The sequence below is a fragment of the Bacteroides sp. LFL-34 genome (assembly GCF_027257075.1).
GTDB classification, from domain to species: domain Bacteria; phylum Bacteroidota; class Bacteroidia; order Bacteroidales; family Bacteroidaceae; genus Bacteroides; species Bacteroides ovatus.
This window is the reverse complement of record NZ_JAPQKZ010000026.1, coordinates 1-57,671: the sequence shown is the minus strand read 5'-3', so window position 1 is coordinate 57,671 and position 57,671 is coordinate 1. Positions and strand designations below refer to the sequence as shown.

The window sequence follows — 57,671 nt, the reverse complement described above, 5'->3', positions numbered from 1 at the left end:
CGACAGTTAATTCTCCTCCCAGTTCTTTCAACAGTCCCGATAAGGTTTTGTTCTGCATACTTAGAAGTACAATCTTTCCATTCAACTCGCCTACCTTCATTCGATTTTCTTCCAGTATGCGGTTCTCTTCCAGTACTTGATCTTTCAACTCCTGGATTTCTTCCATCTCCTGCTGGTATCGCTTTATCTCCTCTTCATTATCTCTAATCTGGGATTCGATTTCGGCAATCTTCTTCCTGTGATTTTTACTTTTGTAGTAGTAATAACACATATAGAAGGCCACAATCAGGAAAATAACCGTACCGCAAAATATAAAAACTGTACGGTCCACTTTCAGTTGTAGATTATCATTCCGGAGTTTCTCGTTCTCGTACTGCTTTTGCAGTTCTGTTATCAACTCCTGCGAATCGACTTCATCCAATACATTCACGATAGAGTCCGCTTTTTCATGGTAGATAATCGCTTCTTCAAAATTATCAATATCTTTTTCAAGAAAGTATAAATTGTTATATGCGTCAATACGGGTATATTCTTTAGAAGAATTGATACTCATCTTAAAATATTTCCGGGCATTCTCTGCATCGCCCATCTGTATATACAAATAGCCGAGAGACATACACTCCACGTATTTCCTTTCTTCATCCGTTTCTTTTTCATAAGCTGCAAGAAAATAGCGTTCTGACTTTTTCAGTTCTCCCATGGAACGGTACAGTATCCCCAACTCATGTAAAATGGAAACTTCAGACGGATATTGCTTTTCCCTGGCTAGTTCTAAAGCGTAAGTATAATAGAAATAGCAGCTATCCCATTTATTCTGAAACAAATAAGCCCGGCCTATATTTTGCCCGGCTCTGACAAGACTCAAAGAATCTTTCAACTCTTCATAGATCGTATATGACTCCCGAAAATTCTTCAACGACTCCTGATACAATTTCTTTTTCCGGTTAATCATCCCTATCTCATCAGTAGCCATTGCAAACATCTTACAACATTGAATATTCCCGAACATTTCCTTTTGCCGAAGATAAAAACGTCAAAGCCTCTTCATCTTTGCCCAATTCACGCAGCACTCTTCCATAATAATACTGCGCTTTAGCACGCGTAACAGAGTCACCACGCTCTACAGTATAGTAATTCAGCGCCAGTGCAATCAATGAGTCAGAAGTAAACTTCACATAGTTCTGATCCATCGCCTGCGTCAATAAAAGTGCATAATCCGCCTGCAACTTTCCACGCAATTTTTCAGTATGAGGTATTGACTTTAATAGATACAGAGCTGTATCCGGAAGAGATTCCATGCACATTTCAATCCTCTGGAATGCCGCATCAGGGACCTCCGAATCTCTATGACAAGAAACCGATAAGACTAAAATAAAAAAGAAAGCGGCGTATACCGAAACAGTAGTCGTTTTCACTTTACTTGAGTTTTGTGCAAAAATACACAAAAAACTCAAGTATTACTTATTTGTTGAAGCATTTTGTTCCAATCGTTGATGTTCTTCTATCAACTTCATGTTTTCTCTTGCTTTAGACAGAAACTCTCTAACCAGCTTATTATCTTTAAAAGAATAAGGAGCATCCTTGATTATATCATCAATCTGCGGAGTCATAATGGGATAGGGCAAAGAGCTGCAGAGCATCATAAACACACTGGGTCCCAGCACATTTTCGTAATTATCGGAGATGAACGTTTTCACATACTGATTCATCGCTTTCATCAGTGAGTCTCCTTCCACCACCAACTGACCGTGAATCTCATCCAGATCGCCTCCATCCAGTACCATACGGGTTTCCTTCTGCTCCAGTTCACCAATGCTTTCTTCCAATTGGTTTCTTTTGCTGATAAACTCGTACAGTGCATTATTTAAAGATGTTCCGACTGCCTTGAGGTCCGTATTGCTAATGGTAACAGTTATCTTCCCACTTTCCAACACAATCGGCATAATGCTTTCTTCATCCATATAAAGTGTCACCATCTGTACGGAATCTATTTTCCCTTTCATTGAGAACAGACCATGCACTACTTCAGCTGAATCCAGCTTCACCCACTCTCCATCACGAAGGGACTTAAGATACAACATCTTTCCATCCAGACTATTCACTGAAGAGGTTCCTTCAATCTTGTACTTACTGGTGCAGGAAGCCAAAAACGGAAGCAAAAGCAAAAAAGGCAAAATTTTATTCACGTTCATCTATTCATTAAATTCTGGGTACAAAGGTACAACTGATTCAGAATTCAAAGAAACATTTTATCAATATTTAAATCTTGTAAGACTCTTTTCTTTAATAATCCTTATAAACATAGGTATAAGGCTATTTTTTTCATTTAGTTTATCTAATTTTGCGGTCATGAAAACATCAACATTTGCCCCTTTTGCCAAACCGCTTTATGTAATGGTAAAGCCTGTAGGTGCCGTATGTAATCTAGCATGCGATTATTGCTACTATTTGGAAAAGGCCAACCTATACAAAGACAATCTGAAACACGTAATGAGCGATGAACTTCTGGAAAAGTTTATCGACGAGTACATTAACTCACAAACCATGCCGCAGGTGCTTTTCACCTGGCACGGAGGAGAAACGCTGATGCGACCGCTCTCCTTCTATAAAAAGGCGATGGAACTACAAAAAAAGTATGCCCGAGGACGAACGATCGACAACTGCATCCAAACCAACGGAACCATGCTCACCGACGAATGGTGCGAGTTCTTCCGTGAAAATAATTGGCTGGTAGGAGTCTCTATCGATGGTCCCCAGGAGTTTCATGACGAGTATCGCAAAAATAAAATGGGAAAACCCTCTTTTGTGAAAGTGATGCAAGGCATCAATCTTTTGAAAAAACATGGGGTGGAATGGAATGCGATGGCAGTTATTAATGACTTCAATGCCGACTATCCACTAGACTTTTATCGTTTCTTCAAAGAAATCGGTTGTCAGTATATCCAGTTCGCTCCTATCGTTGAACGTATTCTCTCACATGAGGACGGTCGTCACCTCGCTTCTCTTGCAGAAAATAAAGCCGGAACCCTTGCCGATTTTTCGATCACTCCGGAGCAATGGGGCAACTTCCTTTGTGCTCTTTTCGACGAATGGGTGAAAGAAGATGTAGGCAAGTACTATGTACAAATATTCGATTCGACTCTGGCGAACTGGATGGGCGAACAGCCTGGTATATGCACAATGGCAAAGACCTGCGGTCATGCCGGTGTGATGGAATTCAACGGAGATGTTTATTCGTGCGACCATTTTGTATTTCCCGAATATAAATTAGGTAACATTTATAGTAAAACTCTGGTGGAAATGATGCATAGCGAGCGTCAGCACAATTTCGGGAACATGAAATATCAGTCTCTCCCTACTCAATGCAAGGAATGTGAGTTCCTGTTTGCCTGCAACGGAGAATGCCCGAAAAATCGTTTCAGCCAAACGGCAGAAGGCGAACCGGGATTGAATTACTTATGCAAAGGCTATTACCAGTTCTTTAAGCATGTAGCTCCTTATATGGACTTTATGAAAAACGAACTGATGAATCAACGTCCGCCTGCTAATATCATGGAAGCACTGAAGAACGGAGATTTGAAAATTGAATACTAACCAATCATATATTTTAATTTTATCATTAAATAATGAACAGACTAAGACTTTATCTATTAGCGCTGGCTGCGCTTTTTGTATGTTCCGTTAAAGCGGATGAGGGTATGTGGCTATTGCAACTGATGCAACAGCAACACTCCATAGACATGATGAAAAAACAAGGATTAAAACTGGAAGCACAGGACCTATATAATCCGAATGGAATTTCTCTTAAAGATGCCGTAGGTATATTCGGAGGCGGATGTACCGGAGAAATTATCTCACCCGAAGGTTTGATTCTGACCAATCACCATTGTGGCTACGCCTCCATCCAGCAACATAGTAGTGTTGAGCACGATTATCTGACTGATGGTTTCTGGGCTACTTCCAGAGACAAAGAACTCCCTACTCCGGGATTGCAATTCACATTTATCGAACGTATCGAAGATATTACGGATATTGTCAATGCCAAGATCGCGGCGAAAGAAATCACCGAATCCGAATCATTCAGCAATATATTCCTTCAAAAGCTGGCTCATGATCTTTATTTTAAAAGTGACCTGGCAGACAAAAAGGGAATTGTTCCGCAAGCTCTTCCGTTCTATGCCGGAAATAAATTCTATCTTTTCTACAAGAAAATATATCCGGATGTACGTATGGTAGCCGCTCCACCCTCTTCTATCGGTAAGTTTGGTGGTGAAACAGACAACTGGATGTGGCCGCGTCATACCGGTGACTTTTCCATGTTCCGTATTTATGCAGATGCAAATGGTGAACCTGCAGAATACAGCGAGAGCAACGTCCCACTGAAAACCAAGAAACATTTGTCTATCTCTATCAAAGGATTGAAAGAAGGAGATTATGCAATGATTATGGGATTCCCCGGAAGTACGAGCCGCTACCTGACTGTATCAGAAGTAAAAGAACGTATGGAATCGGAAAACGATCCACGTATCCGTATTCGTGGTGCACGTTTGGCTGTCCTGAAAGAGGTAATGAATGCCAGTGACAAAATCCGTATTCAATATGCTAACAAGTATGCGGGTTCCAGCAACTATTGGAAAAACTCCATCGGCATGAATAAGGCCATCATCGATAATGATGTATTGGGAACAAAAGCTGCACAAGAAGCCAAATTCGCAGAGTTTGCAAAAGCACAAAACAATGCTGAATATGCAGCGGTAGTGAAGAACATTGATGACCTGGTAGCTAAGACAACTCCTCTCAACTATCAGTACACCTGTTTGAGAGAGACTTTCTTCGGAGCTATCGAATTTGGCAATGTGATGTTGACTAAAACACGCGAAGCATTACTTGAGAAAAACGATTCTGTAATCGAAGCACGCATGAAAGCCTTGGAAAGCACTTACGAAAGCATCCATAACAAAGATTACGATCATGAAGTAGACCGCAAGGTAGCGAAAGCCTTGTTCCCCTTATATGCTGAAATGATTCCGGCAAACCAACGTCCTTCTATTTATAAGGTTATTGAGCAGAAATATAAAGGCGATTATAACAAATTCGTTGATGATATGTATGACAACTCTATTTTTGCCAACCGGGCAAACTTCGAGAAGTTTACAAAGAAGCCTTCAGTGAAAGCGATTGACAATGATCTGGCACTACAATACTGCCAGTCTAAATACGACTTGATGGATACACTGGCTTCCCAGCTCAAGGATATGGATCAGGAACTAGCTTTGCTGCACAAAACTTATATCCGTGGTCTAGGTGAAATGAAGTTGCCTGTACCTTCTTATCCGGATGCAAACTTTACCATTCGTCTGACCTATGGTAACGTGAAACCTTATGATCCGAAAGACGGCGTACACTACAACTACTATACGACCACTAAAGGTATTCTTGAAAAAGAAAATCCGGAAGACCGTGAATTCGTTGTACCTGCCAAACTGAAAGAACTGATCGAAAAGAAAGATTATGGCCGCTATGCTTTGCCAAATGGTGATATGCCTGTCTGCTTCCTGTCGACCAACGACATCACCGGTGGTAACTCCGGCAGCCCGGTACTGAATGAAAACGGAGAACTGATCGGTTGCGCTTTTGATGGCAACTGGGAATCATTAAGCGGTGACATCAACTTCGACAACAACCTACAACGTTGTATTAACCTGGATATCCGTTATGTCCTGTTCATTCTGGAAAAGTTAGGAAACTGCGGACACCTAATCAATGAAATGACAATCGTAGAATAAATGAGAAAACAAATCCTATTTGTCCTATTTTCACTGGCAACTCTTAGCATCCACGCCGACGAAGGCATGTGGATGCTAACCGATCTGAAAGCACAGAACGCTGTTGCCATGCGCGAACTTGGTCTCGAAATTCCGATAGAGGAAGTATACAACGCAAATGGCCTTTCTCTAAAAGACGCTGTTGTACACTTCGGAGGAGGATGTACGGGAGAAGTTATCTCTTCCGAAGGACTGGTACTGACTAACCATCACTGTGGTTATGGAGCTATCCAGCAACATAGTAATGTAGAACATGACTATCTGACAGATGGTTTCTGGGCTATGAACCGTGATGCGGAACTCCCTACTCCGGGATTGACCGTCACTTTTATCGACCGGATTCTCGATGTGACGGATTACGTCAACGAACAACTGAAAAAAGATCCGGACCCGGATGGTGTTAATTATCTATCTCCAAGTTATCTTGGCAACGTAGCAGAACGTTTTGCCAAAGCCGAGAATATAGAAATAACTCCTGCAACAAAGTTGGAGCTCAAGGCTTTTTATGGAGGAAACAAATATTATCTGTTCATCAAAACAGTATACAGTGATATTCGTATGGTAGGGGCTCCTCCTTCTTCCATCGGTAAATTCGGAGCTGATACCGACAACTGGATGTGGCCTCGTCACACAGGCGACTTTTCTCTCTTCCGTATTTACGCGGACAAGAATGGAAAACCGGCAGAATATTCTAAAGACAACGTTCCTCTGCAAGTGAAAAAACATCTGAAGATCAGCCTCGCCGGAGTTCAGGAAGGAGATTTCACCTTTGTCATGGGATTCCCCGGACGTAACTGGCGGTATATGATTGCCGACGAAGTGGAAGAACGGATGCAAACGACCAATTTCATGCGCCAGCATGTACGCGGAGCCCGTCAGAAAGTACTCATGGAGCAAATGCTGAAAGATCCTGCCGTACGTATTCATTATGCAAGCAAATATGCTTCATCAGCCAACTACTGGAAGAATGCCATCGGTATGAATGAAGGACTGGTACGTCTCAACGTACTGGATACCAAACGTGCGCAACAAGAGGAATTATTAGCCCGTGGCCGTGAAAAAGGAGATGATTCATATCAGAAAGCTTTTGATGAGATTCGTTCTATTGTGGCTCATCGCCGTGACGCGATCTATCATCAGCAGGCTATCAATGAAGCATTGGTCACCGCCCTTGATTTTATGCGCATCCCTTCCACGATGGAATTGGTTGCCGCTCTAAAATCAAAAGATAAAGAGCAAATAAAAGAGGCGAAGCTAAAATTAAAGCAAGAAGCTGATAAGTATTTTGCTTCTGTCCCCTTCCCCGAAGTAGAACGGATGGTTGCCAAAGAGATGCTGAAAACTTATGCCAACTATATTCCGGAGGAACAACGAATCAACATCTTCGAAATCATCAATTCCCGCTTCAAGGGAAGTATCGATGCCTTCGTCGATGCATGCTTTGAACATTCTATTTTTGGCAATCCTAAAAACTTTGAAAAGTTTATCAAGAAACCAAGTTTGTATAAAATAGGATATGACTGGATGGTATTATTCAAATATTCTATTACCGACGGGATCTTGAAAACAGCCATTGCCATGAAAGAAGCAAATCAGAACTATGACGCTGCTCATAAAGTATGGGTGAAAGGCATGATGGATATGAGACAGGAAAAAGGTACACCTATTTATCCGGACGCCAATTCAACTTTACGTTTGACCTACGGCCAGGTACTTTCTTATGAACCCGCTGACGGTGTTGTGTATGATGCTCATACCACCCTCAAAGGTGTAATGGAGAAAGAAGATCAGGGTAACTGGGAATTTGTAGTGCCTCAAAAATTGAAAGAGCTGTATAAATCCCAGGATTATGGACGCTATGGTAAAAACGGTGAAATGCCCGTCTGCTTTATTGTAAACACCGACAATACAGGAGGAAATTCCGGTAGTCCGGTATTTAACAGCAAAGGTCAGTTGGTTGGAACTGCTTTCGACCGCAACTTTGAAGGCTTAACAGGAGACATTGCTTTCCGTCCTTCATCGCAGCGAGCCGCTTGTGTTGACATCCGCTATACCTTGTTTATCATCGATAAATACGCAGGAGCCTCTCATATCATCGACGAACTTAGCATTGAGTAAGTTGAGAGTTGAGAATTAAAAATTGAGAAATAAAAGTTATGCCATCTGGCATTATATTTCTCAATTTTTAATTCTCTATTTTCAATTTATATAAACTCTTCCACCATATACATCTCATCAATCATTTCATTCATTATATTCTGTAAATTCTGAATTGCTTCTTCCGGAGATTCTCCATAAGCGTTACAGTGCATATTTACAGTCAACCAGGCATAATAGCCACCATCCGATGCGCTTTCAAGCACATAATCTGTTCTGTTCAGTTTCATATTGGTAAATAATTATTAAATGTTGGTATTGAAGTTATTTCTGATTGTGAGGCTGCCAGTTTCTCCAGTTCCAGGATGATCCGACGTTCACAACTGCGAACCCAATAAATAAAGTGACGGTTCGGGGCATATTTCCCGACAAAACGGAGCAACGGTTGCAAGTCAAAGGAATCACTGATTATTCCTGCTCCCGCTTTCATTGCATCATACGCATTACAGTCCTGTTCAATATGTGCCGGGACCATCAACACTGGTTTTCCAAGATACATTGCTTCACAAATAGACTCGAAACCAGCCGTACTGGCATAAGCTCTGCAACCTGCCATAGCATTAAGAAACTTCACATCATCTATTTGATGGAAACTCAATGTTTCGTCCACCCGTATCACCTCCTCGGTATCCGATTTATCCCAGAAAAATGTTAGTGGGACTTCCGGATGCCTTGCATGAAAATGCTCCACGCTATCGGCAAACCCGGAATTGACCATATATCCGTGAATATAATTCCCCTCTTCCGGCCGGATAGCTGTCACTTCCTGACGAATCAAAGGAGGGACAGTTACTATCTGATTATTATCATCCTGCTCCATTTCCCGGAAAGATAAAGCCAGCTTCTTCGAGGATTTCAGAGCAGTCATCCGGGTAAAGAAACGCAACATCCATAACTGACACGAACTCTTATCCGGAAACTCGAAATCATGATGCAAAAACAAATACTGATGTCCAACGCAAATATACGGAACAGAGGGGCGGAAGAGTGCATAGGTAAGTCCGGTTAAAAGTTCGTAGAAGTTGATGACGACTTCCGCCCCTGTCTCCCTGATCCGCTGATTTATATAATACATACTACGGATATATTCCGGTAGTTTCAATAAATTGTATGCAAAGCTTTTCGTCAGATTTGCCCGCTTATTATCTGCTGTAGGCAGAAAGTTTGGACTAATGAAGCGCTTCACTGGTGCGTGAATGCTCCGATTGAAAAATCCCGGCAAGGTACGTGTCGAGCTTTTTCCCACCAAGACTTCCACTACTTCGTGTCCATTACGCAATAACATTTCTTCGAGGGTGATCGCCTGTGTAAAGTGCCCTCTCCCCTCACCTTGAACAATAAATAAGAATTTCATAGTTCTATTATTTTTCGATACGCAAAGTTCCCTCTTTCACATTACAAGATGATGACTCTACAATGACTATTCTATGAACAAAAACGACCTTTTTTCGTTATTATAATAAAATAGGATTTATATTTGCAGTCTTCAATGACTGTCATTTAACTCTAAGAAAGGAAAGATTATGGAAAAGTTTGAAGATTTAATACAGTCACCGGTACCGGTTTTAGTTGATTTCTTTGCAGAATGGTGCGGACCCTGTAAAGCTATGAAACCAGTTTTAGAAGAACTAAAATTAATTGTAGGAGATAAAGCACGTATTGCAAAGATAGATGTTGACCAGCATGAAGAACTGGCTACTAAATATCGCATACAAGCTGTCCCGACCTTTATATTATTTAAAAACGGAGAGGCTGTCTGGAGACATTCCGGCGTAATCCATAGCAGCGAGCTGCAAGGGGTTATTGAAAAGCATTATAGTTAAAAAGGTAAAGATAACAAATGAAGAAAGTATTAGTAATGGTAGCCCTTGTCATGGTAAGCGTGATTGTATACGCTTTCAATGACAGCGGGGAATCCAATCAAGGTAAAAAAGAGGTAACAGGTAACGGTGAAGTCGTCGTAATGGACAAAGATATGTTTCTGAAAGACGTCTTCGATTATGAGAAATCAAAGGAGTGGAAATACAAAGGCGACAAGCCCGCCATCATCGATTTATATGCAGACTGGTGCGGACCTTGCCGTCAGACAGCTCCTATCATGAAAGAACTGGCAAAGGAATATGCAGGGAAAATTGTCATCTACAAAGTTAACGTGGATAAACAAAAAGAACTGGCAGCTTTGTTTAATGCTACAAGTATTCCATTGTTTGTGTTCATTCCGATGAAAGGGGATCCACAGCTTTTCCGTGGAGCTGCTGATAAAGCAACTTACAAGAAAGCGATTGATGAATTTCTCTTGAAATAATGAAGAAAATATAGTGACGGTATCCGGTCAGGATAGTGACGCTATAACAAGCAAAGAGTGACGGTATCCGATAGAGATAGCGTCACTCTTTTTTATAGGCTTATAAATCTTCTTTATACGGCTTATAAGTCTTCCTGCGAATCCTTATTTGAAGTATCCTACAGGATGATTCATCATTGGCATCTGACTATCTTTCAATTTCAAAACTTTCTTTAGCTGCTCATTGTCCATCGAAGCACGTGGTACTGTTGCCAAGTTAGCAGCAGAACAAAAGATTGAAATATTTTGGGAAACAATACCGGCATCCATAGCCCCCATCAACTGACTGCGTGGACTTTTGGCATCGCCAAACCGCGAAAGATCGCTGATTAAAACCAATGATACCGGAGCTGTTTTCACAAACGCCTGACCACCAGCTACTGCACCACGATAATCTCCCGCAGCTATCAGTGTCAACTGATGATTTTTCGCATCATACAGATAACTTCCTTCAGGCAACACTACATATACATCCACATCCTGTTTATTCAACGCTGACGGAGCGGTTCTCATTCCGGATTCCTTACGGTTTATTCCATTAGCAGCCCACAACAAATCAGACAGATCAGCCAGGCTCAATGCTTTCGAAGCATATTCGCGAGTTGAATGTCGTTCAGACAATGCCTTCATCACCGCACCAGTGCGGTTTAAATTAGGCTTCGGCAATTTAATCACCTTATCAGCAGCAAAGGCAGCCGCTGAAAGCATTAAACAAACTAACAATAGTTGTACTTTTCTCATAACTGTGGTATTTAAAAATTGATAGACAAATATAAATAAAAAAGGTCTGTATTCGTTGTGGAATACAGACCTTTTAAGAGTTTATTAGGCTTAATTATTTCTTATCACCGAAATAACGGTTGTATAATCCTTCAAAACCTTTACCGTGACGAGCTTCGTCTTTGCACATTTCGTGTACAGTGTCATGGATAGCATCCAGGTTCAGAGCTTTAGCACGAGTTGCGATGCGTTTTTTGTCTTCGCAAGCACCTTGTTCAGCGTCTTTACGTTTCTGCAGGTTAGTTTTAGTATCCCATACGCAGTCACCCAACAGTTCTGCAAACTTAGCAGCATGTTCAGCTTCTTCCCAAGCGTAACGTTTGAAAGCTTCAGCTACTTCAGGATAACCTTCGCGGTCTGCCTGACGGCTCATGGCCAAATACATACCAACTTCAGTACATTCTCCCATGAAGTGATTGTTCAGGTCCTTAATCATTTCTTCGTCACAACCTTTTGCAACACCGATAACGTGTTCGTCAGCAAAAGACAATGCGCCACCTTCTACTTCAACAACTTCTACGAACTTGCTAGCAGGAGCTTTACACAATGGACATTTCTCAGGAGCTGCGTCACCTTCATGAACGTAACCGCATACAGTACATCTAAATTTCTTCATTTTCTTCTCAATTTTAAATTAATTAGTCAATACGTGTTTCTTTATCTTTACTTAAGCAATTCTTGCAAATACCTTTATAATAATAATGAACTTCCGATACCTGATGACCATCCATTTCCAGATTTTCCACTTGTTTAATCGCTTCCGGACATTTCAAATCATAAATATGTCCGCAACGTTTACAAAGGAAATGGGAATGTACAGAAGTATCCGCATCAAAATTTGTATTCTTTTCGTCAATCGTAAGCATTAATGCCGCACCCTGTTCGGAAAACAATTTCAAAGTATTATAAACCGTTGTCTTTGAAAGTGTCGGCATTGAAGGAGACAATGCTGTGTAAATATCATCAGCCGACGGATGAATCGGATGCTCCATCAAATATTCCATGATAGCGATGCGTTGCATGGAAGGCTTGATATTATGCTCTAATAATCGATCGTATGGTTTCATTATCTTCCTTTCTTTTCAAAGTTGTATTCATTACAATTATAAATCCAATGCAAAGATAAGAAGTCTTTATTTTATTTCCAAATAAATCTTTGATTTTATTTGTGCGGTCTTGTACCAATAAAGATAAATACAAAAATAAAAACCGTTTAAATACAAAGATTTGCTTAAACGGTTTTATTATAAAAAGATGCCCCAATTTTCAAGAAAATCTGATGGCAATAAAGTAAGAAACAGAATACAACTAGAATGAAGCTCTTGTTCCGGCTATGATATCTGCCGGAACTTCATTACAACGAGTATAAACTTTCATTTCTCCCATATCTTCTTTGGCAGTCCATATCATCGAAGTATCAGTCAACCCCGAAACAATGTATGAATATTCCCATTCATCATCCGTATCAAGCTGATAATAGTAAGTACCGCTAATAATATCTCCGTAATCATCTTCTTTACTCAAAAGAAAAGAACCGGGAATTTGCTCAGATGTAGCACTGTTGAGATTCGTATAAATAGTGTAAGAACGTTTTCCGTCTTTTTCCTTCCGATCAAACGTTATATAATAGTAACGTGTGTCACCTTCCAGGTTTTCTCCATTCCATTCACTCAATCGCCAGCTTCCTGCGATATTCGCATAATTTACATCCTTAGTATCAGGAAGCTTTACTTCATCATCATCCCCACATGACACAAACAGCATCGTGGTGAGTAGTAGCATTATTCTGAATATATTTTTCATATACATATTTTATATTATTTATTATTGTAACAATAATTTCACTTGTACTGTCCGTTCAGAAGGGCGTACTGAAATGCCGTCCAAGACCAAACAAAATGTAATTTCATTCTTTTGAGGCAACAAACTTCTATCAATAGAAAGAATCATGTCGGCTTCCGTTTCCGGAAGAATAACTTTCGGCTCTGTTCGAAAACGAATGTATTCCGGCAGCATCAAGGCTGACAAATTTAAAGGTTGCTTTCCTGTATTGACACAAATGAATCTTTCCACTTGCATTCCTTCTCGAGAAAGCACTCTAATCTGCCATTCTTTCCGTTTCAGTCGCAATGTATTCCCAATAGCTACGGGATATCCCTTCCATTGGTCGCTGGTAGGTGATACCTTACCAGTAAGTACCAGCCTGATCATCGGTTTCTTTCCGGAGAGATCGGTATAGACAAATGCTTCCCGATACAAATCACCAGCCTGATCCTTAGGATGAAAAACCAAATTGATTTCTCCCCGTTCCCCCGGTTGTACCAAGTCTTTATTACACTTGGCTACCGTACAGCCACAGGAAGTAGTCAACTTAGAGATACGCACCGTTTTTTTACTTACATTACAGTATTTAAAATGATACGTTACCGGCGCATCGTCTTCCGACAAAGTCCCTATATTGATTGCAGTACATTCAAACTGCAAGACTTGCTCCTCTCCTGTTTCCTGCACAAAACTATGCGCAGAAGACAGAAGAAAGAAAAAGAACAGTCCATACTTGATGGCTCCGGTAAAGTATCGTTTCATAATCACATTTACAACCAACTATCGTTTTTACGAACAGTAATAAAGAAATCTTGCTTGGTACCGTCAGTCGCCGTAACGGTAGCTTTCGTAGAACCCACTTTCAATCCTTTCAAGGTGAAAGTAATGTTGTCTTCCGCAGTGAGAAAAACAGCTATCGAGCTATCATCAACTTTACATGAGAAAGTCATATTCTCTCCATTCTTAAAATAACGGGAGTAATTGATCTTACTTGTACCACCAACGGACACATACATATTGGGAACAGTCATCTCGACACCTCTGCCCTCAACAGCTTTCAATAACTGATAGGCATCAATCAGTCCTGTACCCATATTACCTGTATAAGCAGCAGGTTCCATCTGTCCGGCTGCAATTTGGCCAAATGAAGCATTTGTGTACCAATATACTTTCATTTCCGTGAAATATGGTTCTACCGGCTTGGCAGATTCCAATATCATTTTACGGAATTCATCTGCACGAAAATGACGATGCAATTTGGCAGCATAAGAAAGTCCCAGTGCGGCTACTCCCGAAACATGTGGACAAGCCTGTGACGTTCCTTCCATGTATCCATAATTCCCACCATCTTCACTGGCAGAAGATGGTATTGTGGAATATATTTTACCTTTGGGGCTCTGATGATAATCACTGTCTCCACCTGGAGCACAGATAGAAACTCCATGCGCATAATTAGAATAACTGGATGGAGTACCATCGGCTGCTACGGCCGCTACCGAAATATAATCAGGATAAGCGCCCGGATATCCGGCCATGGCTGCATATTCATTACCTGAAGCAAACACGATGATACCTCCGTCTATGACATCATTTGGCGAGCCGGCATTATGAATAAAATAGTCAAAAGCCTCTTTCTCCAGCGGAGCACTGTCTACCCAGGCTTTATCAGAAGTATAACCCGGACTATATCCGCTAATGGGATTGGCAAGTCCCGAATTGTATCCCCAACTACACTGCAAAATAACGGCACCATTATCTGCTGCATATTTCACGGCTTTCGCTTCCTGATACAGGTCACATCCTTTAGAACCGGAAAACACCTGACAACTCATTATCTTTACACCACCTATATTACTAGCTTTATCCCCTCCTGCAATACCACTAATACCTTCACCATTATTTCTCACTGCACTGATAATCCCAGCCACATGAGTTCCATGTCCGGTATCATTCGGGTCATCATAAGAAATATAACCTTTATCATCTGTGAAATTGTAGCCATAACGGTCACCGGCATAACCATTTCCATCAGCATCTTCCTTTGAAGCAAATGTTTCGGCCTCATTCACCCACATATTCCCCTTTAAATCAGGATGATCATACATCACACCTTCATCAAGCACAGCTACGATGATGGAAGGATCTCCCGTACAAAGTTTCCAAGCTTCTCCACAATTTACATCAACCCCCGTTACAGCAGGTACCACCTTGTCACCCTTGTCATTCTTGTCTTCATTCTGAAGAATAGAACCATCATTCTTACACCCCCATTGTAGATTAAAATAGGTATCATCCGGTGTGACATTTATGGCGCGAGTGTTACGCATCACATGACTCATTGCTTGTTTGGTGAGAACTGTTGCCCGCACATTAGGATCGTATGAACGTTGGATAATATGGCTAAATTGGACTTTCGCCACATCTGCTACCTGCGACAAATCTTTAGCCACCTGCTCCAAATTCGTATCTTCATCAAAATGGATAACATACCAAAGATTCAGTCCTGCCTTGCGGGTGCGTTCTTCCGTGCGGTTATCTATCGGGAAAATACGCTCCAATTTATGAGTACCGATTCGCTGCAGAATTACATCCATATCCGAAATTCCCGAACGGGTCATCGCACCTCCAATAGAGCGAGTTACAGCAGCATCCAAAAAGGATGCCGCTTCCGGTTTGAATTTTACCATTATTTTTCCCTGGCTCGCTCCCTCGGGTAAATTAATAATTGGAGCTCCCTGCCCTGTATCAGGTTTCACTGTATCCATATCCCGGTCGGAACAGGATGTAAAAGTGATTGCTACAGCGGCTATTAGAATTAAATATATTCTTTTCATAATCAAATCAATATTCAGTTAATGTAGGTCTGGCTTTCGGATAACGCTCGTAAAACCATTCCAAATTAGAAGGTTCGTTCTTAAATCCCGGAACATTACCATTCATATCCTTTCCAGAATCCTGTGTATAAATCAAAGTGAACGGATCGAAACGTGCGAAACGCGGATGATAAAGTAACCATTCCGGTAAATCATCTCCCGACAAGAAGTTCAAGTTAATAGTGAACCGCTCGGCATTAGGCAGAATCCTTGGAATAGTCTTTAATTTTGCCTTCACCTCATTGCTTGCACTGTTTAATGTATCGTTACTCTGAATATCTTCATCGGTATAAGCATATACACCCGATTCCAGTCGGCCACCGTAACCGATGAATGTAGGTAGCTCTCCATATATCAAATTATAGGATAATGACAACGATTTCAGTTTTTCCCACTTCAACAAGTTCTTAAAATTATAATTATTACTCGCATCAAATTTCAAGCCGAGATTTTCACGTGTATCGTTCAAATCTGTAATTGAACTGTATCGACGATTACCTGTCAAACTCAAATGAGTCAGTTCCGGGAAGTTCCTGAATTGCAAGTCAGACGGTATAGCCGTAAAGTTATTACTACTCAAATCCAATTTAGTTAAAATCTGACAAGATCCTTCTAATTCTGATTTTGAGATAGTTGTAATACCCATCGCACTTATTGTCAGATTCTTCAGATGCTGCAATCCCTTTAATGCGTTTCCAATCCTATAAGTAGCAGGAAGCAACTGCGTATTCGTATTACTAGCGACAACCAATGTCTCCAAATATTTGATTTTACCGATTTCAGCAGGTAATTCCTCCTTTGTATTCAGCATTTTGAATTCAACAGAACGTACACGACCGATTTGTTCCGGAGTCACACCTTTATCTGTTCTCTCCCATACGGTTATGCCTGCCCAATAGTCAAGACGTTCGCTGGTATCCCAACTTATCATTGAACGCAATTTGGTACTTGCAATGACAATAGCAATGGAATCTCCCCGTCTATCATCTGTTATTTCCGGTGAAGCTTCCTGTTTTATAGTCAAAGCTACCTCTTTCTCCAGTTCATCTTCCTCGTTCACCGGAAGGAACTTAATCGAAGCGATTCTTTCTTTCGGATCCGTATTCATATCCCACTTAAATCGCATCTTGATGGTACGGGGACGAGCTCCATAATCCAAAGATATATCAGGTTGTCTTTTGGAAGTAGTCACCCAAGAGCCCATCAAAGGATAATCGACCTTGAACTTGACATTCGTAGTCACCGATATATCAAAATATCTTTTATCCTCGTTAGCCATACTGGCAACTTCCACTTCATATTTATCCAGACCTATCATCTTTCCATATCCGGTCTGATGTATTTTCAGTTCTTGCTTAGACTGTCCTTCCGGTACAAACGTCACGACAGCATGTCTCACATCATTAGAAAGTGTAGAATCCACTACAATCTCACAATTAGTGCTTCCGACACCATTAGCAGGCATCACCTTCACCCAAGGCTGGTTGACCTTTGCCACCCATTTAGTACCCGAAGCCACTTTCACCGACTCCATTCCACCTGTAGCACCCAAGGTGAACTCCTGGGCATTGATGGTGAAGCCAGAAATGCCTTCCTCATCCGAATCATCACAAGCGGCAATAAAACACAAGCTTGCAAAGAGGCATAAATATATTTTAAACAATGGTTTCATATAGATTCTTTTTTGTTATTTATCTATTTATCTTTCAAATAATCGCATCCACGAATATCCTGTTCCGGATCGTAGATAAGAAGATATGCTCCTGCCTTAATCATATTACAGACATTGGAAAGATTGAGAGAAATATTTGGATTATCCTTTATCTCAAAAACGACAATATATGGTGATATCGTATCAGAAATCTTTCGCAAATCATTTCCACCAATACAGAACTGTCTCAAACTCGGACATAAGCCTAAATTGCCCGGCCATTTTCTCAACAAGCGGTTACCATTCTCATCGCGCTGGTTACGTACAGCATAAACAGTTAATGTGGCAGCGTCCATCGGTCCGGTAGGAACTTCCGTAAAGCGGTTGTTACTTAGATCCACACCATAAAGGAAAGGCATATTTTTCCCATTAAAATCATCCGGAAGCTTTGATAAGTGATTATAAGTCAAGTCGAATGTTTTCATCATATACGAATATTTTGATGCATTGAATGTACCTTTCGGTATCTCTTCTATTCCATTACCGTTCAGTCCTAAAGCTGATACCTGAGAATTTGTATCAAACAGTATCTTCGGGAATTTTTTCAGTTTATTACCCCCCAATGCAATCGTACTGGCATTTACGCCCTTAAAAGTTCCATCCTCTTCACCCTCAAATCCATCAATTTCATTGAATGAAAAATTAACAGAAGACATTACATATACAGATTGCGAACTGAATATATTTGGAAATTTCTTCAATTTATTATAAGCAAAAGAGAAAGACTCCACATCAGCATATCCGCAGAAACTTCCACTTTCATCACGTGGCAATTCCTCTATCTGATTGTGATCCATTGACAATTGTACCAAAATAACATCACTACCGAATGCTTTCTCAATCTTTTTAATCTGATTGTATGCACAATCCAGTTTACCAAGTTTTTTCACCATTGACATATCCGGCAAAACAGTCAGTTTATTATAAGTCAAATAAAAGATCTGTAATGTTTTACTTATACTTTCGCTGGCCACAAACTTACCTAAATCTTCATGAAAATCTCCCAAACTCGGATTGCTCGCCAAGTTGAATGATTGAAGGTTCGGCAGTTTATTCAGTTCTTCCGGAAGTTTTGTCATAGACGGACAATTGTAAATTTCAAGGTCTGTCAGATTCTCCAGCCCACTTAGGTCAGTCCCCGGTTCAAATCCTTCGAATTTACCGTTGGCAATATACAAATATTGCAATTTCTTCAGGTTTCCAATAGAAGCGGGTATTCTATGAATTCCATTTGTCAACCGATTGACCGGGACATCTTTCAAAGAAGGACGATTGGCTTTGCTATTTACAGTAGGCTGAGAAAAACGACTGGGTATCCCCTCTTTCTGCCACTTCAAAGCAGCTTGTATCGGTTCGGAGAAATACGATTCAATATCCACCTTTACAAACTTATTATAATAATCACTCCTTATAGAGTTCTTCTGTACTTCAGTCAATTCAGTTCCCATCGTCTTCTCAATGATGTTATCACCTACTTGGTCGGAATGATTACCTAAAGATAAAGTTCTAAGCTCCGTTAAGTCTCCTAAAGATTCAGGAATATCACCTTCAGGACCGAACGCACCGATAGAAAGACCTGTGACACGTCCTTTGGCATCCAAATCGACACCAGGTTGATCTCCCCACAAATCAATATCTTTATTGAAATCCCAGTTAGTACCTAAAGGATATGTAGTACCCGAATAACTCCATCCCTTCTGATTCTTTTCTGGAATAGACGGGCCTTTCAAGGCTTCCCACATTTCTTTCAGAACAAGATAGTCCTTAATACTGCCGGTAGTTTTACTGAAGTTAATCGGAACGTTAACTTCAGTAGTCACATTATCCAGCACTTCAAAGTCAGCACCGTTTACTTCTCCATATTCCAAAGACCCCTTATTTTTCTTTTTAGTCGTATAACTTTTAATCTTATATTTACCGGCAGAAAGACGGAATAATGAATCACTGACAGCCACGGATATCTTCTTTCCACTATCATCCAGCTTCTCTGTATACTTTACGGCAATATTCTCAAGAGTCGTCTCTTTTTTCGTAAACTGTTCCTGTACCGTTACATTGATGTATTTGATATCGGAGAAAACATAATCTTCGCCTATTGCCCGAGTGGATGGTAGAAATTTTTTAGTTATAGTAAATTTCACTATCCCTCGATTCACTACTTTCACCTGTATGTCTTGTACAGCTAACCCACCATTTACTACAGTCAAAATTGTCTTTTTATCCGGTTCGCCGGAAAGAATCTGTTTCAAATCCTGCGTAGTTCCATCTGCTTTATACAGATAGAAACCGATAATCTGATAAGTTCCGACCATCAATTGAAGTTTGTCACTTCTCAAGCCAAATTCACTATCGTCACCCATCGCTTCCAGACCGACAGTCTGTACAATTTCAGTACCGTCTTCCTGATTGATAAGCACGATTTTCATTTTTTGCGCATCACGCAAATAATCCAGCTCATTCGTACTGGCACGTGTACCTGTCGAAACACCTTTATAAAGTTTGAACTGAGCATATCCATATCCTGCCTGAAGTACGTCATCATCGTCAGAGCAACTTCCAGCTGTAAACCCTAAAGTAAACAACATGCAAGAAAGGACAAACATTTTTATAAATAATATCTTAGTTTTCATATAAGCTAAATTTTACATGTTATCAATCCTCATATCGGGGTTGAATCAGCAATACTCCTAAAATAGTTTCATTATCCATTAATTTAATAACCATAGGCTTTGTTCCATTCTTGCTTTCGTCCATACCTGAAACATTGACAAATGCACTTGTCATATACCTTCCCTCAACTTCAATTCCTTCCCATACGGTATCCTGACCATTATGCTTAGTTTCAGCTTGCAAATTCCAACCGGAGTAGCCATTTACAATAATATGGAATGGATCATAATTAACACCTAAAGTCAACGATGAAACCAAAAATACATTTATAGTACCATATTCACTTTCTAATTGTTCATCTGGCATATCCGAAGGTACAGCTTTCACAGGATTGCCTGTACCATCCAAAATAGGTTCACCACTTTCTTTAACCAAAGATATCAGATCTCCTGCCACTCCTTCCTGTTTTATATCAGCAATTATATTTTCATCATATTCCTTTGGAATCCCCTTTTCAAGTAAAACAAGATCGGATAGATGATCCTTAATTTCAGCATATATAACGTTAGGAAATGCTAATACATACGCAGTTCTTGCTTTCGAATTATTTGCGCTTGCTGCTATATTAATATTCCCTTCTTTATCATCATCTATCCAAAGCCAACGATTAAAGGAATCCATTATTGTATAAGAATATTCAAGCTCCCATGTCATCTGATTCCGTTCTGCCACATATTCCACACATACCAAGGTATATTCATCATTCTTAGCCATTACCGTTACAGGAACTCCCTCGCTATCATAACTATTATCGCCTGCAGTATAACTTTCTCCATCAACCGAGACTTCTATGTTGTCTTTCAGAGTACCAATAATTCTATCAGCAGGAATACCTTCATACTTCACAGGAACTTTTGCAACAGCTCCGCTTCTACTTTCAATTGTCAGAAAGCCGGTAATTTCATTCTTTTTATATTGCATTATCATCTGTGGAATGACGCTGACATTATCTCCGGCATTGCCAGATACAACTTCGCTGTCTGATGCTCTACGATTGAATTCCATCCATTCGGGGTTACTTTTCAAAGCCCAATCCTCATTAGCTTCTAACACCAATATGTCAGTTCCATCAAAATTGATGACAAAAGGATTTTCTTCTGTGTACATTACAGACTTGTCCGCATTGAAAGCCCGAACTTCATAACCAGTAGACGGACGCGTCACCTCCGCTATCACCTGCTGGCTTCCTGCCAGCTTCATAGTCAGCTCTGCCTTATAAGATTTTAACAGTTCGGTAGCATCATCACTAATATGGATAGTGACTGTCTGCTTTCCGGCATTGCCTGAACAAACGAACGTCCTCTCACCATCCTGTTCAAAATAGCACCATAACGATGAGGAAGTCAATATCCAGTTATCGGCAGCCTCAAAAGTCAGTGTCTTGGTATCTCCGACTTCACATTCTATTTTCTGCAAATCCGGGAATACAGGCGTTGTAGTCTCGTCATCATCACTGCAAGCAGATACGAAGAGACAAAACACTAACGTAATCAATTGCAAATAATATTTCATTATATCTTTCATATTTATTTCCGATTATAGTTTAGAGTCCTTCCTCTTTCTTATACTGTTCCGCTTCTTCATCACTAATCCACTCCAAGATATTCACATAAGTACCTACTGTACCTTTACCCACCACATAAATAGTGCTATATAAGAATACGAATTTCTGGCATACATTATAATAAGAATCGTACGCAACAGGCTGAGTACACATCAGCTTTCCATTACCGTAAATGGTTCCGAAGGCTTCTGCCGTACTACCTATAATTTGATCATCAAACTCTACAAATGGTTTCAACGGATCGGAAGGATCATACTTAATTTTAAGATCATAATTCTTGTAGAAAAAATCATGTAATATGATAGTATTATCTTCCGTCTTGTCTCTTTCTGCCTGCAATAACCGATGTTCCGTATCCGTCATATATGCATTAAAGAAAGAAGAAGTCAATAGACAATAGCCTTCAAAAGTACTTAGTTCGAAAGGACATGCTTTTTGCATTTGAACACGAGTACGTGTACCGTACAAATCCCATATATTTTCATCTTTCGCAAGCAAATTGAACGTAACCGACAAAGAGTCAGTTTTACCTATATTTTCATAAACACCCTTCATCCGGAACTTTGCAACTCGCTCCCCTGCTTTAATGGTTACCGTATTTGATTCAACTACATATTGCTTTTTTTCAATTGCATTACTAGCCTTATCGTCTACTTCCACACCAAAAGAACGGTCATAATCGCATATGTTCGTAGCTACTACCGGAATCTCAAACCATTTCTCGCTGTCCTGCACCGGATACATAGATAATGTATCGGAGAACATCACGTAGTCGGAACCGCTGTAAGTCGTCCGGGAAAGATCATTACATCCCCAGAATCCGACAGCCAACGTCGTAAGTGTTACTATTCCTGTTATTAATCGTTTCATTGTTTCTCTATATTATCTTTATACATTATTTATTGCTTTCATTAGGTGCTAGATCTACGCCAGGAGCATCCAACTCATGTTGTGGAATAGGCCATACAAAACGAGGATCGTCTTTCTCTAACTTCAACGTATTACCCGGAGAGATAGTCGAAGTTTGTTCTTTACGTTCAAATCCCTCATGCCAACGTTTCAAGTCGTTAAGACGGAAACCTTCCATAAAGAGTTCTTTCATACGTTCTTCACTGACAGTTTTAAACCAATTTTCTTCTGTAAGCGTAGTAGAGCCACCATAAGAAGAATAACGAGCCATACATAAAGTAGAAATATCAATTCCTGCTTTTCCATAATAAGATGCTCCCATCCGGCAATAAGCCTCTGCACGAATCAGATATTGTTCCGCTAACCGGAACGGTTTCGGCATGGATACACACAGCAATCTTTGGCTTATAAAATCCTGATTTCCCATGTATTTAACCAAAAGAGGCCAAGTCAACCCATGAGAGAATCCGGTCGTTGCCGTAGCGAAATAAGCATTATAGCGTAAATCAGCATTGGCATAGGCATCCAATGCCCATTTAGCCGGTACATAATCCGGTTTATAAGATGTATAATCATAATTGAGGAATACAGTGCCTAATGCCCCTCCATAGGAATTTACCTCAAACATTACTTTCCAAATGATTTCAGTAGAATTATCATACTGCCACATGTATGCAAAATCATTATAAGTAACCGAATAACTATTCTTGGTTGCATCAGCTAATATATATTTCTTACTATCTATTACTTTAGTAGCATATTCAACAGCTTTCTCCCACTTCCGCATATACAGGTACATACGAGCATATAAAGCATTGACTGTACCAATCGTGAAATATGCAGAATTATAAATAACCTCAGTGTCATCATCCGTAGCCAGATATTCGGCCGATCTAGCCAAATCATCCAATACAAACTGATACGAATCTTTTAAAGAAGCACGCTTCACCGGTCCCGGATTAACGTAGCTGGACTGCAGTACAACTCCCAGTTCATTGGCAGCTTCTTCGTCACTTTCATAAGCTTTACAGAAACACTTCAACAGTTCTGAATAAGCCAGCGCACGGGCAAAATAGATATGACCTTTATAGGTATCCAACTTGTCCAGTTGTTCATCATCTGAAGTGTTGGCCTCTACAGCAGCAATGTTATCAAGAACAAAATTGCAACGTCCGATGACAGTATACAAGCCACCATACACATATTCCACCTGTTTATTGATAGCTAATATTTCATTACGCCATACATCACCATAGATATTTGTATATCCTTTAACAGCGTATACCAGATCCGTCTGAATATCAGGCAATAAAGTCAAGTATCCGCTATATAGGCTGGCATTTTTAAACTGTGCATAAATACCGACCAAAGCTTGGCGTACATCGCTCACTGTCTTAATAGCCTCTTCTTGCGGAATTGCATCTTGCGGATATTTATCAAGACAGGAAGATGCCGAAAGCAATACCGCAACTAAAACTATATATAATTTTATTTTTCTTATCATCACTGATTAATTTTAGAATGAAACTTCCAGTCCGAATGTAAACTGACGGGACATAGGGTATTGAGCCTTATACACATTGGAGGTAGACTCCGGATCCATCCCTGTAAAACTTGTAAATGTCAACAAATTCTGTCCCTGCGCATAAATACGGGCACTACTTAAAAAATTAGTCCGCTGCAACCATTTCTGTGGGAATGTATAGCTAAGCATTAAATTTTTCAGACGCAGGAAAGAAGCATCTTCCAAGAATCGTGAATCTAATTGAGGAGTAACTCCATAACGAGGGATATCAGTCACATCTCCCGGCTTTTTCCATCGATCATAAAGCATACGTTTTGACTGATTGTAGGCACTGAACAGTCCGTTGCTCTCTTGAAAAACTCTGTCATTGTTTAGCATCCAGCGATTGGCCACCCACGTGAACTGTGCGGAAAGTGAAAATCCTTGCCAAGAAAGTGTAGTACCAAAACCACCTTGCCAAGGAGCTTCATGTGTCTTACCCAGCATCACTTTGTCACTTTCATTATATTCTGTAGTAATTTCACCGTCTTTGGTATACCATAAAGCATCTCCATTAGTAGGATTGACTCCTGCATAACGGTTCAGATAAAATTCACCTAACGGATGACCTACCGCAACCATTCTACCAGTATCAGAGGCTACATATTCTGTTATCCCATTATAAAGCTCGGTTATCTCATTTTTATTATATGAAACATTGGCGTTCACATTCCATGTAAAGTCTTTGATGCGAAGTACGTCTGCACTGACATTAATTTCTACACCACGGTTTCGCATAGCTCCCACATTATCCCAACGAGTTCCAAAACCGCTAGTTGTGTAAGAAATGGGAACTGCCATCAACATATTAGTAGTTTTCTTATTATAAAACTCCACATCCAAATTTATACGATCAATAAAACCTAAATGCAGTGCCACATTAGTAGCCCATGTAGACTCCCAACTTAATTCTTCATTTCCCAACTGGGAAATAGCAATACCTGATTCATTGTTATACTTATATCCACCGGAAACTAAAGCCAGATGTTCATAGTTATTAATAGAAGAGTTGCCCGATGTACCGGTATTAATCGCTATTTGCGCATTAGTAAGCCATTTATATTTTTGCATGAACTTCTCCTTACGGAGATTCCACATAAACCCGACTGACCAAAAAGCTCCCCAATGTTTATCTGTTCCGAAACGGGAAGATCCATCCCCACGAACCGAAAAGTCAGCATAGTAACGATCATCATAATTATATTCACCACGACCAAAAAAAGAGAGAAAAGAATATTCCGTAACGGGATCTCCCCATGATGAAGCGGTAGAACCGGAAGACAAGTTTGTCAAAATATCATTTGTCTGTCCACGAGTCGTAACCTGAAAACCTTCATAATGATAATCGACTCCTTCCTGCCCAACCATAAAGTTGAATGAATGAACATCATTCAACATAAAACGGTAGTTTGCCGTATTTGTAATCATCAGATTAAGCATATCATACGAACTACGCTGGGCACCTCCATAATTATTATTTGGCTTATAACTCGGAAAACTTCGATAAAAAGAAGTAGTATGACCATAATCTGCACTTAGTTGTGAACGAATTGTGAGATTCTTTATAGGTGTAGCTTCAGCATAGAAAGTAGATAAAAGTTTATACTTCTTATTTGATAACGGATTGTTTTCCATCCATGCTAACGGATTCTCCGTCGTTCCTTTCCAACTGCCGTCATCCTGAAGAGCCAGACTTCCATCCTCCTTATAAGGATTCCAGTAAGGCAACATGAAAAAAGATGCGGAAATAGGAGCCCACAATGCATATTCACCATCATCACTCTGTTCTACCTCCTGATAAGTAAACATTGTATTCGTTCCTATTTTCAACCATTTATTAGCTTTCGCCTCCACATTGGCACGGAAGTTAACACGCTCAAATGTAGAACCTACTGCAATACCATCCTGATCATAATAGCTTCCCGAAACATAATAATTTAACTTTTCCGTACCACCATTTACTGACAACTCGTAATTCTGCAAGGGTGCTTTGTCATTGTATACCTTATCCAGCCAATTGATATTTATCTTACTTAATTTCTCGTAATCCTGTCCTTTATCCAATCCCACTTCTTTTTCAAACTGAATACGTTCGTTCGTATCCATCTGATCCCAGTCCTTTGAAGCTAATTGGGAAAAACCTAGTTGTGTACGGAAAGTAATCTTGGCAGCTTCCCCCATACGTCCACGCTTGGAAGTGATTACTACCACGCCATTAGAAGCACGTGCGCCATAGATAGAAGTAGAAGAAGCATCTTTCAACACTGAAATGCTCTCAATATCATTAGGACTAATCGTGTTGAAATCTGAACTTGAAATAGCCACTCCATCCAATATAAAAAGAGGATCTTTCCCCGAATTAATTGAATTTGTTCCGCGAATACGAAAAGTTGCTGCCTTACTGGGTTCACCTGATTCAGAAAGCACCATTAATCCCGGTGCCTGCCCTTGCAGTGCCTGATCGAAACTCGGAGCAGGAACATCTTCCATCTTTTCAGCTTTTACCGTAGATACAGAACCTGCAATCGTACCTTTCTTACGTACACCGTAGGCAACAACCACTACTTCTTCTACCATTTGTGCATCACTCTCCATCTTCAGATTCATGCGAGTGGCAGCAGACACCTGCTTTTCCATCGTTTTCATTCCAATGTAAGAAAACTGCAAAATAGCAGGGGATTTCGTCACTGTGATACTGTAATTACCATTCATATCGGTAATTACTCCGTTCGTCGTACCCTTCTCCAAAACAGACACACCAATCATCGGCTGATTGTCTTCCGCCGAAATAATGTGTCCCGTTACCTGATATCCACCCTGTGCAAAAAGCAACAGGGGGATACTTGTCAAAGTAAAGAGTACAAACAAGAGAATTGATTTTCTCATCTTTGATACTTTGATTTTAAATTAATGAAATTGATTTATTTTTATAGATTTATCTACAATAAGGAATACGCAGTCTTCGCGTAGAATAATACACTCCTTTCCCAAAATCGGTTTATGCATTTTCTGCACCGACTTGGGACAGGCTATTATTATCTATAAATATAGAATAGGAATAGACTAACTTGGCAAATTCTTAATATTGCGCCAAATATCCAAATAGATTTTTCGTGTTACTGCTGTGTGAATTAAATGTATGACCATCTGCTCTCTTAAGTTATAAATTAAACACTAATATCACTTGTTCTGTTTAGGTGTTATACACTTCTAATATTGTTCTATTTTGGCTACAAATATATATATTATATTTAAATAAAAGAAACAATATGTCGCATATTTTATACCAAATTTCCACTTATATCTTTTTGATACATATTTAAGTACACAAACCCATAAATGAAAATAAATCCACAACATATTTCAATGATAATTGAATATAAACGTTCATTTTGATAGTTACTTTAATTGCTCAAATAACAACATCACAACTCATACAAAATAGCTTATTAAGAGGATTCAATATAGAAAAGATAATTATTCAAAACTATTTCCTATTTTTGCACTCATTATATATAAATAAGGTATAAGATGAACTACGGATTTGTAAAAGTAGCTGCAGCCGTGCCACACGTAAAAGTGGCTGACTGTAAATTCAATGTAGAGAAGATAGAAAGTCTGATTACAGTGGCTGAAGGAAAAGGAGTGCAGATCATTATTTTCCCGGAAATGAGTATCACCGGATATACTTGTGGTGACCTATTCGGACAACAACTTTTGCTGGAAGAAGCAGAAATGGGGCTGATGCAAATTCTGAATAACACCCGTCAATTAGATATCATTTCTATTGTTGGCATGCCTGTCGTTGTCAATTCGACAGTTATCAATGCAGCCGTAGTGATTCAGAAAGGGAAAGTGTTGGGAGTTGCAGCCAAGACCTATCTGCCGAATTATAAAGAATTCTACGAACAACGTTGGTTCACATCAGCGCTTCAGTTGGCTACAAACAATGTACGCCTGTGTGGACAAATCGTTCCCATAGGTGCAAATCTGCTTTTTGAGACTTCAGATACGACTTTTGGCATTGAGATATGCGAGGACCTTTGGTCTACTATACCTCCAAGTTCCTCACTGGCACTGCAAGGAGCAGAGATTCTGTTCAATATGTCTGCTGATAATGAAGGCATTGGAAAGAACAATTATCTTTGTTCTCTCATCAGCCAACAATCTGCACGTTGTATTGCCGGATATGTATTCTCGTCTTGTGGCTTTGGAGAATCTACTACCGATGTGGTTTTTGCCGGTAATGGGCTGATTTATGAAAACGGTTCACTGCTTGCACGCAGCGAACGTTTCAGTATGAAAGAGCAACTGATTATCAGTGAAATTGATGTGGAACGCATCCGGGCAGAACGCAGGATAAATACTACCTTCGCCGCTAATCAGGCAAATTTAGGAGACAAGAAGGCGGTTTCTATCGCAACAGAATTTGTCAACAGCAAAGAACTGACCTTAACCCGGAAGTTCAACGCCCATCCTTTTGTACCACAAGGAATTGAGCTAAATGAACATTGCGAAGAAGTATTCTCTATCCAAGTGGCCGGACTAGCACAAAGATTAGTTCACACCGGAGCCAAAACAGCTGTAGTCGGTATTTCAGGCGGCCTAGACTCAACACTGGCACTGCTCGTCTGCGTGAAGACTTTCGATAAACTGGGATTATCCCGGAAAGGTATTCTCGGAATCACGATGCCGGGTTTCGGAACGACTGACCGCACATACCATAATGCGATCGATCTAATGAAATCATTAGGTATATCCATCCGTGAAATTAGTATTAAAGATGCCTGCATCCAACATTTTAAGGACATCGAACATGACATGAATGTACATGACGTTACATACGAGAATTCGCAAGCGCGCGAACGTACACAAATACTAATGGATGTGGCCAATCAGACTTGGGGAATGGTTATCGGCACAGGGGATTTATCCGAACTTGCATTGGGATGGGCTACTTACAACGGCGATCACATGTCCATGTACGGGGTAAATGCGAGTGTTCCCAAAACACTTGTGAAATATTTAGTACAATGGGTGGCAGAAAACGGTATGGACGAAAACTCGAAAGCTACTTTGCTTGATATTGTAGACACTCCTATTAGCCCGGAATTGATTCCGGCGGATGAGAACGGAGAAATTAAACAGAAAACAGAAGATTTGGTAGGTCCTTATGAACTGCACGACTTCTTCCTATATTATTTCTTACGTTTCGGCTTCCGACCTTCCAAGATATTCTATTTGGCAAAAACAACATTCAAAGATATGTATGATGAAGAAACCATCAAGAAATGGCTTTCCACTTTCTTCCGTCGTTTCTTCAATCAGCAGTTCAAACGTTCTTGCTTACCGGACGGACCTAAAGTTGGAAGTATTTCTATTAGTCCACGGGGGGATTGGAGGATGCCTAGTGATGCCAATTCAACTATGTGGCTTAAAGAAATAGAGAATTTATAGGGAAGTACAAACATCAAACTATTCTCACTGCTATGAGAAAAAATACTCATTACTATGAGAAGATTTTCTCATTATAGTGAGATTTTTTTCTCATAGCAGTGAGAATAGTTGAGAAAATATAACGCCTCATCATAGCTTCGATACAACATTTTAGCAAGACATGTATCTGCACAAAATTACATACTAAAATCCCTCTGTACACATAACTTTTCTTCTTATTTGCTCTATATCCGCTTCTTTAATCCTCCGAATGATATTTTTATAAATACGATGAAAGCCAAAACCGCCTTCAGTCATTTCATGAATCGCGTCTTCTTTTGAAACATTCTGAAATACCACTCGATAAAGTGCGCAAACAGCTCCTGTGCGATCTGATCCGTGATGGCAATGGATAACAATCGGCGCTTTACGATTCTTTATAATACGCAATGCTTCAATCAACTGTTCTTCATTGATGGAATGAGCTTTGGTCTTTACCCGATGAAGCTTTACGTTTGTTCCTGCGGCTTCATCATCATCACTATGTCTATTACGGAGATTGAGAGCTTCGCCAATACCATACTTTTCTAAAGCTTTAAAGTCTTCATGCGAAGGTTGCTCTGAACGATATACACCCGAATCGATCTTGTACAGATTGGTTAATTCACTATCAGGAAGAGTAATCTTCTCTACTTTTAGATTCTGACTAAAAATAGATATAGAGAAGATTACTCCCAAAAGTAGGCTCAACAGGATTCGTTTCTGCATAAGTCTATATTGTTATTATAAAAAGATCAAAGTACTCCCTTGCTGGATGGAAGTTCAAAATGATAGATATCTCTTTTGATTGCCATTTTCAAGGCACGGGCAAGGGCTTTAAAAATACCTTCTATCTTATGATGTTCATTTTGTCCTTCCGCCTTAATGTTCAGATTCATTTTTGCCGCATCACTTAGTGACTTAAAGAAATGAAGGAACATTTCCGTTGGCATCTCCCCTATCTTCTCACGCTTGAATTCGGCATCCCAAACCAGCCAGGGACGACCACCAAAGTCCAAACAAACCTGACAAAGACAATCATCCATCGGTAAAGCATAGCCATAACGTTCAATTCCACGCTTACTACCTAAAGCCTGGTAAATACATTCTCCTAATGCAATAGCAGTATCTTCGATTGTATGATGTTCGTCTACCTCCAGATCTCCTTTTACACGGATTGTCAAGTCCATACCGGAGTGTTTTCCAATCTGCTCGAGCATGTGGTCGAAAAAGCCAAGACCGGTAGAAATGTCACAAGTGCCGTTTCCATCCAAGTTTAAAACCACATCAATATCTGTTTCTTTGGTTGTACGACGTACTTCCGCTTTCCGTTCTCCGGCAAAAAGGAACTCGGCTATCTGATCCCAGTCAGTTGTTGCAAGGGCGCAGACTTCTTCCAATCCTTTTTCTTTCAGGGTTTCAGGTGAATTTTGCAGATAGATTGCCCGACAACCCAAATTCTTGGCAAGTTCCACATCCGTAGGACGGTCGCCTATCACAAAACTTCCGGCAAGATCGTATTCCGGATTATTTAGATACTTCGTCAGCATTCCGGTACATGGTTTACGGGTGGGCGCATTATCTTCCGGGAAACTACGGTCTATTAGAATCTCATCAAAAGTAATCCCCTCTCCTTCCAATGTTTTAAGCATCAGATTATGGGCAGGCCAAAACGTTTCTTCCGGGAAGGAAGATGTACCCAATCCATCCTGATTGGTGACCATCACAAATTCAAAATCGAGTTTGCTGCGGATAAAACCTAAATTACGGAATACTTTCGGATAGAATTCCAGCTTCTCCAATGAGTCGAGTTGGTAATCTACGGGAGGTTCGATCACCAACGTACCATCTCGATCTATAAATAATACTTTCTTCTTCATAAATTATCCCGGGTATTTTTTAAGGGTGGCTAATAGTGTATTATTCTCTACACGGGTACCGACAGTCACACGCAAACAGTTGCAGCAAAGCGAAATGTTATGGCGATTACGCACAATAATTCCTTCACCTACCAAATAATTGTAGATTTTCACGGCATCCGTCACTTTTGCCAAAAAGAAATTCGCATCAGACGGGAACAGTTTAATGGTACATGGAAGCTTTTCAAATTCCGCTTCCAAATAGTCACGTTCTTCCTTCAGAGTTTTCACCCAACGTTCTATCTCATAATGTTTATGCAACATGGCGATGGCTTGCTGTTGAGTCAACTGGTTGACATTATAGGGATATTTGATTTTACTAAGAATATCAATAATCTCTTTGGAAGCAAAAGCCATTCCCAAACGGATAGCAGCACATCCCCAGGCTTTGGAGAATGTCTGGAATACGACGAGATTGGGATATTTATCCAACTCTTCGAGGAAAGACGGAGCTTTAGAAAAATCATTGTAAGCCTCATCCAACATTACCAATCCTTCAAACTGACAAAGAATCTTTTCTATTTCGGAACGAAGCAGATCATTTCCCGTCGGATTATTAGGCGAACAAAGGAAAATCAGTTTGGTATGCTCGTCGGTAGCTGCCAGCAATTTGTCAGCAGAGAATTGGAAGTCATCATCCAACAATACTTTCCGATATTCCACATCGTTTACATCGGCACAGACCTGATACATTCCATAGGTAGGATCAATAGCTACTACATTATCTTTACCCGGTTCACAGAAAGCACGAAAGACCAAGTCGATGGCTTCATCACTGCCGTTTCCGAGAAAAATATGTTCGGGAGATACTTTCTTAATTTTCGACAACAATGTTTTCAGTTCACACTGCATAGGGTCCGGATAACGGTTGTGAGGCGTATTGTACGGATTTTCGTTTGCATCCAGGAAAACAGAAGCGGTGACTCCTTTATATTCATCACGTGCCGAAGAGTAAGGCTTTAATTTCCAGATATTCGGCCGGGTTAATTCTTGTAATGTTTTCACTTCTTTAAATTTTAAATTATGAATTTTGAATTGCTTTGAGACGAACTGTGACCGCATTTTTATGCGCATCCAAATGTTCGTTAGCCGCCATCTCCTCAATAGCAGGACCAATAGCCTTTATTCCTTCCGGGAGAATTTCCTGAAACGTAATCTTGCGGATAAAACTATCCAGACTGACGCCGCTATATGCTTTGGCATAACCGTTGGTAGGCAAGGTATGATTTGTTCCGGAAGCATAGTCACCGGCACTTTCGGGAGTTAACGATCCAAGAAAAACAGAACCGGCATTTGTTACACGCTCTGCTACTTCCATGTAGTTTTCCGTTTCTATTATTAAGTGTTCCGGCGCGTATGCGTTAGTCAGTTCCAATGCTTCATCCAAATCCTTTACTAAAATCAGTTTACTATTCTCTAATGATTTTGCAGCAATTTCACGACGGGGCAATTCGGCTAATTGACGTTCTACTTCCGCCATTACTTCTGTTTGAAGCTTCTTGGAAGTGGTAATCAATATAGCCTGACTATCTATTCCGTGTTCTGCCTGTGACAAAAGATCTGCTGCTACAAAAACCGGGTTGGCAGATGCATCAGCCAGAACTTCGACTTCAGAAGGACCGGCAGGCATATCAATAGCTACATCACGCAGGCTTACCAACTGTTTGGCAGCTGTCACATATTGATTACCTGGACCAAATATCTTATATACTTTAGGTACACTCTCCGTTCCATAGGCCATAGCGGCAATAGCCTGCACACCACCAGCCTTGAATATTTTACTGACACCTGCCAGTTGCGCAGCAAAAAGAATAGCCGGATGAATATTTCCATTCTTATCGGGAGGCGTGCAAAGTACGATTTCCTTGCATCCTGCAATTTTAGCCGGAACAGCCAACATCAATACAGTTGAGAAAAGTGGTGCTGTTCCACCCGGAATATACAATCCCACTTTTTCGATTCCTACCGATTTTTGCCAGCAAGTCACACCGTTCATTGTTTCTACCTTCTTTCCGATAAAACGTTGGGAAGCATGAAAGGTTTCAATATTTTGTTTTGCCAGGGAGATGACTGCTTTCAGTTCATCGCTTACCAATGTTCCGGCAACCTGTATCTCTTCAGGAGTCACAGCAAGCGCAGACAAGGTGACTTTATCAAAAGTAGCTTCATATTTCAAGACGGCTTTGTCACCTTCTGCTCTTACCTTATTTATAATAGAGCGAACAGTGTCGAACAAATTTTCCGTATTCAGTGCCGGACGTTTCAAAAGTTCCGTCCACTGTTCTTTTGAGGGATATTTAATCAATCTCATGGTTACTATTTTATTAGATGCCTATATATTTATACAATCATCTTTTCAATTGGCAGTACTAAAATGCCTTCTGCTCCCAGTCCTTTCAGTTTTCCAATGATTTCCCAAAAACGTTTTTCATCAAGTACTGTATGGACAGAGCACCAGCCTTCCTGTGCTAACGGCATCACCGTAGGACTCTTCATACCCGGCAATACAGCAATGATTTCTTCCAGTTTATCTTTCGGAGCATTCATCAATACATATTTTTTATCTTCGGCTGTTTTTACTGCATTCATGCGGAACAGCAGTTCTTCGAGCACTTCTTTTTTCTCGTCGCTCATATTCTTGTTGCCAATCAGCAATGCTTCCGACTTCATTACGACTTCCACTTCTTTCAAACGGTTACTTACCAACGTAGAACCGGAGCTTACAATATCAAAAATAGCATCAGCCAATCCAATTCCCGGAGACACTTCTACAGAACCGGTAATCACGTGAATTTCAGCATTTACACCATTTTTCTTCAGGAAGTTGCGAAGAATAACCGGATAAGAAGTAGCGATCTTCTTACCGTTAAACCATGACAAACCGGGATATTCAATATCTTTCGGCATAGCCAATGAAAGGCGACACTTACTGAATCCCAAACGTTTGATGATTTCCGCATCTTCTTCCTTTTCCATAAATTCATTTTCGCCAACAATTCCCAAGTCTGCCACACCGGTAGCCACTGTCTGCGGGATATCATCATCACGAAGGAATAGAACTTCAATAGGGAAATTGGAAGACTGCACCAATAAGGTACGTTTTGTAGTGCTCAACTTAATATCCGACTCTCCTAAAAGTGCCATTGTCTCTTCGAAGAGACGTCCTTTGGCTTGTACTGCGATTCTTAACATGACTTTATTTAATTTTTAATTATAATATGCGTTGAGAAATAAAAAAGGCTTACCGTATTCGGCAAGCCTTAGTTATCGTTTATATAGTTATACACAATATCATCCACGCCCACCGATTATTCGTTAGGAAAATGATGATGATGATGTGTAGTTGTATATTTCATATTTCTTTTATTAACTGCGACAAAAGTAAAGCATTTGTTTGAAACCACCAAACATTTATCACAAAAACTTGAGTTTTTATTTCAAATTAAAGGCAATATCTCTTCCGGCTCTACATCACATTTCGTAAAATGCATTTCGTCTTTCGACTTTTCTTTCGAGAAAGTAAAGTAGGTACAAACCGATTCTGTGCATACTTCTCCATCCTCATTATATAATTTTGCTTCAACAATGACAATGTTCCGCTTCACTTCTTTAATAGAGGCGCGCAATACTATATGAGAATCTTTGGTATCAACAGATTTTCGGTAACGGGTTTCCATCTTCGAAGTCACTCCAGTCGTTTGTAGTTTACGAAGCACCACCCACGCACAGATTTCATCCATCAAAACTGCTTGAATACCGCCATGCAAAGTGTCAATCCAGCCTTGATACTCGGGACGTGGCTTCCAAATGCTCACTACTTCGTCACCATCCTCATAAAATTCCATTTTTACTCCAGCTTCATTATTAGGAGCACAACCGAAACAATTGTACCCTTCCAAACCCTTCCAGGGATTTATTATCTTCTTCATAGTTCTCTCTTTTAGTTAGTTTTACTTCCCAAATATAAGCAATTTATGAAAAGGAGATGCAATTTTCACTGATTTACTTTCTAATACAACGAATAGCGAAAGCTTTCGTATCAATACCCGCATTAGATTCTTCTATGATATTCGTATCACTTTTCATGTAGAAAACCTTAGTATCGATGGTGGCATTTGTATTGTCCAATGTCCAATATGCCAAATGTTTGTTCTCATAATCTGCTTGAAAAGCCCCTACATACATTCCTACAGGAATACCATTAAAACCGGATAAATTAGTTGCAGGTTGCACTTGTTCTTCCGTCTTCAGGGACAACCAGGTCCCTGACTTCAACAAAGAAGCTTCCCCCTTCAAGTAGTCTTTTAAAATATTCCAGTCTTCCCAATTCGGTATACTCCAGTGAGTTGGCAAGATCCTACCGGAAAGCGCAACATTAGCGGTATAAAAATAATGCTCTGTAGTAGATTGCAAATATCCGGCTATATTTGCTGTTACCTGATTCAATTTAGGGAGCGCATCACCGTTTACATATAAAGATGTCTCCAAATTACTCCTCATCCAGTATTGAGTTCCGATCTTCACTAGCGGATAATTATGGATGACTCCTCCACGAACATCACGAACAATATCTTCCTGTGCCAAAACAGGTAACACATCATCTGCCAGTGTTACTGATAAGGAGATTGTTCCGTCTGCCAGCACATAAACATTATGACGAGCCAATAAGGTGCCATCCACATAGGTTAATGAATGATCTTCCATATTCCATGATACACTTCCACCATTTACTTTTCCTGATTTTCCTAATAACTGTGCTACAATCCCTTGAGATAAATTAACGCTACCGTCTTCTTTCATCGGATAGGCAACAATCGCTTGAGAAGAAAAATCCGGAGTAACAAGATACTCTTTACATATTTCGGCTACTTGTTTTCCCGAATGTATCACTTTGTACACATTCGATTTTTCAAAAGTCAGCTTCGATACATCTATGTATTTATGCAAAATACCCGATTCGGTATGATCCACTTCTGTTCCATCCCAATCCCCGATTTCTCCGTTCACTTTACTCATTAATATATCTTCGGCCGATACAAACGTTATTTCCAACTCTCTCTGTTTTCCACTTTCCAATTGTAAAGTGGATGGTAATAAACTGGTATATAGTTTGCCGGCAGCTTCCAATGTTATGTATTGGTATCCGGCTGTCGCCTCTTGAGGGATCAAAATAAGCTCTTTTCCTACCAGTCGACCGTCTTTTATTTCCCATTCTCCTGCAGGAGTAATATCTTTCTCTTCAGAATAGGCAGAGAATGTTTTCTTCTGAAAATCATAAATGGTCTTAGTATAAAAGCCACTCACCGAAAGTGTAGGTTTCACAGATAGTATTTCTTCTATATTCTCTTCCTCTCCAGGAATAAGAACAATTTTCAGACGAAAAAACTGATGATTATAGGTCAGAGCGACCGCCTCCTTACTGGCTAAGACCTCATCTTTAGAAGCAATTAGGAAATCAGAATGTGAATAATCGTCAGGAATATTTTGAGTCGTTGAAACCGCCACCTGCATGGTGCTCTCCCCTATCCCCACGCCACTCTTTTGATAAGGATAATAACTGATTAAATTCAATGTAACTCCATCATCCGGATAGTATACCGACTCGTTAGATTCAAACTCACCATTGGATGAACGTATGAAATGAAGATTATCCACATAACGTTCTTCTTGCATTGTAGTGGTTCCGGCAAGAGCAAACAGACCGACTTCATCCCCTTCGGCAAAGTTATTATTTGCCATACGGGTACCAACTGATTCACGAATATCGGCAATAAATTTCAATGGAATATCTCCATTATTAACACTATCCTCCTCTTCCTCCGAAATATGGTTCACACAAGCACTAAGCAAGATAGTACAAAAAACAAGTAAACCCACGCCCCTTTGTAGGTTATAAAATAGTTTCATCATATTTATTTTTTAATTTTCCAATAGAAACTTTTGATTGAACAGAAAGAATAGCATAAGAGGAAGTATTCGCTTTCGGTTATGGGATACTGAACAACACGTCTGTTGTACTGAGGAATCATCAATTTCAAGATATCATTTTGATGTCTTGAAAGCAAAAGTATATAATTATATTAAGTCGGAGTATAGTTTCTATAGGAAAATTTCACATTTTCATCTATAACGCAAACAATCAACAAGTTACAAACGACTAGTCAGGAACAAAGAATTAAACTCTCACATTATTATATTAAGAGCCTGCTAATTTCAGAAAGAATATCCCACTTCTATTCCGGCAATGTGTCTGCCTTGCGAAGATGCATATTGATAACAATAGAATGCATCCAACGACCAACGTTTGGCCAAAGCTATTTCTACTCCGGGACGATAACGCATACGATCGGCTCTCCAAAAAGAAACGTCATCCAAACTCTGATAGATTTCAACAGAGAAATAGGGAGAAACAATTCCTTTTGTAGGAGCATAAGATAATTTCAAGCGGGAACGCAAACGAGTTTCAGAGTTGCCACGATCAAAAGTCTGCTGAAATCTTTCCCTTACAGCTACTTTCAACCATTGATAACGAAAACTGACAGTAGCAGTTATATGATAGCGATGCCTGAACTTCCAGTCCGAGTCACCCAAATTCCGAAGATGGGTTTCATAGCCAACCCCCAGATTCAAAAATGAATAGGGTCGGTAACTTCCGCCAACAGTCAGCCCCCAACGATCCAATTTACTCACATCATCTTTCATGCGCAATTCCAAATCACCTGAAACTGAAAACCGGGAATCTATCTTATGGTTTACCTTGAATTTAGTCCATGTATTAAAATCGTCACTTTGTGCCCATGCAGAAAATGATATTCCAAACAACAGCACAAATAATAGCCAAGTCTTAGTATTTAATATTATTCTACTCATTGATTTTCGGGTTAAAGTTACAAAGATAACAAATTATCTCCGGCAAAGAAAAAGCATGATACTGAAATAATACTGAAAAACTGTTTGCGTTTCATTAAAAGGAACATGTTGTTTCTCGGTGTGAAACAGGTCGTTCCTTTAAAAGAAACGACCCGTTGATTTAAAAGGGAAAAGTCCCTTTTTATAAAGCATTGTTATTCAAATCATTACTTCGGCTTCACATTCCACACCAATAAAGCGAAAAATACAGACAATAAAGCCGCTCCTATCCAAAACCAATTGATATAAGTGAAATCATAAACATCGACTCCATTCTGAACCGTCTTTTGCCCCTCTATCAGAACACCACTCATTACATCCTGTAATCCGGCCCCAATATAACTGGCAATGCCGACTACCCCCAATGCTGCTCCCGACGCATTACGGGGAGCAATATCGACTGCCATCAGGCCACCCAGAAAACAAATGAGAACTCCGATACCCAAACCGAAAAGAACCATAGCCAACACATCTATCCAAAAGTGTACACCGGGAACCAACAAGAACAGGCTAAGTGCAAGAACATTCATCAATCCGAAAATCAGGGCGGGAACATTTCGACGACCGCCAAATAACTTGTCAGAAATAACACCCGAAAATATGGTACCTACGATACCACAGACCGGACAGATGGAAATAATGAAGCTGGCATCCAACGTGGAATATCCTTTTTGCGCTTCTAGATAAAAAACACCCCAGCTATTGATAGCATAGCGACTGATATACATAAAAGCACTCGAAAGAGCCAGTATCCAGATGGCAGGCATCATCAATACCTGGCGTTGGGCTTTATTAAAGTCTGTCGTTTCCACCACACTCATCTCCTCTTTCTGTTTTGGAGCATTTACAGGAGGAAAGCCCTGACTCTCGGGAGTGTCATGGAAGAACTTCCACACAATTAAAGCACCAAGCAAACCAACAATACCGGCACCGAAGAAACCGTACCTCCACCCCAATACACTAACGATAGACGCAACAATTAGGAAGGTCAACGCCTCACCGATATTGTGGCTGGCAGACCAAAATCCGTAATAGGAACCTCGTTCTTTGTCCGTGAACCAACGGGAAAGTCCCACTACACAAGAAGCAGCACCCATAGACTGAAACCAGCCACTAATCCCCCAAAGGAGAGCAAACAGAATAAAAGAATGGGTAAAACCCAGGCACAAGTTCACTAAAGCAGTTACCAGTAAACCGGTAGTCATAAAGCGGTTGATATTGCTACGGTCAGCCAGAAAACCATTCGTAAATTTTCCAAGGGCGTAAGTAAAGAACAATACCGAACCGATAATTCCCAGTTCCGTTTCGGAGAAAATTCCTTCATCTACGATGGGCTTCTTCACGACATTCAGGCTAAGACGACAAACATAGTACATGCCGTAACCGAAAGTGGCTGAAAGGAAAGTAGACCATTTCAGGTATTTCAGACGACGGGCATCGGAATGAAGATGTTGTGAGCCGGATGAAGACAAAGCTTCCCCGTTACAAGGTCTCGGTGAAGAGACCTTGTAAAAGTTTATAAGTTGTTTCAACATGAAAAAGTCTATTTAGTCGTGAAGTTTCTTTTTGCGCAGATACTCCAATAAGAGGGCAGGACGGTCAGTTTGAATTAATTTGGCTCCCTGATTAATGATCCATCCCCAGCTTTCATCCGGTTGATGAAGTTCTACTGCACGGTCGTCATCATGACCACCACATAATTCGGGCCAAAGAGAGTTTATAAACAACTTAGAACCCGTATCACGCACTTTTTTTATCAGGTTAAGCACCTCAGGACTATCATTATCAAACACTAACTCATAAGCAGCAGGCTTCATGTGAGTCTTGTAACTGTCAATAATAGCTTCGGCTCCTTTTTTATGCAACTGTACAATAGGCATAAAAATCACTTTATCCAATACAGCACCGTTTTCGGCTTTCACTTGTTCATAAGGAAGGCCGGCTTTGATAACACACTGGTCAACCGTTCCCGTCTTTTCGAGTACAATATAAGCTTCCTGAAAATAATCATACCCCTTATCAATATTTACCATGATCTTACCTTTGCAGAGCAACATCACTTCTTCCAATGTAGGAATCTGATGTCTTGTCTTACAAGCTACTCCATTTTTAAGACGCATTGCTTTCAATTCGGCCAATGTATAATCTTCCACCAGTCCTTTTCCAGACATGGTACGATTGATCGTTTTATCATGCATCACTACTAAATGTCCGTCTTTGGTTCGTTTCAAATCGATCTCCACCATATCGACACCCATATCAATGCAATTCTGTATACCTTGCAATGAGTTTTCCGGGGCATTACGCCAGTCAGCCCGGTGGGATACAACCAATATTTTATCTGGATGATTTCCCAGCAGATTTTCTCTGATTTCAGCTATTCTATTTTGAGCAACAGCCAGTTGCACCAAACACAGAAGAAGTATGAAGTTACATATCCGTTTCATAAGTTCAAGCATTAAGAATTTTAATTCAGTTTATTGTTTTTCCAGACTAGTTTTTCTCCCCACATTGGTACATAAGTCTGTTCACAGTTAATCTTCGAAGCCCGTTCGAGTGCCATATCCAATGACCATCTTGATTCATCAACACCTGCATGAGCCAGTTCCAAGATATGTGATAACAAGACATAATCGGGCTCCACCTGTCCCGCACCTGAACCCAGAATATTATTTTCGGTCAGAGCATTGGGAGCATAACGCGGTATCAAAACATTCACATGAGAAGCCAGATTCGTATATTGTTCCGGTTTATAGTTAGAGTCTCCTACATGCATAAAAACGAAATTACCGGTATCTTCCCCACAATCGATCGAAAACACAGTCACAAAATTAGATAACCCGGCATTGTTATGGTCAGTGATACAGGTTTTAATCTTGAATTTTCCAATTTCATAATCTTTATCCCCCTTTGCAGTATAAGGATATGTCGTGTCTTTCAAATAGTTGGATAACACCGGTTTACCTAAATCAAACATAGCCTGGATAAGATCATTACTATAATGATCGGAGTGCTTGTGTGTAACACAGAGAAAATCAATATAAGGTGCCAGCTCTTTCGCCCAACGATGAGAAATGTCAATAGCAAAACATCCTGACGGAGTTTTTACCACATACCCCATATTATAGAGTAACCAGATCGCTGCCGTACCATTTTCTACTTTTGAGTTTTTAATTCCATCCATTACACGATCAAATGCACTCCGATAAAAATAGATAATCGGATCACACTTTTCCATACTCGTACTTGCCTGATCGAAGCCATTCAGATAACTGATGAAATAATCATCTTTACACTTATCCGCATATCCCTGGATCTTGGTCAAAGTAGTGGTACGTCCGGTATTGACAATCAAAGGAGAAGAACTCCACAACTGTTGTGCAGTGGCATCTACTTCCTCTGCCAATTGCGTAAGAATTCCTTCATGACCAGTTTCGGTACTGTTGTTGTCATCATCATCACAAGCAACAAAACCTATTGCCAAAAGACAAAACAGTAAATATTGTATTTTTCTTATTATATCCATCTTATTTCTGATTTTTATAGTCATTAATTATTTTATTGAAAGTCTCAACCACCCGTTCCGGTGTCGGACGCGTATTGTCGTTTTCATGGTCTTTGGTAGCTTCATACATGAAAACCCCTTCATAGCCGATTCCTTCGAGTGCATGCATTAACTTTCCCCATTGAATGTCACCTTGTGTAGGAAGCCAATGACACTCGTTGACAAAATCAAAGTCCGAAGCGTGTATAGTACCTATACGTTCACCAACAGTTTCTACAAAATGCCCTGTCGTCCCTTTAGTATAATGATTGGTATCAAAACAAACCTTCACACCCGGAGTATCTTTGATTATTTCCAAAAGCTCTTCAGGAGTATTACCCAGACAAGTTCTCGGCAGATTTTCGATGCACAACTGTGCTCCTATTTGATCCGCATATTTTTTCAGATAAGCGATAGACCTGGAAGCGTTAGTTATTCTTTGTGCCCGAATACTGTCAGCAATAGGCTCGGAACTAGGATGCAGTACCAAACATTTCGGCTGAAACTGAGCGCACTGTCCAATCATCTCCGCCATAAAATCTACATTTTCTTTCCTTTTCTTTTCATCCAGCACCGATATATCCAACGTGCGTGAGAAAGGAAGATGTATAGACCAGACCTTGATACCGGCACTATCAATTTTTGCTTTCATATCCCGGATACGAGGAACAACTTCATCTGCCGGAACTCCTCTATAACACTGGTTAAATGCTACTTCCACATACTCTACCCCCACAGACCGGGCTTGAGAAAAGTCTGTGGAAGCAGGTACTTTCCACAAAGCTGTAGTCGTACCTACTTTATATTTCTGTGCATATAAACCCATTGTCATCGCCATAAATAAGATAAAAACAGGAACTCTCATTATCGCTTACTTTTGACGGTTTGTACCTTGAATATCACCACCACGAATACTCCAGGAGTCTGTTGCTAATGTCTTATTGACAGCAAAAGCCTTTATCGAACCGATATTATTAGATCCGATCGTTCCGCAATAAAGCCGTCTGTCCGGACCAATGCTAACAGCTGCCATGACCTGTTGTCCCACAGTCTCTTCAAAAACAATGTTTCCATTAGTGATGTCAAGTCCCAGCACTTTGTTATTCGATTGGGTACCTATATAAAGAATACCATCCGTACTCAAAGCACCTCCACTGTAGTTCAAATTGTTACCCACATTTTTCTCCCAGATTTTAGATCCGCTGGCATTTACTGCATGAACAGTCTGCGATCCTTTTTCAGTAAAATAGACATTGCCATTTTTATCAGCAATCGGGAAATAAGCATCTCCTTTTGTAGTCGGATACGTCCATTTCTTTGTTCCGTTTGTCATATCAACAGCAACGAGTCCTCCGTTTTTCAAAGTCGCATAAAGTACCTGATCCTTCAAAGCAAACGTAGCCTGTTCTGTCACATTCACTTCTTCCAATTTCCAATTCTGCTCTTTATTCGATTTAAAAGAATAAATGGCTGCACTTGTACCTGCATAAACATTTCCGGCTTTATCAATAGCCACAGCACTACCGGTTGCTCCGTCAAGCGATTGTTGCCATTTAATAGCACCACTGGATGCATCCAGCGCATACAACGTACTCTTATTGGTGAGACAGTAAAGAACACCATCGGCCGACAATGCAGGGAAAGCTCCTATCGCAGCATCCAATTTTACTGCCCACTTTTGAGTTCCGTTCGGATTAATAGCATATACATTATTAATAGTGGCATTTCTTACACACTGATAGATTGTACCATCAGGAGCCACCAACGCACCTCCGCCATAAGTTATCTGACTGATAGCAAACACCCACTTGAATTCACCGCTCACTACGTCAATAGCAAATAAATGACCCGCAGGAGTAGATGTCGGGATATACATTGTTTTTCCATCCGGAGAGAACACCGGATTGGAGGTCTTTACATATCCGGTAAGTCCACCGAAGTTCAAATCGACAGAATTCCATTTATAATTGCCGACCGTGACAGTCAGACTGCCCGACTCGGTGGTATTATTAACATAAGTCACCGTTACAGCCACTGTATAAGTACCGGTAGTAGTAAAAGCATGCACCGGATTGTTTTCTCCCGATGTCGTACCATCACCAAAATCCCAACTTACCGATTTCACTTCACCAGCCATGAAATACATATCGTTATAAGCAAAGGTAGAAGGCTCCCACACAACCAGTTCCGTACTAGCGAGAATAGGATAGATCAATCCGGGAGTAGCAGAAGTTTCCACCGCAATAGAATTGCCTGTAGGATAAACACAGACTACATTGAATGTATATTCCTGATCGTTAGTCAAACCATCAACGATGTATTCTTCCAATGAAGTATCATCCAGATTGATAATCTGATTACCGGGATTCACGGTAACCTGATAGCGAGTGAAACGTTCACTCGCAGGTTTCGTCCATCTCAAACGCACTCTTTCATTGCCGGCTGCTGCCGTCAGATCAGAAATCGGATATCTTGCATTCTTCGGTGTACAGGCAGCAGTAGTTTTACTGGCCAATCCTCCCGCATAACGAGGTTGCACAGAAAAAGTGTAAGCAACATCGTTCACCAGATTATTGATAGTGGCAGTCATTGTTTTTGCATCCACAGTCATCTCGCCTCCTTCCGCTTCTGATGATCCGGAAGTCCAAAGAATCAAATATTCATTCGGACGGGCATTCTCGTATGCTTCCCAGGAAAGAGTCACATTCATATCTCCGGCTGTTGCCGTTAGTGACTTCAGTTCATATAAATCGAAACTTGCCTTTGGCAGATCTTCTTCACAAGCAGTAAAGACTACCGTGAAAATAAACAACAAGCTATATAGTATTTTTTTCATCGTTTGATTTCTTTTAGTTTAATCCTATTAATATCCCGTATTCTGCCACAACAGTTCTGTGTTGTTTATTCTTTCCAACTCCGTTTTTGGAATAGGATACAGGAATTGATAGTCCTGAATAATATGTCCTTCTGCTTTCATAGCCTCCTTAGCACCTCCCATACGTACCAAATCGAACCAACGCTGTCCTTCATAAGGAAACTCCTGTTGACGTTCCAACATAATCGCTTTACGGAAGCTATCCTGATCGGGAAGCTCTGTTATCTGAAGCGGAGACAATCCGGCACGAGTATGCACAGCATTCAAAGCAACCATAGCTTCTGAATTCTGCAAATTACTATAACTGATTTCATTCAAAGCTTCAGCGTACATTAACAGCACATCGGCATAACGGAGAATAATCTGGTCATTACCGACTGTATTATAGGTCGCACTTTTGACATCCTTAAATTTATTCATCACGCATACTTTATCTTCCACCTTTACATAGGTAATCAGATTCTTGCGCTTATCCCCATCTTTGTAGCACTCTTTCAGAGACTTTGTCTGATTGGTATCATCAGTCAGATTAATAATAGAGAACCAATATCCATGTCCTTCTCCTTCAACATCCTTATTAAAGCGAACAGCAAAAATAATCTCATCGTTCATTTTATTGTTCACGTCAAACACCTGTTCGGGAGTAGTCATTAAAGAATACCGACCCACTAGTTGAGATAGCACATTGCGAGCCTCCGTCCATTTATGGAAAGTCAGGTAAATCTTGCCGAGCAATGCCATTGCAGCACCGGAAGTCACTCGTCCCATATCGGCACTTGTATAAGAAGACGGCAACATATTTTCATTAATAACCTGATTCAAATCACCGACAAGAAAATCATAAACCTGTTGATCGGAACTGCGCCCGATTTTAAGAGCTTCAGCCACCGTCACCACTTTATTAGTCATCGGTATCCCTCCCCATAAACGATACATATTAAAATAAGTAAGGGCACGGATAAAAAGAGCTTCGCCTTTATATTGTTTTTTCAGAGTTGCGTCGAAGTTGGCCTCATCAATTCTATCTAATACAAGATTGCAACGATAGACTCCATTATTAAAGTTCGCCCAGGCATCTTCCAAAATTCCGTTAGAGGCTTTATCTGCAAACTGATCGATATCATAACGGTCTTGTGTTCCGGCAGTGGGCGCACTCAATGTCAAATTATCACTCCGATATTCGCAACACTCTGTAAAATAGGAAACTTGTGTCTGCAATTTGGAGTAACATCCTATCACGGCTACATTAAAATCTTCCGCTGTCTTATATACCTTGTCGGTAGGCACACTGCTACTCGGTTCTAAATCGAAGAAACTATCTGTACAAGCAACTGATAACAAAGCAGTTGACAGGAATAGTATTAGTTTATATTTTTTCATATAACGTGTATTTTAAAGGATGATTAAAGTGTTATGTTCAGCCCGAACAAGAATGTTTTAGCCAATGGATAAGTTCCATAATCCTCACCCGGTGAAAGAGAATTACTCGGACGTGCATTTACTTCCGGATTATATCCGCTATAATTAGTCGAAGTCCATAAGTTTTGTCCGGAAACGTAAACTCTTAATTTTTCCACGAAAAAGCGTTGAGTCAAGTTCTTCGGCAAAGTATATCCTAGTGTCACATTCTGCAGTCGCAGATAAGAACCATCTTCAAGATGCCAAGTTGAAGTACGACCATTATAACCCTTTGACTTACGATTGGCACGGTTCACCTGACCGTTTCCCGGATCTTCCGGACTTTTCCAACGATTCAAGGCTATAGTGGTGCCATTGGTATTACCTTCCAGATTATCAATGTAACGACGATTCAGATTCAGAATCTCATTACCATATACTCCTTGAAAATTAAAATCAAGGTCAAACCCCTTAAACCAGACTTTACCACCAAACCCATAGGTAAAATCGGGCATATAGTTACCCACGATTGTACGATCTTTATCCAAATCCATCACTCCATCCCCGTCTACATCCACAAAGCGGAAATCTCCCGGCTGGGTATTGCTGAAATGAGGATACTTTTTTAATTCTTCTTCATTGGAGAAAATTCCATCCTGCACCAACAGATAATAACATCCGATGGGTTCACCGACTTTCGTTATGTAATAAGCATGATCTACGCTACCGGTAGATATGATAGGAGCATTACCCGGACCGAGTGCCTTCACTTCGTTCGTATTAGTGGCATAATTAGCATTAAACGAATAACCGAAATCTTTAGTTATATTCTTCTGTGAGGTCAAAGCAACTTCCCATCCCCTATTATTCACTTTACCGATATTCATCAATGCAGTGCTATATCCGGTCAAGTGGGGAACTGGTACATTCAACAACATATTAGAGGTATTGGTATTATAATAATCCACAGTCAGTCCCAGCAATCCTTTGAACATCTGCAAATCAACACCCACATTCACCATCGCATTCTTTTCCCAACTCAAATCTTCATTCTTTATGGTACTTGGCTTATAACCATTCACCAATTGTCCGTTACCTGTGCCAAGCACATAATTATCCAAAGCCATCAGAGACAAATGATCATAATTACCAATCTGGAAGTTACCGGTCACTCCATAACTCGCTCTTAACTTCAAATCATCAACAAACGACAGACACTTAGCCTTCATAAAGAAGTCTTCTCCGCTTATTCTCCACGCCAAAGAAGCTGAAGGAAAATATCCCCACCGATTATTCTTGCCAAAACGGGAAGAACCGTCTGCACGAATAGCCGCCGAAGCCATATATTTACCTTTATAGCTGTACTGCATACGCGCCAGATAAGAAGCAATCGTCCATTGGGTTTTATCGGATGCACCTTTCGTCACCGTACCTCCGGAAATTGTTTGTATATAGTCGTTCGGGAAATCGGTCGCCGTCACATTATCTCCTTTATATGTCTCTTTTTGAGCCGACTGTACTAAGACCACATTGATGGAATGAGCATCTTTAATCGTTGTGTTATAATTGATTTTATTCTCCACCAACCAGTTGAAATAAAAACCTGATGAACTGTAGGCTGTCGGATTTGACTTTACATCATAATACTTTTGTCCCAATAAAGGAAGTTCCGAAGAACGATATTGGTCATTATGCGAACCATAATAATCGCCACCAAAAGAAATGTTATAAGTAAGCCCCTTATACAACTCCAATTCAGCAAAAACTTTTCCGACAATCGCCATACGGTCTACAACATCCGATTGTAAGTTTGCCATGGCTACCGGGTTCAATACGGCATTATGCTGATAGTCATTTCCAATTCTCCAATAGCCGTTTCCCTGATAATTATAGCTGCCATCCGCATTATACACCGGCCATACCGGAGGCATCATCAATGCCGATTGCACAATACCATTAGATCCGGAAGCATCTACCCGATTGGAAGTAGAATAGGAAGGCGAGAAATTCAGACCAAATTTCAGTCTTTTATATTTCCCGTCCAAATTCATACGCATACTATATTTCTTAAAGTCGGAATTAATTATAATACCCTCTTTATCATAATAGTTGGCAGAAATGAAATAGCCGACTGTTTTTCCTCTGCCGGAAATAGAAACATTGTGGCTGGTAGTAGCAGCAGTACGAAAAATAGCATCTTGCCAATCCGTATCCGTCAACCCCTTATCACCATTCAGATAGGGAAAGAGTTCGGTAGGAATACGTTCCCATGAGTTCGGGCGCATTCCGTTCGGGTCATCCGGTGACCCTCCGGGATTAGCATCCAGATAAGCGTTGTCATGACCATCCTTTGCAAATTCGGCAAACTGATATGCATTCATCATTGAAAGTTTCTTCGAAACACTCTGGATGCCATAATATCCATCATACTGCACTTTCATCTTTTCCGATTGTCCCTGCTTGGTCGTGATAATAATGACACCGTTGGAACCGCGACTACCATAAATAGCTGCCGACGAAGCATCTTTCAAAACTTCCACAGATTCGACATCATTATTATTCAGATTGGCAAATCCACGTTCTACCGGCACGCCATCAATAATATAAAGAGGATCACTACCGGCATTAACCGTACTGATACCACGAACACGGATACTTACACTTCCCTCCGGATCACCACTTGGCTGTGTAACCTGTACCCCCGGCATCTTACCCGCCAACGCCTGACGAAAGTCTGAAGCAGAAACGTCCGCAATTTGTTCAGCTTTCACGGAAGAAATAGAAGTAGAGACGTCTCTTTTCCTCTGAACTCCATATCCCACCACTACTACCTCATCAATCATCTTACTATCTTCTACCAACGTGATTTTCGCCGTATTTTTATCCTTTGCAGAGATATTTACCGTTTTATATCCAATATAAGAGATGGTCAATGTTGCAGACTCCGGTACATTCATGATTGAGTAACGTCCGTCGATATCGGTAATCGTACCACTACCCTCTCCCTTAATCTGCACACTGGCACCAATCACCGGTTCTCCTTTATCATCTGCAACAATACCTTGTATAGTACGTGTACGTTGAACAGTTTCTTCTTTCTTAAGCGGCTGTTTGCTAACAGCAATTGTATGATCGGTCCTATTGAAATAAAGCTTGGCCTGGGAAGTAATTTCTCCCAGAATCTGTTTTAATGAAGCATTTTTAATGTCGAAAGAAACTCTCGGAGCCTTGTTCACCGTCTCCTGATCATAGAGAAACTTAAAATTAGTCTGTTTGCTGATTTTATTGAAAACACTCTCTACCGGCTCGTTTTGCACACGAAGCGTAATATCATGCTCTTTCAATGTCTGAGCAGCAGCCGGAGCTATTAAAATGAAGGTGAATAGTAAAAAAGCTAAAAACGAACAGCTATTTTTACTTATCCCTTTACAAATAAGAAGATTATTCATAAATTTGTGCGTTTTAGTAATTGACTAAAGTTATTAAAAACAAGCAATGCGCGATACGTTATTCATTTGGGTCGAAGCTTATGAATATCCGTCCGGATTGCGGATAGAGGCATTCCTTTGGAGTGCTTCTATCATTTTGGGGAGGTTCATGAAGGAGCTGTTTTCATCTATTATTTTTTAAAAGGTTAAACATTATCTATTATTCATCTCATTCTTTATAAAGAAGCACATGGATGCCCTCTTTCTTATATTTGATATCACCGCTGATAAATTCAATGGATTTAAGTACCGCTTCCAAACTCTTGTTATCATGTTCGCCGGTAATCAAGTTGTTGAAATCCTGACCGGAAGCAAAAGTAATCCGGCAATTATATACCCGTTCCAGTTCCTTTGCCACATCGCGGATAGGTGTACTGTAAAAACGTAACCCGCCTTTCATCCAGACAGCCACTCCCCTATCCTCCGTTTTCTTACTATATTCTCCGGAAACAGTATTGATAAGCACCTGTTCTTTAGCAGTCAGCCTCATCATCGCTTCCGGTAAATCAACCTGTACCTTACCACTCTCCACACTCACAGACACTATTTCATCTGTTGAATAGGATTTTACATCAAATCGGGTACCTAACACCTGAACATCCAGCCGCTTCGTCCTCACAATAAATGGCATCTTTTCATTGCGGGCAACACGGAAATATCCCTCACCTTCAAGTTCCACTTCACGGAGATCTCCAACAAAACGATCCGGATAACGCACTTGCGAACAAGAGTTCAGAACCAAAAGAGTTCCGTCCGGCAAAGTCACTTGTCTTTTCTCACCAAAGGAAGTGGTGATTTCAGCCAGTGTGACCTGTTGTGCATTCATATACCGGAAAAAGTTGACACTCCCTATGATAATGGCTATTACAGCCGCTGTACTGACTGCCACCACAGAAGCCCGGCGGAACCATGTACGTTTTTTGTGTTCAATACGCTTCAGTAATTGGCGTGCCTCTCTCTTATATTTTTCCCGCTCCAAATCATTACCAGGTTGCAGGTTCCCGGATTCTTCCCAAACCTCTGCTGCCAGTTCGTCCAATATATCTTGGTTTTCTGAATCCTTAATACTTTGCAACAACTGTGAAGCATCATCCCGGGTATAAAGATCATCCAGATAGCGATGCAATTTATCTTTTTCTGTTTTAGTATCTTTCATCATATATTCAAAATAAGGATATTAATTTCCTTCCCTTTGTATAAGTAATACACAAAAGTAAGAAAGAGCTAGGGTGTGATTAACATTTATTATAAATTCAAGCACAATAGAATCAAAAGTACATCGGCTGATGTACTTGAATATTTAGTCAAATAGGAACGAATCACTTTTAGAGAAAGAGAAATATGTTCTTGCACTGTATGAACTGAAACGCCCAATGCTTCGGCTATTTCTTTATGAGACATCTGTAGTTCACGGCTCATTTTAAATACCTCACGCTGGCGGGGCGTTAATTGCTCCAATGCACGGGCAATAATCTCTTTCAAATCATTGAGCAGAATATGATTATTCGTTTCGTTCGTTGAATCGATCGCTTGAGAAAGAATCTGCTCTTTCAGCTGATCTTCATTAGCCATATCCCGCAACTGATTCAAAATACGATTACGCACAATAGTATAAAGATAGGAAGAAAAAGAGGCTTCGGGATTGATGAAACGACGGGTTTGCCAAACTACCGTAAACGCATCCTGAAATATATCCTCCGCAAATTCATGCGACTTGACGAATTTCAGGGCGAAGTAGAGCAAACGATTCTTATAAGCGGCATAAAGTTCGCAAAAGGCCTCTTCATCTCCGTCTATCAGACGGAGAACCACTTCCCGTTCATCCATTAGAGTGTCTGTTGCGTACATACTTTCTTTATTTTTGGCCACAAAGGTATTGTTATGATGTTACAAACGTATGTATTTTTTCTGAAATAAAAAAATAAAGCTCCCTTCTTATTAAATCTCCCGTTAAGAACTTTATCTACCTTTCCATTGTTATTAGTAATAGTAAAGTGCAAATAAGACGCACACCAAAGTTCTATTAAAAAAGAAAGGAAGATTATGAAAAAAGTAATCGACAGAGCTTCATCAAGAGGCTATTTCAATCACGGCTGGCTCAAGACCCATCACACATTCAGTTTTGCCAACTATTATAATCCGGAAAGAATTCATTTCGGAGCATTACGAGTGCTGAACGATGACAGTGTAGACCCGTCTATGGGATTCGATACACATCCGCATAAAAATATGGAAGTGATTTCCATCCCCCTAAAAGGATACCTGAAACATGGTGACAGTGTACAAAACACTAAAACCATCACTCCAGGTGATATTCAGGTTATGAGTACAGGTAGTGGCATTTATCACAGTGAATACAATGGCAGTGATAAAGAACAACTGGAATTCCTGCAGATATGGGTATTTCCACGAGTTGAAAACACCAAACCGGAGTATAACAACTTCGATATTCGTCCGCTCCTGAAACCAAATGAACTGGCGTTAATCCTGTCTCCGAACGGGAAGACTCCCGCTTCTATCAAACAAGATGCATGGTTCTCTATGGGAAGCTTCGATACGGAAAAAACAATCGAATATAAGATGCATCAGGAAGGTAACGGAGTATATATCTTCGTACTTGAAGGAGAAATCACAGTGGCGGAAGAACGGCTGTCCAAACGTGATGGTATCGGTGTTTGGGATACAAAAGAATTCCCGATACATATATTAAAAGGAACCCAACTTCTATTAATAGAAGTACCCATGTAATTTTCGCTAAAATTTCAATTTATTCTATTCAAAAAGCGGCCTCATCGAAAAGATGAAACCGCTTTTTTATTCATTGTCCAAGATTGGTCATTATCGGAGAAATCGTTATTTTCCTTTCTTATAATTCTCCAATCCGGTCTGTAAGAATTCAATATACTTAGGAATATCTTCGTTATAAGCATACGACTTATTCAACGGTTTACCCTGATTGTCCAGCAATACATAGAAAGGCTGGGCATTAGCTCCGAATTTCACACGTTGCAGATAGCTCCATTTATCGCCGACAGTACGCAAAGTACGTTCTGTACCGTTTTCGATAATCTTCACAGGTTCAGTCAACGGAGTTTTATTATCTACATAAAGTGTAATCAATACGTAGTCGTTATTAATCAAATCACTCACTTTCGGGTCAGTCCATACCGCTGCTTCCATCTTACGGCAGTTTACGCAACCATATCCGGTAAAGTCGAGCATAACCGGTTTTCCGTTCAGACGGGCATATTCCATTCCTAAATCATAGTCATCGAATTTCGCGTGTACATCATTCTTATGCAGATTGAAATCTTGCGTCTGCATAGGCGGAGCAAATGCAGATACGGCTTTCAATGGTGCTCCCCACAAACCGGGAACCATATATACGGCAAATGCTAAAGAGATTAACGCCATAAAGAAGCGGGTTACTCCCACCTTATTATCATCGTCATCGTGCGGGAATTTGATCTTGCCCAACAGGTAGAATCCAAGCAAAGCAAAGATGACAATCCATAAAGCCAGGAATGTTTCGCGGTCAAGCAATCTCCAACCATAAGCCAAATCAGCAACTGACAAGAATTTAAGTGCAAATGCTAATTCGAGGAAACCCAGCGTAACCTTGATAACATTCATCCATCCGCCGGACTTTGGCATCGATTTCAGCCAAGACGGGAACAGGGCGAAGAGTGTAAACGGCAATGCCAAAGCGATGGCAAATCCTAACATACCGATTGCCGGAGCAACTACGCTTCCTGTTGTAGATACCTGTACCAGCAAGAAGCCGATAATCGGACCTGTACAAGAGAAAGATACCAATGAAAGCGTGAAAGCCATCAGGAAAATACTTAGCAATCCGGTCGTAGATTCAGCTTTGCTATCTACTGCATTTCCCCACTTCGACGGCAGCCTGATTTCAAACGCTCCAAAGAATGAAGCAGCAAAAATCACCAGCATCAGGAAGAAGAGAATGTTGAAAATAGCATTGGTAGATAAAGCGTTTAATGCACTGGCTCCGAAAATCAAAGTAATAGCCAAGCCCAATGCCACATAAATCACTACAATAGATGCACCGTATGTCCACGCATCACGAATTCCTTTCTTTTTGTCTTTACTACGTTTTAAGAAGAAACTGACTGTCATCGGAATAATCGGCCATACACAAGGGGTAAACAATGCCAATAATCCACCCAGAAAACCTGTTATGAATATATATATCCAGGACATGTCTTCCTGACCATGTTCTTCTCCTAAGGCTTGTAAATCACTGATTACCGGTTTCCAAAGATCACCCGATGCAACAGCAGGCTGAATATCCGTAGCAACTTCGGTTGTAGTTGCAGGCACCAGTTCCATCATCGCAGAAGAATCTTTCGTAACAGCAGGAACGGGTTCTTCTTTTTGCTTATCCGCTACCTTTTGCTCCGGTTGCTCTGTTTTTGTTGCAGCGGCATTTCCGGCTTTTGCTACTCCGGAATACTTAAACGGCACCTGAGTAGGAGGCAGACAACTCTCGTCATCACAAGCTCCATATTCCAGATAACCTTCGATTGCGTAAGCTCCACCCGTGAATTTTACTTTCTGCACAAACTTTGCTGTATTCTCGAAATAGCGTACCTTCATTTCGAACAATTTATCGAAAGTAGATACTTCTGTGCCTACAGGCTTCAGTTTGCCTACAAGCTCGACACCCGATTTATTATCAACATTGAATGTTGCGGAAATAGGGCCGCCATCTCCCAGATCGGTAGAATAAACATGCCAACCTTTATCCATGGTAGCTGTAAACACCACCTCTGCCTCCGTATCGGAGAGAGCTGTCAGCTCTGTTTTAAACTTTACCGGATCTTTGATCTGCGCTTGCAATGCATATACAACAAAGCTTAAAAGCAGGAAAGAAATTATTTTTCTCATCTTTATTTTTGGGGTTTATAATTCATAGTCTACGCACGCACGGCTCTCCTTCGTTTCAGCCAGAATCTTTCCGGCAGCTACGTGGTCGGGATGTGTTGCGTAGAATTTAACATCTTCTAGTGTATCAAACTCACTGTAAAGCGCAATATTCCATGTTTCACCAGGATTCATATTCAATCCGACCTCCACTTTGCGAATTACAGAAATTTTAGCAGGAAGAGCTTCTATCGCTTCCTTGAATTTAGTCATGACTTCCAGTTTCTCTTCAGCAGGAACTTCGTCTTTTAACTTAAATAATACAATGTGTTTTACCATTACGTTGTTATTTTAATGAATTGTTTCTATATTTGTCTTGTTAATGCGTTTACCACATTAATAGTAATGCAAAAATACTCTATTTGGTTCAAATATACATTTAAAGAGATGTTAATTATAGGAATAGCAGGCGGAACGGGCTCCGGAAAGACCACCGTCGTACGGAAAATTATAGAAAGCCTCCCCGCAGGAGAAGTAGTACTCTTACCACAGGATTCATACTACAAAGACAGTAGTCATGTCCCGGTTGAAGAACGCCAGAATATCAATTTTGACCATCCGGATGCTTTTGAATGGAGTCTGCTATCCAAGCATGTCATGACGCTGAAAGAAGGGAAGAGTATCGAACAGCCCACCTATTCTTATCTCACATGCACGCGCCAGCCCGAAACCATTCATATCGAACCTCGTGAGGTGGTTATCATTGAAGGAATCCTTGCCTTATGTGATAAAAAGCTGCGCAATATGATGGACCTCAAAATATTTGTTGATGCCGATCCCGACGAACGCCTGATTCGTGTCATTCAGAGAGATGTCATTGAGCGCGGACGTACTGCCGAAGCTGTAATGGAACGCTATACACGGGTTTTAAAACCTATGCACCTGCAATTTATCGAACCTTGCAAACGATATGCCGACCTTATTGTACCGGAAGGAGGCAGTAATAGGGTAGCTATTGATATACTGACTATGTACATCAAGAAGCACCTTAAGAATTAAAAATTGAAAATTAAAAATTAAGAAATGAATGTCAAGACACTGAGTATTCCTTTATTTCTTATTCTATTTTGTTGTATGCTCGGATGCCGGAATAAGCATCATAACAAGATGGATGAGACAGCGCGTGATCTTCCACAAATAAAAGATAGTGGCGAACTCGTTGTATTGACATTATATAGCTCTACTTCCTATTTCATTTACCGGGGACAAGAAATGGGGTTCCAATATGAACTTAGTGAACAGTTTGCCAAAAGCCTGGGACTAAAACTTAGGATTGAAGTAGCCAACAGCGTCGACGAAATGATCCAAAAATTATTGGCAGGTGAAGGAGACATGATTGCCTATAATCTGCCAATCACCAAAGAGTGGAAAGACAGTCTTCTTTATTGTGGCGAAGATGTAATTACTCACCAGGTAATTGTTCAGCAAGGAAGAGGAAAACAGAAGCCGTTGAAAGATGTAACCGAACTGGTCGGAAAAGATATATACGTAAAACCAGGGAAATATTATGACCGCCTCGTCAATCTGAATAGTGAATTAGGAGGAGGTATCCGGATTCATGAAGTCACCAATGACAGTATCACTATTGAGGACTTGATTACGCAAGTAGCGCAAGGAAAAATTCTGTATACGGTGGCCGACAATGATTTAGCCAGACTTAATAAGACCTATTATCCCAATTTAAATATCGGCCTGTCCATCAGTTTCGATCAACGTTCTTCGTGGACGGTACGAAAAGACAGCCCCGAGCTGGCAGCCGCCGCTACCCAATGGCATCAGGAAAACATGACTTCTCCTGCTTACACAGCGAGTATGAAACGTTATTTTGAGAATAGTAAAATGATGCCGCACTCTCCTATCCTCTCCTTAAAAGAAGGAAAGATATCTCATTATGACCATTTATTCAAGAAGTATTCCAAAGACATCGGCTGGGACTGGCGCATGCTTGCATCATTAGCGTATACAGAATCCAATTTTGACACTACCGCTGTATCTTGGGCAGGTGCCAAAGGACTCATGCAGTTAATGCCTGCCACAGCACGTGCAATGGGAGTACCTCCCGGCAAAGAGCAGAATCCAGAGGAAAGTGTGAAAGCGGCTATTAAATATATTACTGCCACCGACCGGAGTTTCAGCATGATTCCCGATAAGCAGGAACGGCTCAATTTTATCCTGGCATCTTACAATGCCGGTTTGGGACATATATATGACGCAATGGCACTAGCCGAAAAATACGGGAAAAACAAATTAGTATGGAAAGATAATGTAGAAAACTTCATCTTGCTTAAAAGCAATCAAGAATACTTCAACGATCCTGTCTGCAAAAACGGATATTTCCGTGGCATCGAGACTTACAATTTCGTTCGAGATATTATGTCGCGCTACGAATCCTACAAAAAGAAAATAAAAGCATGAGATAAAGTATTAAGTATTAGGTGTAATACCTAATACTTATTTCCTATAGGTCATCAGACTGATTACGACAATAGCCAATACAGATAATGGTAAGGCAAATAATATCGGGTCAATCACAGGGAAAGGATAAGTGGTAATCAACACATCCCGTCCGAATAACGCTTTACAGATACCTAATGCTTCAGATTCTTTCTGATGAAGAAACACAAGAGCAAACAGACTGCCGATTGTTCCCACCCAAAGACTTGCCATGACACCTTGTTTAGTAGCTTTCTTCCAATATAAAGCACAGAAATAGGCCGGAAGAAAAGCGGCTGCACAAATTCCCATAAAGATAGAAGTTCCGCGGGCTATAATATCATGTGGCAGAATATTATTAATAGCTGGCAGTTGTGGAAAAAGAGAAAGAATGAGATAAAATAATGAATATAATCTATTGATATTTAGGTGTTTGCTATTTGTACCCAACTTTTCCTTTGT

The 57,671-nt window shown here is 40.4% G+C and carries 45 protein-coding genes and 1 pseudogene (1 of these 46 running past the window's edge); 9 read left to right on the top strand and 37 right to left on the bottom strand.

Translation table 11 applies throughout. From position 1 onward, the window contains the following. From N5O98_RS16045 to N5O98_RS16035, 3 genes are all read right to left on the bottom strand, one after another. On the bottom strand, nucleotides 1-1,009 hold the 5' portion of the coding sequence (locus tag N5O98_RS16045; RefSeq protein ID WP_004312027.1) for a hypothetical protein. Its footprint begins 341 nt before the window's first position; the window shows 1,009 of its 1,350 coding nt (coding positions 1-1,009); it begins with the start codon at nucleotides 1,007-1,009; its stop codon lies beyond the left edge, outside the window. Beyond that, entirely contained in the window at nucleotides 984-1,298 is a 315-nt protein-coding gene (locus N5O98_RS16040) for a hypothetical protein (RefSeq protein ID WP_004312028.1), read from the bottom strand. The genes N5O98_RS16045 and N5O98_RS16040 overlap by 26 nt, the downstream gene beginning before the upstream one ends. A gap of 159 nt (nucleotides 1,299-1,457) precedes the next feature. Further along, the gene (locus N5O98_RS16035) at nucleotides 1,458-2,192 is read right to left on the bottom strand and encodes a DUF4369 domain-containing protein (protein ID WP_004306014.1); all 735 of its coding nucleotides are present in this window, start codon (nucleotides 2,190-2,192) and stop codon (nucleotides 1,458-1,460) included. A gap of 157 nt (nucleotides 2,193-2,349) precedes the next feature. Between N5O98_RS16035 and N5O98_RS16030 the strand changes: the two genes are divergently transcribed. From N5O98_RS16030 to N5O98_RS16020, 3 genes are read left to right on the top strand one after another with little or no spacing between them, the layout of a single operon-like run. Further along, nucleotides 2,350-3,594 carry an anaerobic sulfatase-maturation protein gene (locus tag N5O98_RS16030; protein ID WP_004297342.1) on the top strand — a complete coding sequence of 415 codons (1,245 nt, stop codon included), beginning with the start codon at nucleotides 2,350-2,352 and terminating at the stop codon, nucleotides 3,592-3,594. 32 nt (nucleotides 3,595-3,626) lie between these two features. After that, nucleotides 3,627-5,786 carry a S46 family peptidase gene (locus tag N5O98_RS16025; protein ID WP_004306012.1) on the top strand — a complete coding sequence of 720 codons (2,160 nt, stop codon included), beginning with the start codon at nucleotides 3,627-3,629 and terminating at the stop codon, nucleotides 5,784-5,786. Continuing rightward, the gene (locus N5O98_RS16020; protein ID WP_118161392.1) at nucleotides 5,787-7,943 is read left to right on the top strand and encodes a S46 family peptidase; all 2,157 of its coding nucleotides are present in this window, start codon (nucleotides 5,787-5,789) and stop codon (nucleotides 7,941-7,943) included. Between the two features lie 86 nt (nucleotides 7,944-8,029). Here N5O98_RS16020 and N5O98_RS16015 read toward each other — a convergent pair whose 3' ends face one another. Together N5O98_RS16015 and N5O98_RS16010 are read right to left on the bottom strand one after the other, a co-directional pair. Beyond that, nucleotides 8,030-8,212 carry a type II toxin-antitoxin system HicB family antitoxin gene (locus tag N5O98_RS16015; protein ID WP_004315952.1) on the bottom strand — a complete coding sequence of 61 codons (183 nt, stop codon included), beginning with the start codon at nucleotides 8,210-8,212 and terminating at the stop codon, nucleotides 8,030-8,032. After that, nucleotides 8,209-9,336, bottom strand: coding sequence for a glycosyltransferase family protein (locus tag N5O98_RS16010; RefSeq protein WP_004315953.1), 1,128 nt, complete (start codon nucleotides 9,334-9,336; stop codon nucleotides 8,209-8,211). The genes N5O98_RS16015 and N5O98_RS16010 overlap by 4 nt, the downstream gene beginning before the upstream one ends. Before the next feature lie 169 nt (nucleotides 9,337-9,505). On the opposite strand from N5O98_RS16010, the gene trxA reads away from it, so the two are divergent. Further along, nucleotides 9,506-9,805, top strand: coding sequence for a thioredoxin (gene trxA / locus N5O98_RS16005; protein ID WP_049703087.1), 300 nt, complete (start codon nucleotides 9,506-9,508; stop codon nucleotides 9,803-9,805). Between the two features lie 17 nt (nucleotides 9,806-9,822). Further along, entirely contained in the window at nucleotides 9,823-10,287 is a 465-nt protein-coding gene (locus tag N5O98_RS16000) for a thioredoxin family protein (RefSeq protein ID WP_004315955.1), read from the top strand. 144 nt (nucleotides 10,288-10,431) lie between these two features. Here N5O98_RS16000 and N5O98_RS15995 read toward each other — a convergent pair whose 3' ends face one another. The 12 genes from N5O98_RS15995 to N5O98_RS15940 form a co-directional block, all read right to left on the bottom strand. Further along, the gene (locus N5O98_RS15995; protein ID WP_074909034.1) at nucleotides 10,432-11,067 is read right to left on the bottom strand and encodes a SagB/ThcOx family dehydrogenase; all 636 of its coding nucleotides are present in this window, start codon (nucleotides 11,065-11,067) and stop codon (nucleotides 10,432-10,434) included. Between the two features lie 94 nt (nucleotides 11,068-11,161). Next, nucleotides 11,162-11,722: an NADH peroxidase gene (locus tag N5O98_RS15990; RefSeq protein ID WP_004297333.1), complete on the bottom strand. Its 561-nt coding sequence runs from the start codon at nucleotides 11,720-11,722 to the stop codon at nucleotides 11,162-11,164. Nucleotides 11,723-11,744: 22 nt separating this feature from the next. Further along, on the bottom strand, nucleotides 11,745-12,173 hold the full coding sequence (locus N5O98_RS15985) for a Fur family transcriptional regulator (RefSeq protein ID WP_004315958.1): 429 nt from the start codon (nucleotides 12,171-12,173) through the stop codon (nucleotides 11,745-11,747). Between the two features lie 241 nt (nucleotides 12,174-12,414). After that, a complete protein-coding gene (locus N5O98_RS15980; RefSeq protein ID WP_225450801.1) occupies nucleotides 12,415-12,909 on the bottom strand; it encodes a lipocalin family protein in 495 nt (164 codons plus the stop codon). 21 nt (nucleotides 12,910-12,930) lie between these two features. Continuing rightward, a complete protein-coding gene (locus N5O98_RS15975; protein ID WP_032811832.1) occupies nucleotides 12,931-13,692 on the bottom strand; it encodes a DUF1573 domain-containing protein in 762 nt (253 codons plus the stop codon). Nucleotides 13,693-13,700: 8 nt separating this feature from the next. Further along, the gene (locus N5O98_RS15970; protein WP_008021777.1) at nucleotides 13,701-15,764 is read right to left on the bottom strand and encodes a S8 family serine peptidase; all 2,064 of its coding nucleotides are present in this window, start codon (nucleotides 15,762-15,764) and stop codon (nucleotides 13,701-13,703) included. Nucleotides 15,765-15,771: 7 nt separating this feature from the next. Then, entirely contained in the window at nucleotides 15,772-17,475 is a 1,704-nt protein-coding gene (locus N5O98_RS15965; RefSeq protein WP_008643290.1) for a BACON domain-containing protein, read from the bottom strand. Between the two features lie 23 nt (nucleotides 17,476-17,498). Then, nucleotides 17,499-20,144, bottom strand: coding sequence for a DUF4458 domain-containing protein (locus N5O98_RS15960; protein WP_118161390.1), 2,646 nt, complete (start codon nucleotides 20,142-20,144; stop codon nucleotides 17,499-17,501). Nucleotides 20,145-20,166: 22 nt separating this feature from the next. After that, on the bottom strand, nucleotides 20,167-21,708 hold the full coding sequence (locus N5O98_RS15955; RefSeq protein WP_118161389.1) for a DUF5003 domain-containing protein: 1,542 nt from the start codon (nucleotides 21,706-21,708) through the stop codon (nucleotides 20,167-20,169). Between the two features lie 19 nt (nucleotides 21,709-21,727). After that, nucleotides 21,728-22,618 (bottom strand): DUF4984 domain-containing protein, encoded by an 891-nt coding sequence (locus N5O98_RS15950; protein ID WP_008643287.1) that lies wholly within the window; start codon nucleotides 22,616-22,618, stop codon nucleotides 21,728-21,730. Between the two features lie 25 nt (nucleotides 22,619-22,643). Further along, nucleotides 22,644-24,161, bottom strand: coding sequence for a RagB/SusD family nutrient uptake outer membrane protein (locus N5O98_RS15945; protein ID WP_269495823.1), 1,518 nt, complete (start codon nucleotides 24,159-24,161; stop codon nucleotides 22,644-22,646). Nucleotides 24,162-24,173: 12 nt separating this feature from the next. Continuing rightward, nucleotides 24,174-27,107: a SusC/RagA family TonB-linked outer membrane protein gene (locus N5O98_RS15940; RefSeq protein ID WP_118161387.1), complete on the bottom strand. Its 2,934-nt coding sequence runs from the start codon at nucleotides 27,105-27,107 to the stop codon at nucleotides 24,174-24,176. A gap of 645 nt (nucleotides 27,108-27,752) precedes the next feature. On the opposite strand from N5O98_RS15940, the gene N5O98_RS15935 reads away from it, so the two are divergent. Continuing rightward, nucleotides 27,753-29,678 carry an NAD(+) synthase gene (locus N5O98_RS15935; RefSeq protein WP_118161386.1) on the top strand — a complete coding sequence of 642 codons (1,926 nt, stop codon included), beginning with the start codon at nucleotides 27,753-27,755 and terminating at the stop codon, nucleotides 29,676-29,678. Nucleotides 29,679-29,861: 183 nt separating this feature from the next. On the opposite strand, the gene N5O98_RS15930 is transcribed toward N5O98_RS15935, so the two are convergent. From N5O98_RS15930 to N5O98_RS15850, 17 genes are all read right to left on the bottom strand, one after another. Further along, entirely contained in the window at nucleotides 29,862-30,425 is a 564-nt protein-coding gene (locus tag N5O98_RS15930) for a dual specificity protein phosphatase family protein (protein ID WP_004315962.1), read from the bottom strand. Nucleotides 30,426-30,451: 26 nt separating this feature from the next. After that, nucleotides 30,452-31,576 (bottom strand): bifunctional histidinol-phosphatase/imidazoleglycerol-phosphate dehydratase HisB, encoded by a 1,125-nt coding sequence (hisB, locus tag N5O98_RS15925; protein ID WP_118161385.1) that lies wholly within the window; start codon nucleotides 31,574-31,576, stop codon nucleotides 30,452-30,454. 3 nt (nucleotides 31,577-31,579) lie between these two features. Continuing rightward, the gene (gene hisC / locus N5O98_RS15920) at nucleotides 31,580-32,677 is read right to left on the bottom strand and encodes a histidinol-phosphate transaminase (RefSeq protein ID WP_004310815.1); all 1,098 of its coding nucleotides are present in this window, start codon (nucleotides 32,675-32,677) and stop codon (nucleotides 31,580-31,582) included. Continuing rightward, complete coding sequence (hisD, locus tag N5O98_RS15915; protein WP_022199203.1) at nucleotides 32,637-33,926, bottom strand: histidinol dehydrogenase; 1,290 nt, start codon at nucleotides 33,924-33,926, stop codon at nucleotides 32,637-32,639. The genes hisC and hisD overlap by 41 nt, the downstream gene beginning before the upstream one ends. 29 nt (nucleotides 33,927-33,955) lie before the next feature. After that, nucleotides 33,956-34,807, bottom strand: a complete 852-nt coding sequence (hisG, locus tag N5O98_RS15910; protein ID WP_004310813.1) for an ATP phosphoribosyltransferase — start codon at nucleotides 34,805-34,807, stop codon at nucleotides 33,956-33,958. A gap of 245 nt (nucleotides 34,808-35,052) precedes the next feature. Beyond that, nucleotides 35,053-35,544, bottom strand: a complete 492-nt coding sequence (locus tag N5O98_RS15905; protein ID WP_004310812.1) for a PaaI family thioesterase — start codon at nucleotides 35,542-35,544, stop codon at nucleotides 35,053-35,055. A 73-nt stretch (nucleotides 35,545-35,617) separates the two neighbouring features. Continuing rightward, entirely contained in the window at nucleotides 35,618-37,522 is a 1,905-nt protein-coding gene (locus tag N5O98_RS15900; protein ID WP_008774918.1) for a fimbrillin family protein, read from the bottom strand. A gap of 306 nt (nucleotides 37,523-37,828) precedes the next feature. Further along, a complete protein-coding gene (locus N5O98_RS15895; protein WP_022199201.1) occupies nucleotides 37,829-38,485 on the bottom strand; it encodes a DUF2490 domain-containing protein in 657 nt (218 codons plus the stop codon). A 206-nt stretch (nucleotides 38,486-38,691) separates the two neighbouring features. Further along, nucleotides 38,692-40,059, bottom strand: a complete 1,368-nt coding sequence (locus tag N5O98_RS15890) for an MFS transporter (RefSeq protein WP_004310809.1) — start codon at nucleotides 40,057-40,059, stop codon at nucleotides 38,692-38,694. A 12-nt stretch (nucleotides 40,060-40,071) separates the two neighbouring features. Further along, on the bottom strand, nucleotides 40,072-40,971 hold the full coding sequence (locus N5O98_RS15885; RefSeq protein WP_004305975.1) for a glycerophosphodiester phosphodiesterase family protein: 900 nt from the start codon (nucleotides 40,969-40,971) through the stop codon (nucleotides 40,072-40,074). Between the two features lie 20 nt (nucleotides 40,972-40,991). Further along, complete coding sequence (locus tag N5O98_RS15880) at nucleotides 40,992-42,050, bottom strand: MBL fold metallo-hydrolase (RefSeq protein ID WP_004319543.1); 1,059 nt, start codon at nucleotides 42,048-42,050, stop codon at nucleotides 40,992-40,994. Between the two features lies 1 nt (nucleotide 42,051). Further along, on the bottom strand, nucleotides 42,052-42,933 hold the full coding sequence (locus tag N5O98_RS15875; RefSeq protein WP_004310806.1) for a sugar phosphate isomerase/epimerase family protein: 882 nt from the start codon (nucleotides 42,931-42,933) through the stop codon (nucleotides 42,052-42,054). 6 nt (nucleotides 42,934-42,939) lie between these two features. Next, nucleotides 42,940-44,904 carry an outer membrane protein assembly factor BamB family protein gene (locus N5O98_RS15870; protein ID WP_022199199.1) on the bottom strand — a complete coding sequence of 655 codons (1,965 nt, stop codon included), beginning with the start codon at nucleotides 44,902-44,904 and terminating at the stop codon, nucleotides 42,940-42,942. Nucleotides 44,905-44,931: 27 nt separating this feature from the next. Continuing rightward, nucleotides 44,932-46,323: a RagB/SusD family nutrient uptake outer membrane protein gene (locus N5O98_RS15865; protein WP_004305970.1), complete on the bottom strand. Its 1,392-nt coding sequence runs from the start codon at nucleotides 46,321-46,323 to the stop codon at nucleotides 44,932-44,934. 23 nt (nucleotides 46,324-46,346) lie between these two features. Next, entirely contained in the window at nucleotides 46,347-49,790 is a 3,444-nt protein-coding gene (locus N5O98_RS15860) for a TonB-dependent receptor (protein ID WP_022199198.1), read from the bottom strand. A 208-nt stretch (nucleotides 49,791-49,998) separates the two neighbouring features. Then, the gene (locus tag N5O98_RS15855) at nucleotides 49,999-50,988 is read right to left on the bottom strand and encodes a FecR family protein (RefSeq protein ID WP_004310803.1); all 990 of its coding nucleotides are present in this window, start codon (nucleotides 50,986-50,988) and stop codon (nucleotides 49,999-50,001) included. An 86-nt stretch (nucleotides 50,989-51,074) separates the two neighbouring features. Next, on the bottom strand, nucleotides 51,075-51,677 hold the full coding sequence (locus tag N5O98_RS15850; RefSeq protein ID WP_004305965.1) for an RNA polymerase sigma-70 factor: 603 nt from the start codon (nucleotides 51,675-51,677) through the stop codon (nucleotides 51,075-51,077). Between the two features lie 195 nt (nucleotides 51,678-51,872). On the opposite strand from N5O98_RS15850, the gene N5O98_RS15845 reads away from it, so the two are divergent. Continuing rightward, entirely contained in the window at nucleotides 51,873-52,577 is a 705-nt protein-coding gene (locus N5O98_RS15845; RefSeq protein ID WP_004296925.1) for a pirin family protein, read from the top strand. Between the two features lie 105 nt (nucleotides 52,578-52,682). On the opposite strand, the gene N5O98_RS15840 is transcribed toward N5O98_RS15845, so the two are convergent. Beyond that, the gene (locus N5O98_RS15840) at nucleotides 52,683-54,740 is read right to left on the bottom strand and encodes a protein-disulfide reductase DsbD family protein (protein WP_022199197.1); all 2,058 of its coding nucleotides are present in this window, start codon (nucleotides 54,738-54,740) and stop codon (nucleotides 52,683-52,685) included. A 15-nt stretch (nucleotides 54,741-54,755) separates the two neighbouring features. Further along, a complete protein-coding gene (locus tag N5O98_RS15835) occupies nucleotides 54,756-55,055 on the bottom strand; it encodes a Dabb family protein (protein WP_004296927.1) in 300 nt (99 codons plus the stop codon). Between the two features lie 108 nt (nucleotides 55,056-55,163). Between N5O98_RS15835 and udk the strand changes: the two genes are divergently transcribed. Next, nucleotides 55,164-55,775, top strand: coding sequence for a uridine kinase (gene udk, locus N5O98_RS15830; protein WP_008648370.1), 612 nt, complete (start codon nucleotides 55,164-55,166; stop codon nucleotides 55,773-55,775). Between the two features lie 24 nt (nucleotides 55,776-55,799). Continuing rightward, the gene (locus N5O98_RS15825; protein WP_118161383.1) at nucleotides 55,800-57,191 is read left to right on the top strand and encodes a transglycosylase SLT domain-containing protein; all 1,392 of its coding nucleotides are present in this window, start codon (nucleotides 55,800-55,802) and stop codon (nucleotides 57,189-57,191) included. Between the two features lie 36 nt (nucleotides 57,192-57,227). Here N5O98_RS15825 and N5O98_RS15820 read toward each other — a convergent pair. Continuing rightward, a pseudogene (locus N5O98_RS15820) lies at nucleotides 57,228-57,671 on the bottom strand (sodium:solute symporter family protein); the annotation flags it as partial.

Bases quoted from the DNA above. Each gene is read 5' to 3' on its own strand.
- N5O98_RS16040 (WP_004312028.1), bottom strand. From the start codon at position 1,298: ATGGAATCTCTTCCGGATACAGCTCTGTATCTATTAAAGTCAATACCT.
- N5O98_RS16035 (WP_004306014.1), bottom strand. From the start codon at position 2,192: ATGAACGTGAATAAAATTTTGCCTTTTTTGCTTTTGCTTCCGTTTTTG.
- N5O98_RS16030 (WP_004297342.1), top strand. From the start codon at position 2,350: ATGAAAACATCAACATTTGCCCCTTTTGCCAAACCGCTTTATGTAATG.
- N5O98_RS16025 (WP_004306012.1), top strand. From the start codon at position 3,627: ATGAACAGACTAAGACTTTATCTATTAGCGCTGGCTGCGCTTTTTGTA.
- N5O98_RS16020 (WP_118161392.1), top strand. From the start codon at position 5,787: ATGAGAAAACAAATCCTATTTGTCCTATTTTCACTGGCAACTCTTAGC.
- N5O98_RS16015 (WP_004315952.1), bottom strand. From the start codon at position 8,212: ATGAAACTGAACAGAACAGATTATGTGCTTGAAAGCGCATCGGATGGT.
- N5O98_RS16010 (WP_004315953.1), bottom strand. From the start codon at position 9,336: ATGAAATTCTTATTTATTGTTCAAGGTGAGGGGAGAGGGCACTTTACA.
- trxA (WP_049703087.1), top strand. From the start codon at position 9,506: ATGGAAAAGTTTGAAGATTTAATACAGTCACCGGTACCGGTTTTAGTT.
- N5O98_RS16000 (WP_004315955.1), top strand. From the start codon at position 9,823: ATGAAGAAAGTATTAGTAATGGTAGCCCTTGTCATGGTAAGCGTGATT.
- N5O98_RS15995 (WP_074909034.1), bottom strand. From the start codon at position 11,067: ATGAGAAAAGTACAACTATTGTTAGTTTGTTTAATGCTTTCAGCGGCT.
- N5O98_RS15990 (WP_004297333.1), bottom strand. From the start codon at position 11,722: ATGAAGAAATTTAGATGTACTGTATGCGGTTACGTTCATGAAGGTGAC.
- N5O98_RS15985 (WP_004315958.1), bottom strand. From the start codon at position 12,173: ATGAAACCATACGATCGATTATTAGAGCATAATATCAAGCCTTCCATG.
- N5O98_RS15980 (WP_225450801.1), bottom strand. From the start codon at position 12,909: ATGAAAAATATATTCAGAATAATGCTACTACTCACCACGATGCTGTTT.
- N5O98_RS15975 (WP_032811832.1), bottom strand. From the start codon at position 13,692: ATGAAACGATACTTTACCGGAGCCATCAAGTATGGACTGTTCTTTTTC.
- N5O98_RS15970 (WP_008021777.1), bottom strand. From the start codon at position 15,764: ATGAAAAGAATATATTTAATTCTAATAGCCGCTGTAGCAATCACTTTT.
- N5O98_RS15965 (WP_008643290.1), bottom strand. From the start codon at position 17,475: ATGAAACCATTGTTTAAAATATATTTATGCCTCTTTGCAAGCTTGTGT.
- N5O98_RS15960 (WP_118161390.1), bottom strand. From the start codon at position 20,144: ATGAAAACTAAGATATTATTTATAAAAATGTTTGTCCTTTCTTGCATG.
- N5O98_RS15955 (WP_118161389.1), bottom strand. From the start codon at position 21,708: ATGAAAGATATAATGAAATATTATTTGCAATTGATTACGTTAGTGTTT.
- N5O98_RS15950 (WP_008643287.1), bottom strand. From the start codon at position 22,618: ATGAAACGATTAATAACAGGAATAGTAACACTTACGACGTTGGCTGTC.
- N5O98_RS15945 (WP_269495823.1), bottom strand. From the start codon at position 24,161: ATGATAAGAAAAATAAAATTATATATAGTTTTAGTTGCGGTATTGCTT.
- N5O98_RS15940 (WP_118161387.1), bottom strand. From the start codon at position 27,107: ATGAGAAAATCAATTCTCTTGTTTGTACTCTTTACTTTGACAAGTATC.
- N5O98_RS15935 (WP_118161386.1), top strand. From the start codon at position 27,753: ATGAACTACGGATTTGTAAAAGTAGCTGCAGCCGTGCCACACGTAAAA.
- N5O98_RS15930 (WP_004315962.1), bottom strand. From the start codon at position 30,425: ATGCAGAAACGAATCCTGTTGAGCCTACTTTTGGGAGTAATCTTCTCT.
- hisB (WP_118161385.1), bottom strand. From the start codon at position 31,576: ATGAAGAAGAAAGTATTATTTATAGATCGAGATGGTACGTTGGTGATC.
- hisC (WP_004310815.1), bottom strand. From the start codon at position 32,677: ATGCGGTCACAGTTCGTCTCAAAGCAATTCAAAATTCATAATTTAAAA.
- hisD (WP_022199203.1), bottom strand. From the start codon at position 33,926: ATGAGATTGATTAAATATCCCTCAAAAGAACAGTGGACGGAACTTTTG.
- hisG (WP_004310813.1), bottom strand. From the start codon at position 34,807: ATGTTAAGAATCGCAGTACAAGCCAAAGGACGTCTCTTCGAAGAGACA.
- N5O98_RS15905 (WP_004310812.1), bottom strand. From the start codon at position 35,544: ATGAAGAAGATAATAAATCCCTGGAAGGGTTTGGAAGGGTACAATTGT.
- N5O98_RS15900 (WP_008774918.1), bottom strand. From the start codon at position 37,522: ATGAAACTATTTTATAACCTACAAAGGGGCGTGGGTTTACTTGTTTTT.
- N5O98_RS15895 (WP_022199201.1), bottom strand. From the start codon at position 38,485: ATGAGTAGAATAATATTAAATACTAAGACTTGGCTATTATTTGTGCTG.
- N5O98_RS15890 (WP_004310809.1), bottom strand. From the start codon at position 40,059: ATGTTGAAACAACTTATAAACTTTTACAAGGTCTCTTCACCGAGACCT.
- N5O98_RS15885 (WP_004305975.1), bottom strand. From the start codon at position 40,971: ATGAAACGGATATGTAACTTCATACTTCTTCTGTGTTTGGTGCAACTG.
- N5O98_RS15880 (WP_004319543.1), bottom strand. From the start codon at position 42,050: ATGGATATAATAAGAAAAATACAATATTTACTGTTTTGTCTTTTGGCA.
- N5O98_RS15875 (WP_004310806.1), bottom strand. From the start codon at position 42,933: ATGAGAGTTCCTGTTTTTATCTTATTTATGGCGATGACAATGGGTTTA.
- N5O98_RS15870 (WP_022199199.1), bottom strand. From the start codon at position 44,904: ATGAAAAAAATACTATATAGCTTGTTGTTTATTTTCACGGTAGTCTTT.
- N5O98_RS15865 (WP_004305970.1), bottom strand. From the start codon at position 46,323: ATGAAAAAATATAAACTAATACTATTCCTGTCAACTGCTTTGTTATCA.
- N5O98_RS15860 (WP_022199198.1), bottom strand. From the start codon at position 49,790: ATGAATAATCTTCTTATTTGTAAAGGGATAAGTAAAAATAGCTGTTCG.
- N5O98_RS15855 (WP_004310803.1), bottom strand. From the start codon at position 50,988: ATGATGAAAGATACTAAAACAGAAAAAGATAAATTGCATCGCTATCTG.
- N5O98_RS15850 (WP_004305965.1), bottom strand. From the start codon at position 51,677: ATGTACGCAACAGACACTCTAATGGATGAACGGGAAGTGGTTCTCCGT.
- N5O98_RS15845 (WP_004296925.1), top strand. From the start codon at position 51,873: ATGAAAAAAGTAATCGACAGAGCTTCATCAAGAGGCTATTTCAATCAC.
- N5O98_RS15840 (WP_022199197.1), bottom strand. From the start codon at position 54,740: ATGAGAAAAATAATTTCTTTCCTGCTTTTAAGCTTTGTTGTATATGCA.
- N5O98_RS15835 (WP_004296927.1), bottom strand. From the start codon at position 55,055: ATGGTAAAACACATTGTATTATTTAAGTTAAAAGACGAAGTTCCTGCT.
- udk (WP_008648370.1), top strand. From the start codon at position 55,164: ATGTTAATTATAGGAATAGCAGGCGGAACGGGCTCCGGAAAGACCACC.
- N5O98_RS15825 (WP_118161383.1), top strand. From the start codon at position 55,800: ATGAATGTCAAGACACTGAGTATTCCTTTATTTCTTATTCTATTTTGT.